Genomic DNA, 57,671 nt, shown 5'->3' with positions numbered 1-57,671 from the left:
GGCACGTTGAATGTGCGTGTATGTATAGCGTTTCGTTTTAACGAGGGTTATGAAACTATCTAAATTGTGTGCTTTAGTTATCAATGATTGTAAACGATGTTCTAAGCCTTCATTGATTGTGTATATTTGTGCTAAGTCTTCCGATGATTGTGTAATTAAAGCATATTGAATATAAGGAAACAATGCTTCTTTTGTCATTTGTGGCTGCTCATAAAGATGCCACATGTGATTTGGTACAACTTGTTTCCAAAGTGCGTCATTTGAATTTAAAGCGTGACGAATTGCACTACCACTTGCCAATGTTTGGTGATCAATTGATGATTGATGATGATATGTACCTAAGCGTTCAATCGTCATAGCATTAATGTTTGGTGCAAAATTATGAATAGCTTTTAAATAACTAAGTCCTAAAATATTATTTGGAGTTTGTAAAATGTGATGTTGATTAAAATGGTCACTTAAAACACGTGGGTAACTTTTACCGCTATTGATTTGAGCCCTATACTTTGGATTTGTTTCAAATTGTTGAATATCTTGAGCTATTTTAGTCAACGCCTCAATATTGGCACTTTCACTACCAAATGAAATCGTATCTATGCCTAGATAATCGGCAAGCAATATACCGTATTTGGCAAAGTAATCTGATGAAGATAGACTGCCAATTATAGGAAGTTCAACAACTAAATCGACGCCTTCTAAGGCCATCTCGGCACGAATAAACTTATTGAATATTGCTGGTTCGCCACGCATTACAAATTGTCCGCTCATCAATGCAATGGTGACATCGGCATTGGACAGTTTTTTTGATTGTCGGGCATGATACAAGTGACCATTATGAAATGGGTTATATTCCGTTATAAGTCCAACACTTTTCATTTGCAATTCGTCCTTTCAGTATTCATCATAAGTATTGTAACAGATACTTTGATGTTAAGAAAAAATCTTGACAACTCTTGTAGAGAAAGTTAAAATAAATTTTGTGCTTGTTAGAGGTGAAGCCATATGAAATGGTCAATAACACAATTAAGAAAATATCAAGGTCAGCCCTTTGAATTTAATGAAACAGCGAAATTTGATCACTTAAAGGAATCGCTAGGTCTTATTGATTTGTCTGAGATTCATGTAGAAGGTCAACTTAATGTTAAGTCGAATGAAGTGATTGCAGATATGCATGTAACTGGGACATATACGATGCCATGTGCACGTACATTGGAACCAGTTGAAGTGCCACTAGATGTGACAACTTCGGAAGTATTTGATTTAGAGGGATATAATGATTATGCCGATGAAAGTGAGCTTGATGAACATTATCATCTAGCCACTGATGGTATGATAAACATTAAAGATATTGCGGAAGAGCTAGTCATAATTGAGAAACCCATGCGTGCATATTCTGATAACAGCAATCAGATGTTAACAGAAGGTAACGGCTGGGAAGTTATTGACGAAGATCAATTGATTGAACTTGCAAAGGGTGATGAAGATAAATCTTCGGAAACAATGCAAGTTGATCCTAGGCTTCAGAAATTACAACAATTATATGATAAAGAGTAATAGCAGATTACGTCTTGTTATAGTATAATTAGGAACTAATCTGACATTTAGAATTAACTGGCTTTAATATTAAGGAGGATAAATCATGGCAGTACCAAAAAGAAGAACGTCTAAAACGAGAAAAAACAAACGTCGTACACACTTCAAAATTTCAGTGCCTGGTATGACTGAATGCCCAAGTTGTGGCGAATACAAATTATCTCACCGTGTATGTAAAAATTGTGGTTCATACAATGGTGAAGAAGTTGTTAGCAAATAATTTTAGCATAGTGCTAAAATAATATGAATAATAAAGAAACCCAATGATGACAACAAATCATTGGGTTTCTTTATGTGTTTTTATAAATACATTACAAGAATGGACTGCAGAATCACACTACGTAGTTTAAAAATAATTTGATACGATTGAAATGACAATCTTTATATTAATGTAACTGAATGTTCATCAACGTTGTGCTAATATATAGGACGAAGCATATAACAACCATAATTACATAAAATTGGAGAGTTTTAATGGAACAAATTACATCTGCACAAAATAGTAAGATTAAAAATGCAAATAAACTTAAAAAGAAACGTGAACGTGATAAAACGGGACAAGCACTCATTGAAGGTATTCATTTAATTGAAGAAGCTTATCAAAGTAATCTGACGATTAAACAATTATTTATTATTGAACCAGAGCGAACAGAACAAGCATTGATAGATTATTCAGAAGAAACATTTCAAATTAATATGAAAGTGGCAGAAGCATTATCAGGTACAATTACACCTCAAGGATTCTTTGCAGTAATTGAAAAGCCAAACTATGATGTAACACATGCAAAACAAGTATTACTCATTGACCGCATTCAAGATCCTGGCAATTTAGGAACATTAATTCGTTCAGCAGATGCTGCCGGTATAGACCTTATTGTTATGGAAAAGGGAACAGCAGATGCGTATCAGGATAAAGTGCTTAGAGCTAGTCAAGGTAGTGTCTTCCATATACCTGTGGTGACTGCAGACTTACAAGGGTTTATAAAGCAGTTCGAAGGTCCTGTATTTGGTACTGCACTAGAAAATGCTGTGTCATATAAAAATCTTGAACCCCAAGAAACATTTGCACTGCTACTTGGTAATGAAGGGGATGGAGTAAATAACGCGTTGTTAGAACATACGACGAAAAATTTAATTATTCCAATTTATGGCAAAGCAGAAAGTTTAAATGTTGCAATTGCTGGAAGTATTTTACTTTACCACTTGAAAGGTTGACCCGTTTGTTTAAAATCGGCTATACTTAGATGTATATAATAAAGTATAGTGATGACAAGTACTCATAAAATTGAATGATAAACCAATAAAAAGACCTTAACTAGTAGAACGAATTGTGCAGGGAGAATAAGCGTGACTGAAACTTATTCCAATTTCGATTAGTTACTTTCATCTTTTTGGTTACTTAAAGAGATTTAAGTCGGAGCGCGTATCTTCGTTAACAATGCAGAACAAGTGTATGTAAAATAAAGTAAGGCTTAGCGTCTTATTTTATAATGACATAAATTTGGGTGGTACCACGGAAGACTTTCGTCCCAAGATATAGGGAGGTAAGTCTTTTTTTATGCTCGAAAACTAAGTTTAAAAATAAAAAGTGTGAGGTGTCATTTATATGACTCAGATGGATTCAATGGCGGAATTAAAACAACAAGCATTAGTTGATATTAATGAAGCTCAAAATGAACGCGAATTACAAGATGTAAAAGTTAAATATTTAGGTAAAAAAGGTTCAGTTAGTGCTCTAATGAAAAATATGAAAGATTTACCTAATGAAGAAAAACCTGCCTATGGTCAAAAGGTAAATGAATTAAGACAAACCATTCAAAATGAATTAGAAGAAAAACAAGCATTATTAAAACATGAAAAATTGAACCAACAACTTGCTGAAGAAACGATTGATGTTACATTACCAAGTCGTAAAATCAACATAGGTTCTAAACATCCTTTAACAAGAACGATTGAAGAAATTGAAGACTTATTTTTAGGTTTAGGTTATGAAATTGTTGACGGTTATGAAGTTGAACAAGATTATTATAATTTTGAAGCATTAAACTTACCTAAGTCACATCCTGCGCGTGATATGCAAGATAGTTTCTACATTACAGATGATATTTTAATGCGCACTCATACATCTCCAGTTCAAGCACGGACGATGGAAAAACGTAATGGTGTAGGCCCAGTAAAAATTATTTGTCCTGGTAAAGTATATCGACGTGACTCAGATGACGCAACACATAGTCATCAATTTACTCAAATAGAAGGGTTAGTCGTTGATAAACATATTAAAATGAGTGACTTAAAAGGCACATTAGAATTATTGGCTAAAAAGTTATTTGGGGCAGAACGTGAAATTCGTCTTCGCCCTAGTTACTTCCCATTCACAGAACCATCCGTTGAAGTTGATGTATCTTGTTTTAAATGTAAAGGTAAAGGCTGTAACGTATGTAAACATACAGGCTGGATTGAAATTTTAGGTGCTGGTATGGTGCATCCAAACGTACTTGAAATGGCTGGATTTGATTCAAATGTATATTCTGGCTTTGCCTTTGGTATGGGGCCAGATCGTATCGCGATGTTAAAATATGGTATTGAAGATATTCGTCATTTCTATACTAATGATGTACGATTCCTTGATCAATTTAAAGCTGTAGAAGATAGAGGTGAATTGTAATGTTGATTTCAAATGAATGGTTAAAAGATTATGTTGATGCAGGTGTAGCTATTGAAGATTTAGCAGAGCGTATTACTCGCACAGGTATTGAAGTAGATGACATAATCGACTATACCAAAGATATTAAGAACTTAGTTGTAGGATATATCCAATCTAAGGAGAAACATCCTAATGCAGACAAATTAAATATTTGTCAAGTAGATATTGGTGAAGAAGAAGCTGTGCAGATTGTATGTGGCGCACCTAATGTCGAAGCGGGACAACACGTTATCGTCGCTAAAGTTGGTGGACGCTTACCTGGTGACATTAAAATTAAACGCGCTAAGTTACGTGGTGAACGTTCAGAAGGAATGATTTGTTCATTACAAGAAATTGGTATTTCCAGTAATGTTGTTCCAAAAGCATATGAAAATGGTATTTTCGTTTTTACTGAACCAATTGAACCTGGGACTGACGCTTTAACAGCACTTTACTTAAATGACCAAGTGATGGAATTTGATTTAACACCGAATCGAGCTGATGCATTAAGCATGATTGGTACTGCATATGAAGTAGCAGCGCTATATAAAACTAAAATGACGAAACCTCATACACAAAGTGATGAAATTTCTGAATCCACATCAAATGAGTTATCAGTATCTATTGATAATCCTGAAAAAGTGCCATACTACAGTGCAAGAATAGTTAAAAATGTGACAATAGCCCCATCTCCAATTTGGATGCAGATGCGCTTAATTAAAGCAGGTATTCGTCCAATCAATAACGTTGTAGATATTTCTAATTATGTCTTATTAGAATACGGTCAACCATTACACATGTTTGACCAAGATCACATTGGCTCTAAAGAAATAATTGTGCGCCAAGCAAATGAAAATGAAACTATGACTACCTTAGATAATACAGAGCGTACCTTAGTAAATAGTGACATTGTTATTTCAAATAGCAAAGAACCAATCGCTTTAGCAGGCGTCATGGGTGGAGATTTTTCTGAAGTTACAGCAACAACAACAAATGTTGTAGTAGAAGGCGCTATCTTTGATCCGGTTTCTATTCGTCATACATCTCGTCGTTTAAACTTGCGTAGTGAAGCTTCTAGTCGCTTTGAAAAAGGTATTGCAACTGAATTTGTCGATGAAGCTGTTGATAGAGCATGTTACTTACTTCAAACATATGCAGATGGTAACGTATTACAAGGCCGAGTGTCTGCGGGTAATTTAGGTTCATTTGTGACACCAATTAAAATCACTGCTGAAAAAGTAAACAAAACAGTTGGATTTAACTTATCTTGTGGTGAAATAAAAGCTATTTTTGAACAATTAGGCTTTAAAACACAACAAAATGGTGACGAATTAACAGTCAATGTACCATCACGCCGTAAAGATATTACGATTAAAGAAGATCTGATTGAAGAAGTTGCACGAATATACGGATACGACAACATCCCATCAACAATGCCCGTTTTTGAAGATGTCACAAATGGCGAATTAACAGATCGTCAGCATAAAACGCGTATAGTAAAAGAAACATTAGAAGGTGCTGGTTTAGACCAAGCAATTACGTATTCACTTGTTTCAAAAGATCATGCGAAAGATTTTGCTTTACAAACACGTCCAACAATTAGCTTATTAATGCCTATGAGTGAAGCACATTCCACTTTACGTCAAAGCTTATTACCACATTTAATCGAAGCAGCTGCATATAATGTGGCGCGTAAAAATAAAGATGTCAAATTGTATGAAATAGGACGCGTTTTCTTCGGTAATGATGAAGGTAAATTACCAGAGGAGGTAGAATATTTGAGCGGCATATTAACTGGTGAGTATGTAGTTAATACATGGCAAAATAAAAAAGAAGCTGTTGACTTCTATATTGCCAAAGGCGTTGTAGATCGTGTCGCGGAAAAGTTAAATCTCGAGTTCAGTTATAAAGCCGGTGAAATTAGTGGGTTACATCCTGGTAGAACAGCAATCATATCTTTACAAGGTAAAGATATTGGTTTTATTGGCGAATTGCATCCACAATTAGCTGCGGAGAATGATTTAAATCGCACATACGTATTTGAATTAAACTATCATACTATAATGGAAGTAGCAGTTGGCTACATTAACTATCAACCAATCCCTAAATTCCCTGGAGTGACTAGGGATATTGCCTTAGAGGTCACAAGTGATGTTCCAGCATCAGTGTTGTTAGAAACAATCCATAGTAATGGTGATGATATTCTTCAAGATTCATTAGTATTTGATGTTTACGAAGGGGAACATTTAGGTGAAGGTAAGAAATCTATTGCGATTCGCTTGAATTATTTAGATACAGAAAATACATTAACAGATGAACGTGTCACAAAAGTACATGATAAAATTTTAGCAGCTTTACAAGCACAAGGCGCTGTAATAAGATAATTTGGCGAAAAGAGACAGACTGGGACACAAATCCTAGAAAAAATAGCCAGTAAATGAGCTTACAAAAACTCATTTACTGGCTATTTTATTGACAATACTGAATGGCTTCGCTTTCCTAGGGTGCCGTCTCAGCCACCCCAACTTGCGTTGTCCGTAGGCTTTCTTTTCGAAAGCCTATCTGTTGGGGGCCCCTGTCTTCAGCTTGTCCTGTTCCCTCAGGAGTCTCGCCATAAATACTACGTATTAACATGTAATTTTACCGTTAAATGGTTTAAAAAATAAGGCACTTTCACATTGTTTAGTCGACTTCACTAAATGAAATGAACGAGGTGCCTTATATAAGCGATAACTTGAAGCAATAGATGTTACCACTAGAGACTTTAATTTTAATAGTTTCAATTATTATGGTGGAAACCATATCCAATAAAAAGATTTTGGCGTTTCAATTTTAATCTATTTCATTTATATCTTAAATTGTTATTGCTTACTAATTTTGCTTTCTTTCTACTAATTTCAGTGCTTTTTCTCGGTTTTTAAAATGTTTTTTAGAAATACTATCTAATTTGTTAATTCCACTCTTATCAATGATTTTAGCAGCAACTAAATCAACCTTATTACCAGCACCTTTAGGAATTTCGCAATGCATTTTGCGAGCGAGTTGATCCATATATTTGACAAATGCATAGCGAGAGATAATACTGGCAGCTGCAATTGCTAGAGATTTTGACTCTCCTTTTGTTTCAAATTTTGTTTTTTCTGGAAATGGTAATGCACTTAAGGCATAATGTTGATAAACTTCACGCTGAGCGAATTGGTCAATCACAATATAATCGATGTTGTCTGGATGAATTTTTTGAGTAACATTTTTAATAGCTTCATTATGAAGAACGGCTTTCATTTTTACTTGAGACCAGCCTAAAGCTTGGCGCTCATTATATTTAATATTATCTAATGTTAGCAATGAATGTGGAATAAATGTCACTAACTGCTCCGCCAAGTCAATAATTTTAGTATCAGTTAGTTTTTTTGAGTCATCGACACCTAATGTTTTTAAAATAGCAACATGTGATTGAGTGACATAAGCAGCACATACGGTTAAAGGACCAAAATAATCTCCACTTCCGGCTTCATCGCTACCAATACAATCATATTTGTCATATTGAAGTGTATGAGTTGATGATTGCTTTGAAGTTGTTGCTGCCATGGCAGCATCGTGATAATTTGGAAGTAATTCTCGAGCAATATTTTCAGCTTGTTTACCTTGAAACATGACTTTGCCAGAGTTATAGATATTAATGGTTGTCTGTTTATAATTAGTGCGTGCACGCATCCCTTGTGGTAAGTTATGCTGTTCAAAGTCAATTTGATTTAAGAGCTGCTCTATTGCTTCGTTTGTTAGTTTTTGGACGACATTTGCCATAGATGTCAGAAATCCTTTCTTTAAAAAATATTAACCAGCAATATCATATCATGAAATTAATGATGTAGTAATATTCTAGTATAACACTATAACTTACTGAATCAGATGGATGGGCTTACAAATTTAGATGCTGTCATGTATAATGTACTTAATATAACATTACATAGAAACTAGCTGATGAAAAAATGTAATAGAACTGAAGTTTATAAAAAAGGTCAGGAGACATAATTATGAGTGAATTTAAAAACAGAATTAATGTAACGATTAATGATCAACATTATACTATTGTTGGTGAAGACAGTCCTGAGCATATTCGTTATGTCGCTCATTTAGTAGATGAGAGAATCAAGGCGCTAAAAACTTCTGGTCTTGATACAACACGAAAGTCTGTATTAACGGCCGTCAATATTATGCACGAAAAGGTACTATTAGAAGAAGAAAATCGTCGCCTCCAAGAAGAAGTGAATCAATTTAGACGTAGAGAGCTATAATATGATACTAGATTTAATTGTATTATTATTTGTAGGTTATGTCATGCTTATGGGATATCGCCGTGGATGGTGGTTAAATTGTTTACACGTTATGACGACGATGGTTGCCTTGTGGATTGCACATAACAATTATCAAGGTATTGCACAAAGATTATTAGTTTTTTTACCGTTCCCGAAAACTGTAGCTTATGATATGACTTACGCTGTGCCTTTTAGTCAAGTTCAGCAACGCTTTGATGCAATTGTAGCTTTTGCACTAGTTGCTATATTGAGCAAGATTATTTTGTATCTTCTTGTAGTGTCATTTGATAATATAGTAACGTACAAAAAATTATATAATTGGAGTCGCTGGTTAGGGGCCTTGTTTGGATTGCTATCAGCCTTGATATCTGTGCAAATTCTACTTTATATGCTGGCGCTTTATCCTAATGAATGGGTTCAGATGAGTTTAGCTCATTCATGGCTTAGTAAAGCAATTTTATTACATACACCAATCGTTTCAGCATATATTTTAAATTTATAAAATCTGATAAAGGTCAGGATTTCTTTTCCTGGTCTTCTTTTTATGAGGTGACGGTATGACAAAGAAAGATGTTATTAAATTATTAGAGCAAATTGCTACTTATATGGAGTTGAATGGAGAAAATACCTTTAAAGTGTCAGCTTATCGCAAAGCGGCGCAAAGTTTGGAAATGGATGAACGCCCTTTAGAAGAAATTGATGATGTGACGGAGCTAAAAGGAATTGGTAAAGGTGTCGGCGAAGTGATTAGTGAATATCGTCAAACTGGTGAGTCAGAGGTCTTATCTGATCTGAAAAAACGTGTGCCTGAAGGTCTGATTCCACTGTTGAAAATTCAAGGTTTAGGTAGCAAGAAAATCGCAAAGCTATATCAAGAGTTGGGCATTGAAGATAAAGAAAGTTTGCAACGTGCATGTGAAGCTGGTCAAGTAAGTCAGTTAAAAGGATTCGCTAAAAAAACAGAAACTAATATTTTAGAGGCTGTCAAAGCGTTAGGTGCTAAAAAAGAACGGTATCCTATTGATCAGATGCGAGGGTTGAACGAGCAAATTGTCGCTTATATTAAGACGCTGACTGCTATCGATAATTATTCATCAGCTGGGAGTTTTCGTCGCTATAAAGAAATGAGTAAAGATTTAGATTTCATCATAAGTACGACGGAGCCTGACAAAGTTCAAGCGCAATTATTAAATATTCCCAACAAAGTAAAAGAAGTGGCTGTGGGACAAACAAAAATCTCTTTAGAGATAGAATATGATGATGAAACAATTGGTGTAGATTTTAGACTCATTGAACCAGCAGCATTTTATCATACATTACAACATTTTACTGGCTCAAAAGAACATAATATTCGCATTCGACAACTTGCTAAAGCGCAGGGAGAAAAAGTAAGTGAATATGGAATTGAAACGTCAGATGGACAACTGATTCAATATAATAATGAAACTGATATTTATAAACACTTTAACGTGAATTGGATTGCACCGGCGATGCGTGAAGACGGCAGTGAATTTGAAAGAGATTTAAGTGATATTATTACCTTAGATGATATCAATGGTGATATCCATATGCATACGACTTATAGTGATGGCGCATTTTCTATTCGACATATGGTTGAGGCTAACATTGCTAAAGGATATCATTTTATGGTTATTACTGACCATTCTCAAAGCCTAAAAGTTGCCAACGGTCTGCAAGTAGAACGTTTATTACGACAAAATGAAGAAATTAAAAAATTGAATCAAGAATATCAAGAAATTGATATTTATTCAGGCACAGAAATGGATATTTTGCCAGATGGTTCACTGGATTATGATGATGATGTTTTAGCACAATTAGACTATGTTATTGCTGCGATACACCAAAGCTTTAACCAATCTGAAGCAGATATCATGAAACGTCTAGAACATGCATGTCGAAATCCATATGTACGACACATTGCTCATCCAACGGGGCGCATTATTGGGAAGCGTCCAGGATATCAACCTAATATTGAACAATTAATGCAACTTGCTGAAGAAACTCAAACAATTTTAGAAATCAATGCTAATCCAAAGCGACTGGATTTAAATGCAGATATTGTTAAAAAATATCCGAATGTTAAGTTGACGATAAATACTGATGCACACCATACAGATCATTTGGAATTTATGAAATATGGTGTAGCAACAGCGCAAAAAGGATTTGTTACTAAAGATAGAGTCATCAATACCTTATCGCGAGAAGACTTTAAAAAATTCATTGCAAACAATATTAAAATGAAGAAATAGAGGGATTTGATGAGACAGAAAACGTTAGATGTCTTAGAATTTAATAAAATTAAAGCACTCATCGCTAATGAGACAATTAGTGACTTGGGGCGGGAGAAAGTATTACAACTGCATCCTGCGACTGATTACGATACTGTTGTTTTTCAAATGAATGAAACTGATGAAATATCACAAATTTATAATAAATATAGGATGCCAAGTCTAAGTGGATTATCAAAAGTTTCTCCATTACTTCACCGCGCTAAGATTGGTAGCGTATTGAATGTTACAGAATTAAATCAGTTAAAAAGGCTCATTCAAGTTCAAAACCAATTTAAAACATTTTATAATCAATTGCTTGAAGATGATGAACAACAAGTCTATTATCCTTTGCTGCATGATAATATGATGCGCTTACCTGTATTAACTGATTTATTTCAAGAAATTAATGATAAATGTGATACACATGATTTATATGATCATGCGAGTTACGAATTACAAGGCATTCGCAGTAAAATTTCAAGTACGACACAACGCATTAGACAAAATCTAGATCGTATTGTTAAAAATCAATCTAATCAAAAGAAACTATCGGATGCTATAGTAACTGTGCGCAATGAACGTAATGTTATACCAGTAAAAGCTGAATATCGCCAAGATTTTAAAGGTATTGTGCATGACCAATCAGCATCTGGACAAACGTTATATATTGAACCATCATCTATTGTAGAAATGAACAATCAAGTGAGTCGCTTACGCAACGATGAGGCTGTGGAAAGAGAACGAATTTTAACTATATTAACAACAATGGTTGCGCAACAAGCTGAACAATGTTTAGTAGCTGAAGAAGTTATGGGTCACTTGGATTTCTTAACAGCTAAGGCACGTTATGCAAGTGCAATAAAGGGAACAAAGCCTACATTTTATGAAGCGCGTACAATTTATTTACCCAATGCCTTTCATCCATTGTTAGATAAAGAAACTGTTGTTGCAAATACGATTGAATTTGCTGATGATGTGGAAACAGTGATTATTACGGGGCCAAATACTGGTGGGAAAACAGTCACGCTTAAAACACTAGGATTAATTATAATTATGGCACAATCAGGGTTGTTAATTCCCACATTAGACGGTAGTCAGTTAAGCGTGTTTCATGATGTCTTTTGTGATATTGGAGATGAGCAGTCTATAGAACAATCATTATCTACATTTTCATCACATATGAAAAATATTGTCGCTATATTACAACAAGCAGATAAGCATAGTTTAATACTGTTTGACGAGTTAGGAGCAGGAACAGATCCTAGTGAAGGCGCTGCATTAGCAATGAGTATTCTTGATTATACAAGAGCGCTTGGCGCGCTAGTCATGGCAACGACACACTACCCAGAACTTAAAGCGTATAGCTATAACCGCGAAGGTGTCATGAATGCTAGTGTCGAGTTTGATGTTGATACATTGAGTCCCACATACAAATTATTAATGGGTGTTCCTGGCCGATCAAATGCATTTGATATATCGAAAAAATTAGGTCTTAACTTATCAATTATAAATAAAGCAAAAACCATGATTGGTACAGATGAGCAAGAAATCAATTTAATGATAGAATCGCTTGAAAAAAATGCGAAACGTGTAGATACGCAGCGTATAGAACTTGACCATTTATTGAAAGAAGCACAGCAAACACACGATGATCTTGAAAAACAATATAATCAATTTCAAGCATACGAAAAACAATTAATAGAAGATGCGAAAGATAAAGCAAATCAACGTGTTAAAGCTGCTACAAAAGAAGCAGATGAGATATTAAAAGAGTTACGAACGCTAAGAGATCAAAAAGGGGCCGATGTTAAGGAACATGAATTGATAGACAAGAAAAAGCAACTTGATAATCAATATGAAGCGAAATCGATTAAACAACAAGTTCAAAAGCAAAAATACGATAAAATTGTAGCCGGAGATGAAGTTAAAGTTTTATCATATGGACAAAAGGGCGAAGTGTTAGAGTTAGTTGGAAATGATGAAGCGGTAGTTCAAATGGGTATCATTAAAATGAAATTGCCGATTGAAGATTTGGAAAAAACAAAAAAGAAACAAGAAAAACCGACTAAAATGATTAAACGCCAACATCGTCAAACGATTAAAACGGAACTGGATTTAAGAGGATATCGTTATGAAGAAGCGTTAATTGAGTTAGATCAATATTTAGACCAAGCTGTATTAAGTAATTATGAACAAGTTTATATCATACATGGCAAAGGCACCGGCGCTTTACAAAAAGGTGTTCAACAACATTTGAAACGACATAAAAGTGTAAAATCATTTAGGGGTGGTATGCCAAGTGAAGGTGGCTTTGGTGTAACTGTCGCAGAATTAAAATAATCATCACTATTCATTTGCTAAAATGATAGAATAAACTTTACTTCAACTATATATTGCGGTTAATATGAGTGATGTAAGAAAAATGTGAGCAATTGCAATGCAATAGATGATATTGTCTGTTATAATTTGCTCATCATTTAAATTTAAGGAGGATTGGCTGTCATGGCAATCGTAAAAGTAACGGATTCAAACTTTGATGAAAATATTCAAGATGGCGTTAAATTAGTAGACTTTTGGGCAACATGGTGTGGACCTTGTAAAATGATTGCTCCAGTATTAGAAGAATTAGCAGGAGATTATGAAGGTAAAGCTGATATTTTAAAATTAGATGTTGATGAAAACCCATCAACTGCTGCTAAATTTGAAGTAATGAGTATTCCTACTTTAATTGTATTTAAAGATGGAGAACCTGTAGATAAAGTTGTAGGTTTCCAACCAAAAGAAAATTTAGCAGAAGTATTGGATAAACATTTATAATCACACAGAAATGGGGACGGGGCATTACATCTGATGTAATTGCCTCTTCTTTTTGTGTGTAATAATCGAGAAAGGGGGAGTGTGATACGTTGAGTTATCAGCAAGCTATTCGTGAAAAATTAAGTGTTGTACCTATTGAACCAGGGTGTTATTTGATGAAAGATCGCCAACAACAGGTAATTTATGTCGGTAAAGCTAAACGTTTACGCAATCGTTTACGTTCGTATTTTACAGGGGCTCATGATGCTAAAACAACGCGTTTAGTTGGGGAAATACGTGACTTTGAATATATCGTAACATCTAGTGAAACAGAATCCCTCCTATTAGAATTAAATTTAATTAAACAATATCAACCGCGTTATAATATATTATTAAAGGATGATAAGAGTTATCCTTTTATTAAAATCACTAAAGAAAAGTATCCTCGTTTATTGGTAACACGTACAGTTAAAAAAGGGACAGGTAAATATTTTGGACCATACCCTAACGCTTATTCAGCACAAGAAACCAAGAAGCTATTAGACCGTATTTATCCATTTAGAAAATGTGATACGATGCCAGATAAATTATGTTTGTACTACCATATTGGTCAATGTCTAGGTCCATGTGTTTATGATGTTGATCAACAGCAATATGCCCAAATGACAAAAGAGATATCTGACTTTCTTAATGGTGAAGATAAAACCATTTTACAAAATTTAGAACAGAGAATGATGGCTGCAAGCGAAAAATTAGATTTTGAACGTGCTAAAGAATATAGAGATTTAATTCAACACATTCATAATTTAACGAAGAAACAAAAAATTATGTCATCAGATAATACGATTCGTGATGTGTTTGGTTACCACGTGTCTAAGGGCTGGATGTGTGTTCAAGTATTTTTTATTCGCCAAGGTAATATGATTCAACGGGATGCCACTATGATTCCGATTCAACAAACGGAAGAAGAAGAATTTTATACCTTTATTGGCCAGTTTTATAGTTTAAATCAACATATATTGCCCAAAGAAGTGCATATACCAAAACACTTAGATGCTAAATTAATTCATTCTGTCGTTGATACTAAAATTGTGCAGCCGGCACGTGGAGCGAAAAAAGAAATGGTTGATTTAGCAAATCATAATGCTGAGGTAGCGCTTGATAATAAATTTGAATTAATTGCTCGTGATGAATCACGGACTGTGAAGGCAATTGAAGAGTTAGGTGAGCGTATGGGCATTCAATCACCAATACGTATTGAAGCTTTTGATAATTCAAACATTCAAGGTGTTGATCCAGTATCAGCTATGGTGTCATTTGTTGATGGTAAACCAGATAAGCGTGGCTATCGAAAATATAAAATAAAAACAGTAGAAGGTCCAGATGATTATAAATCTATGAGAGAAGTCGTACGTCGTCGATATACAAGAGTGTTAAATGAAGGCCTTCCTTTACCAGATCTTATTATTGTAGATGGAGGTAAAGGACACATGTCAGGGGTTAAAGACGTGTTAGAAAATGAATTAGGCTTAGACATTCCAATAGCTGGTTTGCGTAAAAACGATAAACATCAGACCTCTGAACTGCTTTATGGGCCAGAAGCTGAAGTGGTACCTATGAAGAAAAATAGTCAAGCATTTTATCTATTACAGCGTATTCAAGATGAAGTGCATCGCTTTGCCATTACTTTCCATCGACAAACACGGCAGAAACAAGGCATGCGTTCTATACTTGATACCGTTGATGGTATAGGTAGTAAAAGAAAAACTAAATTATTGCGTACTTTTGGTTCTATCAAGAAAATGAAAGAAGCAACTTTACCAGAATTGCAAAATTGTGGCCTTCCTGAAAAAGTAGCTAAAAGTTTGAAAGAAGCATTAAATAATTAAAAAATTAAGATTTTGGGACGTGAGAATCATTCTCATGTCCCAAAGTGTTGTAAAAAATGTTACAATATAGTTAACAAACAGCTAATTTTTTTATAGATTTGTGGAAGCGCTTTCTAATTGATAAACATTATCATTTAAGTGTTCCTGATAATGTTTTAATTGAAAAATACACAAATGCTAAATCCACCATCCAGTTCATTTTATAATACTTGCAAATTGTATTTAAAAAATTTGAAAACTTAAAATTTTTATTTTTCAATTAGCAAGAAATAGGATGTCTTAGTGGTATCACATCATTTAAATTAGCTAATTTTAATTATTGTTTCTTCAGGGGGGAGTTCTTTTGGCTCATACAAAAAACGAATTTTACTTAAGACGTGTTCATTCGTTATTAGGTATTATTCCAATCGGGGCATTTTTAGTAGTGCATTTGATGGTAAACCATCAAGCTACTCAAGGTGCTGAAGCATTTAATAAAGCATCTATGTTTATGGAATCATTGCCGTTTTTAATTATCGTTGAGTTTCTATTTATTTATATCCCAATTTTATATCATGGTTTGTATGGTATTCATATCGCATTTACAGCAAAGGAAAATATTGGGCATTATTCAATATTTAGAAACTGGATGTTTGCATTACAACGCGTAACGGGTGTAATTACGTTTATTTTTATTTTCGTACATTTATGGCAAACGCGCTTACAAAAGGCATTTTTCGGTAAAGAAGTTAATTATGATATGATGCATCAGACATTACAACACCCTTTGTGGGCAATTATTTATATGATTTGTATCGTGGCAGTCGTTTTTCACTTTGCTAACGGTATTTGGTCATTTTTAGTGACATGGGGGATTTTACAATCTAAAAAATCTCAACAAGTTTTCACTTGGGTATCACTCATTGTCTTTTTGATATTGTCTTATATTGGTGTATCAGCAATTGTAGCATTTATGTAAATTTCGTTTTAGCGTAAGTTTTAGTTCAATATTTAGGGGAGTGACAATTCTATGGCAGAGAAGAAAATTATTGTTGTCGGAGGCGGACTTGCCGGTTTAATGTCAACAATTAAAGCTGCAGAACAAGGTGCTCATGTGGATTTGTTCTCATTAGTACCTGTTAAACGTTCGCACTCTGTATGTGCCCAAGGGGGTATCAATGGTGCGGTAAATACAAAAGGTGAAGGAGATTCTCCTTGGATTCATTTTGATGATACCGTTTATGGTGGAGATTTTTTAGCAAATCAACCACCAGTTAAAGCAATGACTGAAGCTGCACCACAAATTATTCATTTATTAGACCGCATGGGCGTCATGTTTAGCAGAACAAAGGAAGGTTTATTAGACTTTAGACGCTTCGGTGGGACATTGTATCATCGAACAGCATTTGCTGGTGCAACAACAGGGCAACAACTATTGTATGCGTTAGATGAACAAGTACGTTCCTTTGAAGTAGATGGACTAGTGACAAAATATGAGGGCTGGGAATTTTTAGGAATTGTTAAAGATGAAGATAATGCAGCTAGAGGAATTATAGCTCAAAATATGACAACTTCAGAAATTCAATCTTTCGGTTCAGATGCGGTCATTATGGCTACGGGTGGTCCAGGCATTATTTTTGGTAAAACAACGAACTCTATGATTAACACTGGGTCAGCAGCTTCAATTGTTTATCAACAAGGTGCTAAATATGCAAATGGCGAATTTATTCAAATTCATCCGACTGCGATTCCAGGTGATGACAAATTACGTTTAATGAGTGAATCTGCACGTGGTGAAGGCGGTCGTATATGGACATATAAAGATGGTAAGCCTTGGTACTTCTTAGAAGAAAAATATCCGGATTATGGTAACTTAGTACCTCGTGATATTGCAACGCGTGAAATTTTTGATGTTTGTATCAATCAAAAATTAGGTATTAATGGTGAAAATATGGTGTATCTGGATCTGTCTCATAAAGATCCACATGAATTAGATGTTAAATTAGGTGGTATCATTGAAATTTATGAAAAATTCACTGGTGACGATCCTCGTAAGGTACCAATGAAGATTTTCCCAGCAGTTCACTATTCAATGGGAGGACTTTATGTTGATTACGATCAAATGACCAACATTGATGGTTTATTTGCTGCAGGAGAATGTGATTTTTCACAACATGGAGGTAACCGTTTAGGTGCAAACTCATTATTATCTGCAATTTATGGTGGTACTGTCGCTGGACCAAATGCGGTAAAATATGTTGAAAATATTGATAAAACTTATGCTGATTTAGATGATTCAATTTATCAAGCACGGGTAGATGAAGAACAACAAAGATTCGATAATTTACTTAATATGCGTGGCACAGAAAATGCCTATAAATTACATCGTGAACTCGGTGAAATTATGACAGCTAATGTTACAGTTGTAAGAGAAAATGATAAATTATTGGAAACCGATAAGAAAATTGTTGAGCTCATGGAACGCTATCAAAATATTGATATGGAAGATACACAGACATGGAGTAACCAAGCCGTGTTCTTTACTCGTCAATTATGGAATATGCTTATACTTGCACGTGTTATCACAATTGGTGCTTATAATCGTAATGAATCACGCGGTGCGCATTACAAACCAGAATTTCCAGAACGAAATGATGAAGAATGGTTAAAAACAACATTAGCAGAGTATATGGGTAAAGATGAAGCACCAAAATTTATTTATGAGCCAGTAGATGTAAGCTTGATCCCACCACGTAAACGTGATTACACTAGCAAGTCTAAAGGAGGTAAAAAATAATGACTGAAACACTATCAGCAAATAACACTCCAAAAGACCAACATGCAGACAGTAATCAACAACCACAAAAAGAAAAACAAAAAACAATTAAATTAATTATAAAACGTCAAGATAATCAAGACTCTAAACCATACGATGAAGCGTTTGAAATCCCTTATAAAGACAACATGAATGTCATTGCCTGTTTGATGGAAATTAGACGTAATCCAGTAAATGCAGAAGGAAAGAAAACAACGCCCGTTATTTGGGACATGAATTGTTTGGAAGAAGTTTGTGGTGCATGTTCGATGGTAATTAATGGTCGTGCAAGACAATCATGTTCAGCCATCGTTGATCAATTAGAGCAACCTATTCGTCTAGAACCAATGAGTACGTTTCCAGTTATTCGTGACTTACAAGTTGACCGTACACGAATGTTTGACAACTTAAAACGTATGAAAGCTTGGATTCCTATTGATGGAACTTATGATTTAGGTCCTGGACCTCGTATGCCGGAGAAAAAACGACAAACAGCATATGAACTGTCAAAATGTATGACATGTGGTGTGTGTTTAGAAGTTTGTCCGAATGTAACACCTAATAATAAGTTTGTCGGTGCACAAGCCATCTCACAAGTTCGTCTATTTGATTTACATCCGACAGGTGCTATGACAAAGGATGAACGATTAGATGCATTAATGGGGACAGGTGGATTGCAAGAGTGCGGTAATTCTCAAAACTGTGTAAATGCATGTCCTAAAGGTATCCCATTAACAACGTCAATTGCAGCAATGAACAGAGAAACAACGTTCCATATGTTCAAATCATTCTTTGGTTCAGATCATAAAGTGGAATAATCGCTGTACAAGCTTTAGAAAAATAGATTTCTAAAATAAATAAGCCTGAAAATGAAGTCAATTGATTTCGTTTTTGGGCTTATTTTATAGCCGAGCTTTGATAGGTGTTTTTCGTAACGCAAAGCTTCAGTGTATGATCCTTTAAAATAGTTATTTGGATATCATTTATTTTAATGATGATACATAGATGCTAAAGTGTAACAAATAACAAAAGATGTTACTGTTAAGTACAACAGATTTTTATCAATTTTTGTTATGTTTTCATCTACTTTAATTAATATGGTTTTTCACATTAGAATGATGTTTTATGTGTAGGGATATCATTTTTAAAATAGCCTTAGATGATTTCACTATATTTAATGTGCTAAAATAAAAATACTATTGCAATTAATTGAGGATGAAAAATATGAATAAACCCATTGGTGTTATAGATTCAGGAGTTGGAGGATTAACTGTAGCTAAAGAAATTATACGCCAGTTACCAAATGAGACTATATATTATTTAGGTGATATAGCACGGTGTCCATATGGACCAAGACCTGGAGATGAAGTTAAAGCTTTCACCACTGAACTAGCTAATAAATTAATGGAATTTGACATTAAAATGCTGGTTATTGCTTGTAATACGGCAACTGCAGTCGCTTTAGAGCATTTACAACACATACTGTCTATTCCAGTTATTGGCGTTATTGAACCAGGTGCACGTACTGCTATTATGACGACCAAAAATCAACATGTGCTTATACTTGGAACAGAGGGAACTATTAAATCTGAAGCTTATCGACATCACATTAAACGCATCAATCCTAATGTTGAGGTAACAGGTGTGGCCTGTCCAGGATTTGTACCTTTGGTCGAACAAATGCGTTATAATGATCCAACAATAACGAGTATTATTATTCATCAGACATTAAAACACTGGCGAAACAGTATAGCGGACACTGTCATATTAGGATGTACGCATTATCCCTTGTTATATCAACCGTTGAATGATTATTTCGGTGGAGACAAAACGGTCATTTCTTCTGGTCTAGAGACAGCTAGGGAAGTAAGTGCTTTGTTAACATTTAGTAATGAGCACGCCAGCTATACAGCCCAGCCACAGCATCGCTTTTTTTCTACAGGTGATACGACGCATATTACTAATATTATTGCTGAGTGGTTGCATATGAAAGTAAAAGTAGAACAGATTAAATTAACAAATTAGGGGGATAAACGATGACCGATATTGTGATAGCTACAAATAACCAAGGAAAGATTAATGATTTTAAAGCGATTTTTCCAAATGATAATGTTATCGGTATTTCAGAATTGTTGAAAGACTTTGATGTTGAAGAAACAGGGACAACCTTTGAAGAAAATGCTATTTTAAAATCAGAAGCAGCAGCTAAAAGATTGAATAAACGAGTGATTGCTGATGATAGTGGCTTGGAAGTTTTTGCACTTAACGGTGAGCCAGGGGTGTACTCTGCACGATATGCCGGTTTAGACAAAAATGATGATGACAACATAGACAAATTATTATCTAAATTAACTGATATCACACAACGTGAAGCTCAGTTCGTGTGTGTGATTAGTATGAGTGAACCAGATCAACCAACACGGACATTTAAAGGGACGGTATCTGGTCGAATTACTGATGAACGTAGAGGAGATAATGGTTTTGGTTATGATCCTGTCTTTTATGTACCTGAAAAAGGACGCACAATGGCTGAACTGAGTGCAACAGAAAAAAGTCAAATTAGTCACAGAGGAGAAGCTATAAAACAACTTCAAGCATACTTAAAGGGTGATGTATAATGTCAAAATGGATTATTGTAAGTGATAATCATACTGAAGCTGGTATTTTATATCAAATTATCGCTTGGCATCAAGATTATGATGTTGCTTTGCATTTGGGAGATTCAGAATTTGAATATCATGATACGGAACTAAGTTTATTCCAACGTGTTAAAGGGAACTGCGATTTTTATCCAGAATTTCCAAATGAAGAACTTATCTCATCTGATGATATTAAAGCGTTCTATACTCATGGCCATCTGTATTCTGTTAATCGTGGACGCCAACAATTGGCAGAAAGAGCAGCTCAGGAAGGCTGTCAATTTGCTTTTTACGGACATACTCATGTGGCTAAATATGAACAGATTGGATCTGTTCATGTGATTAATCCTGGTAGTATCTCACAATCTAGAAGTCAAAAAGAAGAGACTTTTGCAGAACTATTAATTGATGATAATAAAAGGCGTGCAGTCTTGCATTTTCGCAATCGGAATAATGAAATTTTAGACACGATACACATAAAGATATAAAGAAATCCGATAACCTTCGAGCTGTATGTCATTCCAGCTTATAGGTTATCGGGTTTTATGCCAAAAATAACTATAAAAGCAATGCTATTATCACTACTTGCATACTAAAAAAGATATTTGTATGGCTTATCAAATTGTTATTGATAGATGCAACAATATTTTAAAACATTAAGTAGATTGTATAATAGGCAATAATTCGGCTAATGTTCGAATCTCAAAGTCAGGTTTAATTGCTGTTGAATTTGTTTTGTTTCTATAGTTAAACCAGCATGTTGCAATGTTAGCATTATGACCACCTAATATATCTGATGTTAAAGAATCTCCAATAATCATTGCTGTGGATCTCGCAGTAGGTTTAATGTGATTAAAAACATAATCAAAGAATCCAGACATAGGCTTTTGATAACCTGTGTGTTCAGAAATAAAGATACCCTCAAATAAATCATCAAACGGTGTTTGTGCAATACGGCGTTGTTGTGTTATAGCGACACCATTAGTCACAATATAAAGTGAACAATGCTGACGTAATTGAGCTAATGTAGCTAATGTGTCGTTGAAATATTTAACTGGTGCTTTAGCCAATTCATCTCTAAAACACTCATCGGCTTCATGACCATTAACAGTTATATTATGGTGCTTAAAGTATTTAATAAAGCGTTGAGATAACACGTCTTCTTTTGAAAGTTGATTATTTTGAAAAGCTTCCCAGTGTGCTTGGTTAATCTTTTTGAATAAAGTGAAGTCATCATAAGTAGGAGATGACTGGTAATTTTGGGCCATATTGAAAAAGGCTTGTTCTTCAGCATCATCAAAATCTACTAATGTATCGTCAAAGTCTAATAACAACGTTGTATATTTCATATTAAAATACTCCTTAAAAAGTAGAATTAAATGCATTTTAACATGAAGATATGCTGAAAAGGTAATAAGTTGGATAAATGTGAGGAAACTTGATATTAAGTTTAAAATCATTATCTGGGTCAAGCTATTAAAGTAGCGTTAATGGATTAAAATAGCATTAATAGTGAAAAATATAACCTTTTTTTAGATAGTAACTATTGCGCAATAGCGTCGAATTAGATATAATAATTCTTGTGTTAAAAATTTGTCCTGGTAGCTCAGCTGGATAGAGCAATGGCCTTCTAAGCCATCGGTCGGGGGTTCGAATCCCTCCCAGGACGCTATTTGTATTAATCTCGTTTTACCATGTTAGTTTGTAACATTGGTAACACGGGATTTTTTATTTTATATAAAAAGAGAAAATAAAACTTTATGTCACGGAATAGCTAGGTATATTTTAGTGCCACTATAAAATAATAAAGTGTTCAATAGCTGAAATAACTTTATCATCTATTTCGGTTAATTTAAAAAATAAATGATTACGATGTGGAGTGCTAAAACTATATAAATGTTATTATAAATAATCACAATTACATAATTTAATCAGCAATATGTATTTTGTCCTCAAGCTTAATGTGAGTACATTCAAAAAAAGGAGCGTGACAGCATTCGTTACGAATTCGTAGTCCCGCTCCAGCAAGATTGACTAGGGTTGGAAAAACTTGGTGTCCGCGTATTTTCAATCCAGTCAACTACTGCCAATATATCGTTCACAGTCTAAAACATAATGATGTCCTAAACTAATCATTTTAACCTTTAGGTGACCATATTAACACGTCATGGCCTTCTGGATTTTTAGCGTTTACGTCTTCAAATCCTAATTTAGTAAAGAAATCTTTTGATTGATTGCGTCCAATAGCTTTGATTGGAAGACCTTTCTCTTTAGCAAAGTCAATGAGTGCACGTCCATAGCCATGATGTTGATATTCGGGGAGCACTTCTAATTTCCACAGTAGTATGTAATTATCGTAATCTGGGAAATAAAGTTCTTCCACGTCACCTTTACGCAATAGTGCCATGCGCGCTACCAAGTTATCTCCGTGAAAAATGCCATAGAAAGGTGTTTCAGAACTTGCATCAATCATTTGTCCTTGAAATTCATCGACCATATATAAATCCTTATTGCCATACTCTCGAAAAGCTTCAAAAAGTTCATCTGTTTTATAATTAATTTCTAATCGTTTAATTTCTACCATAACATATCCCCCTTAGCATCTTTATTTTACTATACCCTAAAAAAATATGTGTAATTCATTTAGTTTTGAAACACGAAGCACCGAAAATTTTAAAAAGTGTAAGCCGTTAAATTGTCAATGTGTTGTATAATCTTTATACTGTATTCATAATAGCGATACTGAAGGAGAAAATGTATGGACTGTTTAATTACTAAATTACATGATAATGATTCATTCATGACAAAATTAAAAAACAGTGATCCATCGCTAACATCATTTTTCCAGTATGATGCGATGAAGAAAACAAGTTTTGATGTTAAGATGAACAAGCCTAATAATGGTAGAGAACAACAACTTGCACAAATTATTCAAGACTATATGTCGGATTTAACTTTATCAGAGCAACAGCAAAAAAATATTGAAAACTTAGCAGCAGGGGCTAAAGTTGTCATTGGTGGTCAACAAGCTGGTTTGTTTGGAGGACCTTTATATACTTTTCACAAGATATTTTCTTTGATAACGTTATCTAATGAGTTGCGAGAGCGCTATGATTGTAGCGTTGTTCCAGTATTCTGGATAGCTGGGGAAGACCATGATTTTGATGAAGTTAATCATACTTTTGCTTATGATCAACAATTGGCTTCTGTGGAAAAGATTAAATATCATACTTTGACTCCACCGGAAAGTAACGTAAGTCGATATGTCCCGGACAAAGTTCAAATGAAAAATGCGCTGCAAGCATATTTCAAGGAATTAGCTGAAACAACACATACTGCTGAATTGTATCATATGTGTTTACAAATCATAGAACGCTATGACACGTGGTCGAATATGTTTAAAGCACTTGTACATGAAGTGTTCAAAGTGTATGGTGTGTTATTTATAGATGCGCAATATGAGCCACTTAGAAAGTTAGAACGTCCTATTTTAAAGGATATGTTGCGCAAACATAATGATATAAATAAAGCATTTCATCAAAAGCAACGTGAGACTGAAAACAATAAGCTATCAAAGATGATTGTGACTGACACAAACGTCCATTTATTTTTACATCAGGATAATATGAGACAATTACTTACGGAAGAAAATGGTATTTATAAGTTAAGTAAATCAGAAGTTACTTATCGTGAAGATGAATTATTAGACTTGATTGAACAAAATCCAGCGCAATTCTCAAATAATGTTGTTACACGTCCAGTAATGGAAGAATGGCTCTTCAATACTGTAGCGTTTATAGGTGGCCCAAGTGAAATTAAATATTGGGCAGAATTAAGCGAAGTATTTAACACGTTAGATGTGGAAATGCCTATTGTATTACCGCGTATAAAAATAACTTATCTCTATACTAGAATAGAGAAACTTTTACAACAATACCAATTAGATATAGCTGAGGTATTAACTAATGGAATTGAAGAAAAGCGTCAAAAATTTATACGTGAACAAGCATCGCAAACATTTTTAGATCAAGTTTCACAATTAAAAGAGATTCATGAAGAAATGTATCAAAAATTAAAGCGAGAAGTACAACATAACCAAAATAATAGCAACTTAGTTGATAAAAATCATGAAATCCACCATAAACAACTTAATTATTTAGAACAAAGATACTTATTAAATATTGAACGTGAAAATGTGATTAGCATGAAACACTTTAAGGAAATCAGTGAATCACTCCATCCAATGGGAGGACTCCAAGAAAGAATATGGAATCCATTACAAATAATGAATGATTTTGGGATGGATGTGTTCAACCCCTCCACCTATCCACCACTTTCTTACACTTTTGATCATATTGTTGTAAAACCTTGATATATCAAGGTTTATAGCCGTTTCGTCTTTTTGACGAAACGGTTTTTTTATGTCTTTTTTTATAAATTTTAAGATATTTTACAGAATTAGTGGAGGATAGTGGTGAGATGTGGTAAATTATAAATAAGGTGAGGTGAGAAAAAATGTTCATGGGAGAATACGATCATCAATTAGATACAAAAGGACGAATGATTATTCCGTCCAAGTTTCGTTATGACCTCAATGAGCGTTTTATTATCACTCGAGGCCTTGATAAATGTTTATTTGGTTACACGTTAGATGAATGGCAACAAATTGAAGAGAAAATGAAAACCTTACCAATGACTAAAAAGGATGCACGTAAGTTTATGCGTATGTTCTTCTCTGGTGCGATTGAAGTAGAACTAGATAAACAAGGACGTATTAACATACCTCAAAATTTGAGAAAATACGCCAACTTAACAAAAGAATGTACAGTAATAGGGGTGTCAAATCGAATCGAGATTTGGGACCGTGAAACATGGAATGATTTCTATGAAGAATCAGAAGATAGTTTCGAGGATATTGCTGAAGATTTAATAGATTTTGATTTTTAAATGGGGGAATAAACGTGTTTCATCATGTCAGCGTTATGCTTAACGAAACCATAGATTACTTAAATATAAAGCCTGATGGTGTATACGTAGATTGTACGCTAGGCGGCGCAGGACATGCCCTTTATTTATTAAATCAGCTCAATGATGAAGGTCATTTGATTGCTATTGATCAAGATACAACAGCAATAGATAACGCAAAGGAAGTGCTTAAAGCGCATCTACATAAAGTGACCTTTGTTCATAATAACTTTCGAGAACTCACACACATTTTAAAAGAACTAAATATTGAAAAAGTAGATGGCATTTACTATGACTTGGGTGTTTCAAGTCCACAGTTAGATGTCCCGGAAAGAGGATTTAGTTATCACCATGATGCGAAATTAGATATGCGTATGGATCGAACACAAACGCTTAGTGCTTATGAAGTGGTAAATGAATGGTCATATGAAGCATTAGTAAAAATATTCTATCGCTATGGTGAAGAAAAATTTTCAAAACAAATTGCACGGCGCATTGAAGCACATCGCGAATTACAGCCTATAGAAACGACATTACAACTGGTTGATGTGATTAAAGAAGGGATACCTGCCAAAGCGAGACGAAAAGGTGGTCACCCAGCTAAAAGGGTGTTCCAAGCCATTCGAATTGCCGTCAACGATGAATTGTCAGCATTTGAAGATTCAATTGAACAGGCAATTGAACTTGTAAAGGTTAATGGACGCATTTCAGTAATTACTTTCCATTCATTAGAAGATCGATTATGCAAACAGATTTTCCAAGAATATGAGAAGGGTCCAGAGGTACCTAGAGGTTTACCAATTATTCCAGAAGAATACACACCAAAGTTAAAAAGAGTTAATCGGAAACCTATCACTGCTACTGAAGAAGATTTAAATCAAAACAATCGGGCACGTAGCGCCAAATTACGTGTTGCAGAAATATTGAAATAAGGAGTAATGGACGATGGCTGTAGAAAAAATTTACCAACCATATCAGGATGTTTCTCAAACAAGCATTCCTAAACAACAACCACAAGCAGAACCAAGAAGACAAACTGTAAAAAGAAAAGTAGTTGTACAACTTACTAGATTTGAAAAGGTCTTATACATATCATTGATTACTGTCATTGCCTTGATTAGTATTTATGTGCTATCTTTAAAAATGGATGCGTATGATACGCGAGGAAAGATTGCAGATTTAGATCAAAAGATTGAAAAGCAAACAAGTGAGAACAGCGCACTTAAATCTGAAATTAAAAAGAATTCTTCTTATGAACGCATTTACGATAAGGCAAAAGCACAAGGTATGAGCCTTAAGAATGATAATGTAAAGGTAGTGCGTAATGATGGCGAAGCGAAAAATTAAAATTAAAAAAAATAAATTAGGAGCAGTCCTCCTTGTTAGTTTATTCGGACTGCTCTTTTTTATATTGGTTTTAAGATACTCATATATCATGGTGACCGGACATTCTTCTGGACAAGACTTACTAACACGAGCAAATGAAACGTATCTTGTTAAAAATCAAGAACAACCCGAACGCGGTAAAATTTATGATCGTAACGGGAAAGTGTTAGCTGAAGATGTTGAGCGTTTCAAATTAACTGCAGTGATTGATAAGAAGGCCAGTGAAAATAGTAAAAAGCCTCGACATGTCGTAGATAAAAAGAAAACTGCTAAAAAATTAGCAGAAGTCATCGATATGAAGGCAGATGATATTGAGAAAAAATTAAATCAGAAAAAGGCGTTTCAAGTTGAGTTTGGTCAAAAGGGAACAAATTTAACGTATCAACAAAAAGAAAAAATTGAAAAAATGAACTTACCAGGCATTACACTATATCCAGAAACAGAGCGGTTCTATCCAAATGGAAATTTTGCCTCTCATTTAATTGGACGTGCACAGAAGAATCCAGATACGGGTGAACTGAATGGTGCACTGGGTGTTGAAAAGATATTTAATAGTTATTTAAATGGTAAAAAAGGTGCACTATCATATATACAAGATATATGGGGGTACATTGCACCAAACACGAAACATGAAAGCTCACCTAAACGTGGAGATGATGTACATTTAACGATTGATTCCAATATACAAGTATTTGTGGAAGAAGCCTTGGATGGTATGGTTGAACGCTATCAACCTAAAGATTTGTTTGCCGTTGTAATGGATGCTAAAACAGGTGAGATTTTAGCTTTTAGTCAACGACCTACATTTAATCCTGAAACGGGGAAAGATTTTGGAAAAAAATGGGCAAATGATTTATATCAAAACACTTATGAACCAGGATCTACATTTAAGACTTATGGGTTAGCAGCTGCCATTCAAGAAGGTAAATTTAAACCAAATGAAAAGTATAAATCAGGTCACATGGATATTATGGGATCAAGAATATCTGACTGGAATAGAGTTGGTTGGGGTAGAATACCTATGACACAAGGATTTACTTATTCTTCAAATACACTTATGATGCAATTGCAAGATTTAGTTGGTGCAGATAAGATGAAATCTTGGTATGAACGCTTTGGTTTTGGTAAAACGACTGGCGGCATGTTTGATGGTGAAGCAAGTGGTAATATTGCATGGTCTAATGAATTACAACAAAAAACATCAGCATTTGGACAATCAACGACTGTAACTCCTGTACAAATGATTCAAGCGCAATCAGCCTTTTTTAATAAGGGAAATATGTTGAAACCATGGTTTGTGAATAAAGTAGACAATCCTATTTCTAAAAAAACCTTCTATAAAGGCGAAAAATCTTATGCAGGTAAGCCAATAACTGAAGAGACAGCCAATAAAGTAGAAACTGAACTTGATAAAGTTGTTAACAGCGAAAAAAGTCATGCACAGAATTATCGTGTAGAAGGCTATGATATCGAAGGTAAAACGGGAACGGCGCAAGTAGCGGATGAAAAAAGCGGTGGTTATGTTAAAGGGCCTAACCCATACTTTGTAAGCTTTATTGGAGATGCACCTAAGAAAAATCCACGTATCATTGTTTATGCGGGCATGAAACTTGCACAAAAGAATGACCAAGAAGCATATGAATTAGGTGTTAGTAAAGCTTTTAAACCAATTATGGAAAACACACTTAAATATTTAAATGTCGGCAGCTCAAAAGACAAAACAAACAAAGCAAAATATAGTAAAGTTCCAAATGTTGAGGGTGATGCCACTCAAGATGCGAAATCCAAACTACAAGATAAATCGTTAAATCCAATCGTTATTGGCAGTGGTCAAAAAGTAAAAACGCAATCTGTCAAATCTGGAAGTGAATTATTGCCACATAGTAAAGTACTTCTTCTTACTGATGGAGATGTTACAATGCCAGATATGAAAGGTTGGACGAAAGATGACGTATTGGCATTCCAAAGTTTAACGAATATTAAAGTCATCACAAAAGGAACCGGCTTTGTTACTGACCAGTCTATTTCAAATGGTACGAAGCTGAAAAAAAGCGATAAAATTGAGCTTACACTTTCAGCAAAAGATGCTGATGGCAGTCAATCAGAAGAGCAAGCTACTTCATCGGATAAGAATGATTCAACCGATAACCAAAAGCAAGATAAAAAAGATACATCTAAGTCAAAAGAGTCAAAAGAGGATTCAAAAGATCAACAAGACAATGCAGCTAAAGACAGTGAAGATTAGCTTGCTTCAATTAATGATGTGAGTTAACTAAAAATTTAATTTGTAAATTAAGATATAAACACGTATCACACAGTTTTGCGCTTTATGTTTAACGGCGCAGCTAGATATGGAGGAGCTAGAAGCCCCTATGCCTGTTCTATAAGTAAATTGTAGAACAATTTTCAGAATAACAATGTTTGTCAGCTTCTTCTCCTCGTGATTATCTGGCTAGATCATTGAGTAATGATGAAATATTACTTATCACATGGCAACATAAAATACATCTAAATAATGATGTGAAGTGTTAGTCATATTGTTAAAATAATAAAGTGAAAATGATGTGTATAAAATTTTGTATCTTAGTTAAAAAGGAGAAAATTATGCTTTTTTTATTTGCGATTATTGCGCTACTTATCACATTCGTATTAGTACCTGTACTTATTCCAACTTTAAAGAGAATGAAATTTGGACAAAGTATACGAGAAGAGGGTCCAGAGAGTCATATGAAAAAGACAGGAACGCCAACAATGGGTGGATTGACATTTTTAATTAGCATTATAATAACTTCGCTCATTGCTATATTCTTCGTCGACAAATCCAATCCAATCATTTTGTTATTATTTGTAACAATTGGTTTCGGTTTGATTGGTTTTATTGATGATTACATCATTGTGGTAAAGAAAAACAATCAAGGTTTAACAAGCAAACAGAAATTTTTGGCTCAAATAGGTATTGCAGTTATATTTTTTGTATTAAGTTATGTATTCCATTTAATTCATTTTTCAACTGCGATTCACATACCTTTTACAGAAGTGGACATTCCTTTATCCATTTTCTACGTGATTTTCATTGTCTTCTGGCAAGTTGGTTTTTCCAATGCAGTTAACTTAACAGATGGCTTAGATGGTTTAGCAACTGGATTGTCTATTATTGGATTCACAATGTACGCGATTATGAGCTTTATCTTAGATTCCCCAGCCATAGGGACATTTTGTGTTATCATGATTTTTGCATTACTAGGTTTCTTACCATTTAATCTTAATCCCGCAAAAGTTTTCATGGGGGATACGGGTAGCTTAGCGCTTGGTGGTATATTTGCTACCTTGTCGATTATGTTAAATGCAGAATTATCATTACTGTTTGTTGGATTTGTATTTGTGGCTGAAACATTATCAGTTATTTTACAAGTAGCTTCTTATAAATTAACTAGAAAGCGTATTTTCAAGATGAGTCCGATTCATCATCATTTTGAATTGTGTGGTTGGAACGAATGGAAAGTCGTTACTGTTTTTTGGACTGTTGGTTTGGTTACAGGACTTATAGGCTTATGGATTGGAGTGCATTAACATGCAGAATTATACAGGTTTAGAAGATAAAGATGTTCTTGTTCTTGGTTTAGCTAAAAGTGGATATGAGGCAGCAAAATTGTTGACTAAACTTGGAGCTATTGTCACTGTTAATGATGGCAAAGATTTATCTCAAGATCCACATGCAAAAGACTTGGAAACAATGGGTGTTACAGTTGTTGGCGGTGGACATCCACTGTCATTATTAGATAAAAGCCCGATGATAGTTAAAAATCCAGGAATTCCATATCATTTACCTATTTTAATCGAAGCGCAAAAACGTGGTTTGAAAATCGTAACTGAAGTTGAATTAAGCTATCTAGTTTCTGAAGCGCCCATTATCGCGGTGACTGGTACAAATGGTAAAACAACGACAACTTCACTTATAGGTGATATGTTTAGTAAGAGCAGGTTGACTGGACGCTTATCTGGTAACATTGGTTATGTTGCATCAAAAGTCGCTCAAGATACACACCCAGATGAATATTTAATTACAGAATTGTCTTCATTCCAATTGCTAGGCATAGATAAGTATCGTCCACACATCGCTATTATTACAAATATTTATTCGGCGCATTTAGACTATCACGGTACACTTGAAAATTATCAAAATGCTAAAAAGCAAATATATAAAAATCAAACAGCAGATGATTATCTTATTTGTAATTATCACCAACGCCATTTGATTGAATCAGAACAATTAAAAGCTAAGACACTTTATTTTTCTACACAACAAGAAGTAGATGGCATTTATATTAAAGATAACTTTATTATTTATAAAGGCGTGCGAATTATAAATATTGATGATTTAGTGTTACCTGGTGAACATAATTTGGAAAATATTTTGGCGGCAGTCTTAGCATCATTATTGGCAGGTGTACCTGTTAAAGCTATCATTGATAGTTTGACTACATTCTCAGGTATTGAACATAGACTGCAGTATATTGGTACAAATCGAACTAATAAATATTACAATGACTCAAAGGCTACTAATACACTAGCAACACAATTCGCGCTTAATTCATTTAACCAACCTATCATTTGGTTATGTGGTGGGTTAGATAGAGGTAACGATTTTGATGAACTAATTCCTTATATGAAACATGTCAGAGTAATGGTTGTGTTTGGCGAAACACAAGAGAAATTTGTTAAATTAGGAACGAGTCAAGGTAAATATGTAATTAAAGCCACAGATGTTACAGATGCAGTCGATAAAGTACAAGATGTGATAGAACCAAATGATGTCGTATTACTCTCTCCGGCTTGTGCAAGTTGGGATCAATATCAAACCTTTGAAGAACGAGGGGATAAATTTATTGAAAGTTTTAAAGCACACTTACCATCATATTAAAGGGTGTGAATAAACATGGATGAACAAAAATCAGATAGTAAAATAAGACATATCAATGCCAACGATTTTGAACGACAGCGCCGTAAATCTAGTACAAAGCGCAGACGAAACCGCTTATTTAGCGATAAAGACAACTTCGATACTTCAACGGAGCAAGAAGATAACACACAATCAAACATAGACAATCATGATTCTTCAAATCACATCAACACGGCTACACAACATGAAAATAATGAGGAAATCCAAAACACAGAAGATGAAATAAACAACAGTGCTTTAGAAAACAATCTGCATGAGCAACAAAATGAACCATCTGAAGAAGACTTATCCAGTACAGCACAAGATGATACAGCAATCCAACATAATACTGATGACGGCGATGTGACAGAAGATAATGAAGATATTGAGAAACCGCCGCCACTTACACCTGAAGAACTAAGAGAACAAAAAAGACGACAGCGTAGAAAACGTCAAAAGACAATCCAATACATTGTTATAACAGCGCTGATCCTTATCATCATACTTTTTCTGTTGTATATGTTTACGCCAATTAGTCGCATAGCAAATGTAACAATTAAAGGTAATCATAATGTATCAACATCAGAAATAAATAAGCAATTAAATGCGAATAGTGGCGAAAGAATGTATACATTTAGTAATAGTAAGGCTAAGGCCAAATTAAAAGACAATCCTTTGATAAAAAATGTTGATATACAGAAACATTTGCCGAATACATTATCTGTTACAATAGAAGAAAATCAAGTTGTAGGTATGATTAAAGATAAGGATGATTATATTCCAATATTAGAAGGGAATACGGAATTAAAAAACTATAAAGGGCAATTAACAGACCGAGGACCTATCATTGAAGGTTTTAAAGGTGATAAAAAACAAGAAATTGTTCACGCCTTAGCGGAAATGTCTCCTAAAATTAGAAGTATGATTGCTGAAGTAACATACGAACCACAAAAGAATAAGCAAAATCGAATTAAATTGTATACGAAAGATGATATGCAAGTGATCGGCAATATTAAAACGATAGCAGATAAAATGAAGTACTACCCACAAATGTCTCAATCGTTGTCACGTGATCAATCAGGTAACTTAACAACAGATGGATACATTGATTTATCAGTAGGAGCATCGTTCATACCTTACAAAAATCAAGAAGCACAACAATCACAAACTGAACAAGATGTGACAAAAAACTCTCAGCAAGAAAATGAGGCAAAAAGTGAATTACAAAGTGTACTTAACAAAATAAACGAACAATCTAAAAAAAATAATTAAAAAATTCCGATATATTATGTCTTTATAGTTCACAAGTGTAACGACGTATTGTAAACTAAACATAGTGCATTTTAATAGTAATTTGTCAGGAGGTGCCTATCTATGGAGGAACATTACTACGTTAGTGTAGATATTGGTTCATCAAGCGTAAAAATAATAGTAGGCGAAAAATTTCACAATGGTATAAATGTGATAGGTACAGGACAAACCTACACAAATGGTATTAAAAACGGTCTGATTGACGATTTTGACATTGCGAAACAAGCGATTAAAGATACGCTCAAAAAGGCTTCTATTGCTTCTGGTGTAGATATTAAAGAAGTGTTTTTAAAATTGCCAATCGTTTCAACAGAAGTGTTCGATGAAACTAATGAAATTGAATTTTATGAAGATACTGAGATTAATGGCACACACATTGAAAGTGTTTTAGATGGTATTCGGGATAAAAATGATGTCCCTGGTACGGAAATTATTAACGTATTTCCTAGTAAATTTATCTTAGACGGGAATAACGAAGTTTCAGATCCTAAAGAAATTATTGCAAGACATTCTCTTAAAGTTGAAGCAGGCGTGATTGCAATTGAAAAATCAATTTTAATCAACATGATCAAATGTGTTGAAGCATGTGGCGTAGATGTATTAGATGTTTATTCTGATGCTTATAATTACGGCTTCATTTTATCCGCAATGGAAAAGGAACTAGGCACATGTGTTATTGATATTGGTGAAGATTTGACACAGGTAGCTTTCTATGAACGTGGTGAATTACTTGATGCTGCTTCAATTAAACTTGCTGGTAGAGATATAACCAGTGATATTGCAGAAGCATTCAATACTTCATATGAAACGGCTGAAAAGATTAAGCAACAATATGGGCATGCTTATGCAGAAAGCGCTTCAGATCAAGATGTATTTACTGTAGATCAAGTTGATAGTGAAGAAACGGTAGAATATTCTCAAAAAGATTTAAGTCACATTATTCAAGCAACAATGGAAGACATTTTCAATTGCGTATTTGATATTCTAATTAATTTAGAATTGACACGAGTGAATGGCGGATTTGTTGTTACAGGTGGATCATCTAATTTATTAGGTGTGAAAGATTTACTAACTATATTAGTAACTGAAAAAATCAGAATACATACACCATCACAAATGGGTATAAGAAAACCTGAATTTACATCTGCAATTTCTACAATTTCTAGCAGTATCACTTTTGATGAATTATTAGATTATGTTACAATAAATTATCAAGATAATGAGGAATTTGAAGAAGAAGTCATCGCTTCTGAAGAAAAAGAAAATACTTCTAGATCAATTGGTTTTAACTGGTTCAAAGGTAAATCAAATAAAAATGATTCTACACAAAATAAAGATGAGCCAGAATACCATGAAAATTACGATGACCATACAACAGATCAAAATTCTGAAGAAGAACATCATGATGGGCACGATAAATCTGATAAAGAAGAAAGTAAATTTAAAAAACTTATGAAATCTCTATTTGAATGATTGGCCATAAAAACTAGGAGGAAAATTAAATGTTAGAATTTGAACAAGGATTTAATCATTTAGCGACACTAAAAGTCATCGGTGTAGGTGGCGGCGGAAATAACGCGGTAAATCGTATGATTGACCATGGTATGAACAATGTGGAATTCATTGCTATTAATACAGATGGACAAGCTTTAAACTTATCAAAAGCTGAAGCTAAAATTCAAATTGGTGAAAAATTAACACGTGGTTTAGGTGCTGGCGCAAACCCTGAAATTGGGAAAAAAGCAGCTGAAGAATCTCGTGAACAAATTGAAGATGCCATTCAAGGTGCAGACATGGTATTTGTTACTGCTGGTATGGGTGGCGGAACTGGTACAGGTGCTGCGCCAGTTGTAGCGAAAATAGCTAAAGAAATGGGTGCATTAACAGTTGGTGTTGTTACTCGTCCATTCGGCTTTGAAGGACGTAAGCGTTCAACTCAAGCAGCAGCTGGTGTTGAAGCAATGAAAGCAGCTGTTGATACATTAATCGTTATTCCAAACGATCGCTTATTAGATATCGTAGATAAATCTACACCTATGATGGAAGCATTTAAAGAAGCAGACAATGTATTACGTCAAGGTGTACAAGGTATTTCTGACTTAATCGCTGTATCTGGTGAAGTTAACTTAGACTTTGCTGATGTTAAAACAATCATGTCTAACCAAGGCTCTGCATTAATGGGAATTGGTGTGTCATCAGGTGAAAATAGAGCTGTTGAAGCTGCTAAAAAAGCAATTTCATCACCATTACTTGAAACATCTATTGTTGGTGCTCAAGGTGTGTTAATGAATATTACTGGTGGCGAATCATTATCATTATTCGAAGCACAAGAAGCTGCAGATATTGTTCAAGATGCTGCTGACGAAGATGTTAATATGATTTTCGGTACAGTTATTAATCCAGAATTACAAGATGAAATTGTTGTCACAGTTATTGCAACAGGTTTCGAAGATAAACCGTCAACACAAGGACGTAAAGCAAACACTGGCTTTGGTTCAAGCGCGCCATCTTCAAGTGCACCTGGAACAGCAAATACAACTAAAGAAGAGCCTTCTTTCAAGGCGAATCATTCTTCACGTAACACTGAAGCTTCAGCAGAGCGTACGCAAACGACTAAGGATGATGACATTCCTAGCTTTATTAGAAATAGAGAAGAAAGACGTTCTAGAAGAACAAGACGTTAATCTAAAGAAAAATACAAAATTCATAAAAAGTCATCGGGTCATAGCGGTCTGATGACTTTTTATTTTAATCTTAAAATCACTGTAATTTTAGTATATAATTGTAATGTATACGTTGCTTATAACTGCGAAGAAGACGGTTAAATTGAGGTGCTTGATATGAAAGATAGATTTAAAAAAGAACCACATCTATTGCGATATGAAGATGACAAACTTGAACATGTAACGTTAGGTTTTACTACAAGAGAAGGCGGTAGCAGCTCTTATCCAGAACGAGCATTTAATATGGCTCGTTATATTGATGATGCGCCAGAACATGTGACTAAGCACCAGCAGCTATTAGCAGCAGCTATTGATTTCCCTAGAGCGCATTGGGTATTTCCAATACAAACACACGAGAACAAAGTGGCTGAGGTTACCGTACGAGACCAAGGTACAAATATCGATGCGCTTAGTCACAAGCTATATGGTATTGATGGCCTATATACTTATGACTCAAATGTACTGCTGACGATGTGTTATGCGGATTGTGTACCGATATACTTTTATAGTGAATCTCATGACTTTGTAGGTTTAGCGCATGCTGGTTGGAGAGGAACATATGGTCAAATCGTTATTGAAATGATAAATCAAATTAAATTTCCGTTATCTGACTTGCAAGTTGTCATAGGACCTGCAACGTCTAATTCTTATGAAATCAATGATGAAATTAAAGAAAAGTTTGAAACGCTGCCGATTGATAGTCAATGTTATATTGAGACACGAGGAACGAATCGTCATGGCATTGACTTGAAAAAAGCCAATGCATTACTATTACAATCTATGGGAGTACCTCAAAATAATATTTATATTACACAATATGCAACGTCTGAAGATTTAAATCTCTTTTTCTCATATCGACTTGAAGAAGGGCATACAGGTAGAATGTTAGCTTTTATCGGACGCAAGTAAGGAAGGCGATGAATAGATATGGATGTGAAATCCAATTTAGCACATATTCAACAAGAAATTGAAAGTCATAAGAAAAAAAGCACAATAGATAGCCATATCAATGTGATAGCAGTTACAAAATATGTTACAATAGAGCGAGCTAAAGAAGCATACGATGCAGGTTTGAGACATTTTGGTGAAAATCGCTTAGAAGGATTTTTAGAAAAGAAAGCTGCATTACCAGAAGATGCTGTTATGCATTTTATTGGTTCATTGCAATCTAGGAAAGTTAAAGATGTCATCAATGAAGTTGATTATTTCCATGCGCTAGATCGAATGAGTTTGGCTAAAGAAATCAACAAACGTGCGAACCATACTATTTCTTGTTTTTTACAAGTTAATGTTTCAGGTGAAGCGTCTAAACATGGAATCCATTTAAATGAAGTGGACAAGTTTATAGATGATATTAAAGCTTATGAGAATATTAAAATTGTAGGCTTGATGACAATGGCACCATTTACAGATGATACACAATATATTCAAGAATTATTTAAGAAATTAAGATTAAAACGGGATGACATACAACAACGACAATTAACTTATGCACCGTGTACGGAATTATCTATGGGAATGAGTAATGATTACCCTGTAGCAGTTGAAGAAGGCGCAACATATATAAGAATTGGAACTAAATTGGTAGGAGAATAGGAGTGAGCCATCAGTGGCAATTAAAGATTTATTTAATAATTTCTTCGAGTTTACTGACGAAGAAGAAGTTGTCGAAGAACCAGAACAATATCGTGAAAAAGAATCACAAAAACCATCACAATCACGTACACCACAAGCAACACAGTCAAATTCGAATTTCTCAGCTAATCAAAGCGAACTAAGATCAGTACCTAATAGAAGATCTTCAAGAAATCAAAATAATGAAGAAAGGAATTATCGAATGAACACACTATCAAAATCAGGCTCTAAAAACGTCGTTACTATGGATCAATCATCAGACTATTCGTCACAAGAAAGTTCTAAAATGTGTTTATTTGAACCACGTGTCTTTTCTGATACACAAGATATTGCAGACGAATTAAAAAATCGACGCGCAACATTAGTTAATTTACAAAGAATCGATAAAGTATCAGCTAAACGTATTATAGACTTTTTAAGTGGAACAGTTTATGCTATTGGCGGCGATATCCAACGCGTGGGCACAGATATCTTCTTATGCACACCGGACAATGTTGAAGTGGCTGGTAGTATTACAGACCATATTGAAAATATGGAACAACCGTACGAATAAGGAGATTAAATATGAGCATTAGCTTGTTAGCAACGATATTTAACTTCATATCATTTTTAGTTACTGTTTATTATTTTGGTATGATTATTTATTTCTTTACTTCATGGGTCCCTAATATACGTGAGTCAGTCGTAGGCCGCTTTTTGAGTAGTATTTATGAACCGTATTTAGAACCTTTCAGAAAAATCATTCCACCTCTTGGTATGATAGATATTTCATCTTTAGTAGCACTCTTTGTACTTATTTTATTCCAATGGGGACTAGATAGTATATTTAGAGCAATTCTTATTTATGTAGCTACGCATTAGTTGCGGTTAAACGAGGGAAGTACAATCTACTTAACCTCGTTTTATTACGTTATCGAACTTTATTGGTACGTTTAGGAGGACTTATCATCGATATTTATCAGCATTTTCGACCTGAAGAACATGAGCTTATAGATCGATTAATTGACAAATGCGATCAGGCAGCACAACAATATGCCCCGGTATTAACAAATTTTCTAGATCCAAGAGGACAATATATACTATCAGTGATAGTGGGAAGTTATGAAGATATACAAGTCGCATTTAATGGTGGGCTTTATGCAGAAAGACAGCGAGCTATCATTGCCCCGTCATATTATGAACCGCGGGTTGAAGACTTTGAGTTATGTTGTTTAGAGATTGACTATCCGGAAAAATTTGTTACGTTGCAACATCAACATGTGCTGGGAACATTAATGTCTTTAGGTATTGAACGAGAGCAAGTAGGAGATATACATGTTGCGCAACGTATTCAATTTGTTTTGACAAGACAGTTAGAATCATATATCATGATGGAATTAACTCGAATTAAAGGCGCAACAGTAAAACTTAATTCTATTCCATTACAAGATATGATACAATCAGAAGAGAATTGGAAAATTCAACATACTACAGTCAGCGCAATGCGCTTAGACGTTGTATTAAAAGATATGATTCATAAATCAAGGTCAATTGCGAAACAATTGATTGAGAAAAAACGCGTCAAGGTGAATCATACAATTGTTGAAGCATCGGATTTTCAGCTGGAGCCTAATGACTTATTATCTATTCAAGGCTATGGGCGTGCACAATTGTTGGAAATCGGTGGTAGAACTAAAAAGGATAAATACTACATTACGTATCAAACATTATTTAAATAGTGTAAATCGAAGGAGGATATAGCATGCCTTTTACACCTAATGAAATTATAAATAAAGAATTCACTCGTGTAAAAAATGGTCTTGAACCTGAAGAAGTGAGTGATTATTTAAAACAATTAAGCAATGAAATTGAAAGACTTAAAGAAGATAAAAAACAACTTGAAAAAGTGATAGAAGAGCGCGATACTAATATTAAGTCTTATCAAAGTGTTCATCAATCTGTAAGTGATGCACTTGTTCAAGCGCAACAAGCAGGTGAACAAACGAAAGCAGCAGCTGAAAAGCAAGCTGAAGCAACGTTGGCACAAGCACAAGCGAAAGCAGATCAAATTGTTAACGATGCTATCGAAAAGGCACGTCGCTTATCATTCCAAACTGAAGATATGAAACGTCAATCTAAAGTGTTTAGATCACGCTTCCGCATGTTAGTTGAGGCGCAGCTTGATTTATTAAAAAATGATGATTGGGACTACTTATTAAACTATGATTTAGATGCTGAACAAATTACACGAGAGAACGTGCAACATTTAAATGATCAAGATTTAACAGCAGAAGAACGACAACTTAAAGCTGAACAGCAGCAACCAGATCATACATCTCAATCAGCAGAAGATGAAACAACGCAAGATAACACTGATCAGTCATCACCTAAATAATGAATAATATTTAAGTCAGACACGTAAGAAGGATATCACGTTTTAAAGCGAGTCAGGAGTTGGTGGAAGCCTGACAAACGATGACTTCTTATATCACTGATTTAATAAAAAAAGAATTATGACAAGAGAGAGCTCTAAGTTGAGTTAAGCAGGGTGGTACCGCGGCATTTTCCGTCCCTATTAATTGAACTTAGAGTTCTTTTTTAATTATAAGGAGTGAGTAATAGTATGAATTATAAAGAAACATTATTAATGCCTAAAACAGATTTTCCAATGCGAGGAGGTTTACCGAAAAAAGAGCCTCAAATACAAGAAAAATGGGACGCTGACAATCAATATCAAAAAGCTTTAGCTAAAAATAAAGGTAATCAAACATATATACTTCATGATGGTCCGCCATATGCAAATGGTAATCTTCATATGGGACATGCTTTAAATAAAATTATTAAAGATTTTATTGTCCGATATAAAACAATGCAAGGGTATTATGCACCTTTCGTGCCAGGATGGGACACGCATGGCTTACCTATAGAACAAGCATTGACTAAAAAAGGTGTAGACCGCAAAAAAATGTCAATTGCCGAATTCAGAGAAAAATGTAAAGAATTTGCGCTTGAGCAAGTAGAATTACAAAAGAAAGATTTTAAAAGTTTAGGGGTTCGTGGGGATTTCAATAATCCTTATATCACTTTAAAACCAGAATACGAAGCAGCTCAAATTCGCCTATTCGGTGAAATGGCTGACAAAGGCCTAATCTATAAAGGTAAAAAGCCAGTCTACTGGTCACCATCAAGTGAATCATCACTTGCTGAAGCAGAAATTGAATATCATGATAAACGCTCAGCATCTATTTATGTTGCATTTGATGTCAAAGATTCAAAAGGCGTTGTTGATGAAGATGCACAATTCATTATTTGGACAACTACACCTTGGACAATTCCATCAAACGTTGCTATTACAGTTCATCCAGAACTTAAATATGGTCAGTATAATGTGAATGGCAAAAAATATATTATTGCCGAAGCATTAGCTGACGAAGTTGCTGAAGCATTAGACTGGGATAAAAATCACATCAAATTAGAGAAAGAGTTTATGGGTAAAGAACTAGAATATGTCGAAGCACAACATCCGTTCTTAGACCGTGTCTCATTAGTTATCAATGGTAACCATGTTACAACAGATGCAGGTACAGGTTGTGTTCATACCGCTCCTGGACACGGTGAAGATGACTATATCGTAGGACAAAAATACGGCTTGCCAGTTATTAGTCCGCTAAACGATAAAGGTGTCTTCACAGAAGAAGGCGGTCAATTTGAAGGTATGTTTTATGACAAAGCTAATAAAGCAGTTACTGATTTATTAACTGAAAAAGATGCATTATTAAAATTAAGCTTTATTACACATAGTTATCCACATGACTGGCGTACAAAAAAACCAGTTATTTTCCGAGCAACACCTCAGTGGTTCGCATCAATCAATAAAGTAAGACAAGATATTTTAGATGCTATAGAAGAAACTGAATTTAAAGTTAACTGGGGTAAAACGCGTATTTATAATATGATTCGTGACCGTGGTGAATGGGTCATCTCACGTCAACGTGTTTGGGGTGTACCTTTACCAGTATTTTATGCGGAAAATGGCGATATTATTATGACTAAAGAAACAGTTAATCATGTTGCTGATTTATTTGAACAATATGGCTCAAATGTTTGGTTTGAACGTGAAGCTAAGGAACTCTTACCTGAAGGATTTACGCATCCTGGTAGTCCTAACGGTGAATTCACGAAAGAAACGGATATCATGGATGTCTGGTTTGATTCAGGTTCATCTCATAGAGGTGTATTAGAAAACCGTCCAGAACTCAGTTTCCCTGCGGACTTATACTTTGAAGGTAGTGACCAATATCGTGGTTGGTTTAACTCTTCAATCACTACAGCAGTAGCTACGAGAGGTCAAGCGCCATATAAATTCTTATTATCTCATGGTTTCGTTATGGACGGAGAAGGTAAGAAAATGAGTAAATCACTTGGTAACATTATTGTTCCAGACCAAGTTGTAAAACAAAAAGGTGCTGACATTGCACGTTTATGGGTGAGTAGTACGGACTATTTAGCTGATGTACGTATCTCCGATGAAATCTTGAAACAAACATCTGATGTTTATCGTAAAATTAGAAATACATTAAGATTTATGTTAGGTAACGTGAATGATTTTAATCCAGATACAGATGCAGTATTAGAATCAGATTTACTTGAAGTTGATCGCTACCTCTTAAATCGTTTAAGAGAATTTACAGCAAGTACTATCCATCACTATGATAACTTCGATTATTTAAATATTTATCAAGAAGTTCAAAACTTCATCAATGTTGAACTAAGTAACTTTTACTTAGATTATGGTAAAGATATTCTTTATATCGAAGAGAAAAATTCACATAAACGTCGTAGTATGCAAACGGTGTTATATCAAATTTTAGTGGATATGACTAAATTATTAGCACCAATCTTAGTGCATACTGCTGAAGAAGTTTGGTCACATACGCCACATGTTAAAGAAGAAAGTGTACATTTAGCTGATATGCCTGAAGTCGTTGATGTCGATCGTGCGCTTCTTGATAAATGGAATCAATTTATGTATTTACGTGATGACGTTAATCGTGCATTAGAAGCGGCACGTAATGATAAAGTCATTGGAAAATCATTAGAAGCGAAAGTCATTATTGGAAACAATGATAACTACAATGCTACTGACTTCTTAGCACAATTTGCTGATTTGCATCAATTGTTTATTGTGTCTCAAGTTGAAGTTGTTGATTCAGTTGATAATGGTATAACATATCAGCATGGAGATATTCGTATTGAACATGCACAAGGCGATAAATGTGAAAGATGTTGGAATTATAGTGAACATTTAGGTTCTGTAGGTGAATTAGATCATCTTTGTCCACGTTGTCAAGAAGTTGTAAAAACGTTAGTTTAAAGATGATAGAAGTATAACGCTGTGATAATTGAAAATATTTAGATTTAAAAGTAAAAACTTTGGCATAGACGGATTGTTTTTACAATAACTAAATAGTAATAAATTATAAAATAACGCTGATATAACAGTAAATAACTTATATAAAAAGCAGTAGTGATTAATTAAGTCTACACAGATTTTAATTTTCACTGCTGCTTTTTTTCTTTCAATGTCATCGTGTTAAATTTGAAATTTAAGTTTATGCTTGATATCCCATTGTAGGTTTCATAATATAATGTAGGAAACAGCCAAAATAATTTTAAATATGTACACTTAAACTGTAAAGGTAAAATATACTGTATATATTTTAGATTCAATAAAAATGGAGCGTGACCTATGTTTCACTCAGCAGAAGCTCGTTTTGTTAATGGCATAACATTAAATGTAAAAAATTTAGCAGCTTTACGGCCTTTTTATGAGGATGTTATTGGATTTCAAGTAGTAACTGCTTCTATTAATTGTGTGCAGTATGATGTAGGCTTATCTCATCATATCCTTACCTTACAAGAGATATCATCTGGACGTGAACCTCAACTAACTGAGGCAGGGTTATTTTACATAGGGATATTATTGCCGCATAATAGCGATTTAGCAAATCTTATGGTTCAATTTAGTGATTTTGATATTCCGATGAATGGCGGGGAGCAAAGTACATCAACATCACTCTTTGTCGAAGATCCAGAAGGCAACATGTTAAAATTTTATGTTGATTATCCTCTTGAAGATTGGCTATATCGCACGCATCTGCATTCAATGCATATTAAAGCTATGAATATTCCTAAATTACTGAGTTACACGACAGAAGTTGGCTGGCAGGGTATACCTAAAGATACAAAAATCGGCAATATTCATCTAAAAACAACGCGATTATCTGAAGTTGAACAATATTATAAAGCCTACTTTGGTTTAAAGAAAAGCGCCCAATTGGATAAGATGTCTCTTTTTTTAGCTTCACAGTATTATCACCATCACATCGCACTCAATCATTGGATATCTAGAGTTAAGCGCGTTGATAATGAACACACTTATGGTTTAGCATTGATTGATTTTTATTATCCAGAAACAACACATCTTTGGTTAAAAGGACCAGATGGTTTACAATTTCGCTTTAATTTTATAAAAGTAGAATCATGATACGAACAAAGAAATCATCCTAATCGTCGCCAGCATTTTAATGATATTACTAGCAATAGTTGTCGTCATAGAAAATAAAGATATGATGAAAGGTTTCGCTAATGAAAGTAAATGTTTGGTTTTGTTTGCATTAAAGGCTAAATCATTTAGAAGAATATACAACATGAATTCATTGCACTTTATTTTATAAAGTATGATGAGTGTGGCAGGTCTCTGACTGAATGTCACTCTCTCTTTTTTTATATGGTTGAGTAAGCTATAATGAAGTGTGTTGTAAAGAAACAAGTATCGAATGGAGGAACATAGATGCAAAAGAAATTCTATGTTGGCATTTCAACATTGGTTGTATTAGCGTTAGTTATATTTGATCAATTAACGAAATGGCTTATTGTAAAATCAATGTCTATTGGAGATTCATATGAGGTAATTCCTGGATTTTTAAATATTACATCACACCGCAATAATGGTGCAGCTTGGGGTATATTGAGTGGGAAGATGGTATTTTTCTATATTATAACAATTATCATTTTAGCCATCCTTGTCCTCTTTTTTATTAAAGAAGCACAATATCATTTATTTATGCAAATAGCAATTAGTCTACTCTTTGCGGGTGCATTAGGGAATTTTATAGATCGTATCGTTAATGGAGAAGTTGTAGATTTTATTGACACCAATATTTTTGGATATGACTTTCCAATATTTAATGTTGCGGATTCTAGCTTAACTATAGGTGTGTTACTCATCATAATCGCTTTACTTAAAGACACTAAAAAAGAATAGGGAGGTTAATTTAATGACAACGCATAGTATAGAAATTACAGATACTAGACACACAGGACAACGCATAGATAAGTTGCTGTCTGACTATAATCATGACTGGTCCAGAAGTCAAATTCAGGATTGGATAAAACATGAATTAGTAATCGTGAATGGGAAAGCAATTAAAGCAAATTATAAGGTTAAGTTACATGATTCTATTGTCATTACCGAAAAGGAAGTGGTTGATGCAGATATTCAACCAGAAAATTTAAATTTAGATATTTACTACGAAGATAAAGATGTTGCTATTGTATATAAACCTAAAGGCATGGTGGTTCATCCTTCTCCAGGTCACTATAGCGGTACGTTAGTCAATGGTTTGATGTATCAAATCAAAGATTTATCGGGCATCAATGGTGAAATCAGACCCGGCATTGTACATCGAATTGATAAGGACACATCGGGATTGTTAATGGTTGCTAAAAATGATATTGCGCATCGTAGTCTAGTTGATCAGCTTGTAGCTAAATCGGTTAAACGTAAATATACTGCGTTAGTTCATGGTAATATTCCTCATGACTATGGTACAGTTGATGCTCCGATTGGGCGTAATAAAAAAGATCGTCAGTCTATGGATGTTGTAGATGACGGAAAGGATGCTGTGACACATTTCAATGTATTAGAACACTTTAAGGACTATACGTTGATAGAATGTCAATTAGAAACTGGCCGAACACATCAAATTCGAGTACACATGAAGTATATAGGTTATCCTTTGGTGGGAGATCCTAAATATGGCCCGAAAAAAACTTTAGATATCGGTGGTCAAGCCTTGCATGCTGGTTTAATTGGCTTTGAACATCCGGTAACTGGGGAGTATATTGAACGTCAAGCAGCACTTCCTGATGCATTTGAACAGTTGCTTGAAGACATTCGCAAGAGAGATGCGTAGCGTATGATGTGACCATTTCTTTGAGGTTTAAAATGAGATAACTGTAGCATTAAAACATGATTGACAAGCTACTAAAATAACGGTAAACTAAGGACAGTTTAAAACCAACAACGTCTTTAATTGAACGTCCAGAGAGACTTCAAAGGCATGATAACGTTTAATATATGTATGGTGTATTTGTCGATTTTAAATAGCCTATTTCACTATAGTTGCTTGAGAAATATTGTACACCTTTTGTATAGATAACCTCATGTCTTGTAAGACATGAGGTTTTTGTGTTGTAATTCTTAAAAGAGGTGTTAATGTGTCAGAACGTATTATTATGGATGAAGCAGCTGTTCAACGTACAGTGACAAGAATAGCACATGAAATCTTAGAATATAATAAAGGCACTGACAATTTAGTGCTTTTAGGCATCAAAACGCGTGGAGAATTTTTAGCACAACGCATTCAAGAACGTATATTAAAAATTGAGCAACAACTCGTGCCTACTGGAACAATTGATGTTACATCATTTAGAGATGATATTGAACTGACTGAGCAAACGTCTTCGCAACTTGCTTATGATATCGATGTCGATATTACTGGTAAAGTAGTTATTATCATTGATGATGTTCTATATACGGGTAGGACTGTTAGAGCTTCACTTGATGCGATACTTAAACATTCAAGGCCAATCAAAATTGGCTTAGCTGCACTTGTCGATAGAGGACATAGAGAATTGCCAATTCGCGCAGATTTTGTTGGAAAAAACATACCGACTTCCAAAAACGAATCAGTTTCAGTATTTTTAGCAGAAAAAGATTCGCGTACGGCAGTCGTTATATCATAGCCGCCTTTTAAAGCAGTACGAGAGACTGGAAAAGGTGAAGTAAATGAATATACACAAAAATCTGATTGTATTAATGAAAGCAGCGCAACATTATCAGAAGTTAACCTTGATAAGTATTTCTGTATTTAGTTGCAAAATAGATTTAACCGTTACCGATTGTGTATAATACCATACTTCATTTTAATCATTTGAGCACGACTTGAGTAAGAATGTGCTATAAATTTGATTTTTAGTCTCTTTACATTAATTAATGTAAAGAGCTTTTTTTATAAGAAAGGAAGAACAAATATGGAGAATGAACAAATGTTTGAACGCACGGTTAAACCCGTGTTAGATGTAAAGGATAAGCCTAGACCGGCTCAGTGGGGACTGTTAAGTTTGCAACATTTATTTGCAATGTTTGGCTCAACAGTATTGGTTCCTTATTTGACTGGACTTCCTATATCAGCAGCCTTGTTGGCTTCTGGTATTGGGACATTATTATACATATTGATTACACAAGCTAAGATTCCAGCATATCTTGGATCTAGTTTTGCGTTTATTACGCCAATTATTACTGGATTAAGTACACATAGTTTAGGTGATATGCTTGTCGCATTATTTATGAGTGGTGTGATGTACATTATCATTGGTATTTTAATTAAAATAAGTGGAACAGGGTGGTTAATGCATCTTTTACCGCCTGTAGTTGTAGGACCAGTAATTATGGTTATCGGTTTAAGTTTAGCGCCAACTGCAGTGAATATGGCTGTTTATCAAGATTCAGCACATATGAAAGGTTATAGCTTGAGCTATTTAGTCGTAGCACTTATCACTTTGCTAGTTACGATTGTTGTTCAAGGTTTCTTTAAAGGTTTCTTATCATTAATTCCGGTATTGTGCGGTATTATTGTTGGATATATCGTTGCAATATTTATGGGGCTTGTACATTTTGCACCTATAGCTAAAGCTAAATGGTTAGATGTGCCTCATATCTATTTACCGTTTAGAGATTATGAGCCGTCTATTCATTTAGGGCTTATCTTGGTTTTAATACCAGTTGTCTTTGTAACTGTAAGTGAACATATTGGCCATCAATTAGTAATAAATAAGATTGTAGGGAAGAACTTTTTCGAAGATCCAGGTTTGCATCGATCAATTATTGGTGATGGTATTTCGACTATGTTTGCAAGTATTATTGGTGGACCACCAAGTACAACCTATGGTGAAAATATTGGTGTACTAGCTATTACGAAAATATATAGCATTTATGTTATAGGTGGTGCAGCTGTCATCGCAATTGTTTTAGCATTTATAGGTAAATTCACGGCCTTAGTTTCATCTATACCGACACCAGTTATGGGCGGTGTGTCCATTCTATTATTCGGAATTATTGCTGCAAGTGGTTTACGCATGTTAGTTGAGAGCAATGTTAATTTCGCGGATAATCGTAATCTTGTGATTGCTTCTGTTGTCTTAGTTGTGGGTATAGGAAACTTAGTGATTAATTTAAAGGACATTGGCATCAATCTTCAATTAGAAGGTATGGCTTTAGCCGCTTTATCTGGAATTATACTTAATTTGATTTTACCAAAAGAAAAAGCACAGCAAATAAAATAATGAATGTATAAGGAGGATGAATGATGAAGCATCTACTGTCTATGGAAGAATTAAGTATTGAAGAAATTTATCATTTAATTGAAACTGCGAGTCAATATAAAGCTGGACATTATCCTGATAAGGCGCATCAACAACAGTTTGTTGCTAATTTATTCTTCGAGAATTCAACACGCACGAAATGTAGTTTTGAAGTAGCAGAACAAAAGTTAGGTTTATCACTAGTTAACTTTGAAACAGCAACTTCATCAGTTCAAAAAGGTGAATCTTTATATGATACATGTAAGACATTAGAGCATATAGGGGTAGATTTATTAGTTATCAGACATCCGCAGAATGCTTATTACAAAGAACTTGCAGATATTAATATCCCAATAGCTAATGCAGGAGATGGTAGTGGTCAACATCCAACTCAAAGTTTATTAGACATTATGACCATTTATGAAGAATTTAAAGATTTTGCTGGTTTAAACATACTCATCTGTGGTGATATTAAGAACTCGAGAGTTGCACGTAGCAATTATGATAGTTTGACTAAACTAGGTGCACATGTCTGTTTCTCAAGTCCACCACAATGGATTGATGATACATTATCAGCACCATATGTTGATATCGATGATGTGATTGAAGAAGTAGATATCGTGATGTTGCTCCGTGTGCAACATGAACGTCATGAAGCAGCGTCACAAACATCTTTTGAAGCGCAGCATTATCATGAACAATTTGGTTTGACAAAGTCAAGATATGAACGATTAAAAGATAGTGCGATTATTATGCATCCGGCACCAGTAAATCGTGGTGTTGAAATCGATACATCTTTGGTTGAAGCACCTAAATCTCGTATTTTTAAGCAAATGGAAAATGGTATGTACTTACGCATGGCAGTCATTAATGAACTTTTAAAGGAAAAGGAGAATCACTAATGAAATTAATTAAAAATGCACAAATCTTAGATAATGGCGAACTTAAACAAAAGTCAATTTTAATCGATGGACAATACATTAAAGAAATCAATGACACGATTAACATAGATGATAACGTTGAAGTGATAGATGCTCATGGACAATTTGTAGCACCAGGATTTGTAGACGTTCATGTTCATTTGAGAGAACCGGGTGGAGAACATAAAGAGACAATTGAAACAGGAACTAAGGCAGCCGCACGCGGTGGATTTACAACAGTATGTCCTATGCCCAATACGCGTCCAGTGCCTGATTCAGTGACGCATTTTGATAATTTAAAACAATTAATTAAAGAAACTGCACAAGTTAGAGTCTTACCTTATGCTGCTATTACAGTGAGACAAGCAGGTAAAGAACATGTTGATTTTGAAGCGTTAGCTCAAGATGGTGCATTTGCTTTTACTGATGACGGGGTAGGTGTTCAAGAATCTGCAATGATGTACGAAGCAATGCAGGCCGCTGCCAAAGTTAATAAAGCGGTTGTTGCACATTGTGAAGATAATAGCTTAATATACGGTGGTGCAATGCATCAAGGTAAGCGGAGTGAAGAACTAGGCATACCAGGTATACCCAATATTTGTGAAGCTGTTCAAATTGCGAGAGATGTGCTATTAGCTGAAGCAGCTCATTGCCATTATCACGTTTGTCATGTCTCAACAAAAGAGAGCGTTAGAGCCATTCGTGATGCTAAAGCAGCGGGCATTCATGTAACTGCAGAAGTAACGCCACATCATTTGCTATTAACAGAAGATGATGTACCTGGAGATAATGCGATTTTTAAAATGAATCCTCCTTTAAGAAGTAAAGAAGATAGAGAGGCATTATTAGAAGGCTTGTTAGACGGTACAATTGATTGTATTGCAACAGATCATGCGCCTCATGCAAAAGAAGAAAAAGCACAACCAATGACGAAAGCGCCATTTGGTATCGTTGGTAGTGAAACAGCTTTTCCATTACTTTACACACATTTTGTTAAAAATGGGGATTGGTCATTACAACAATTAGTTGATTATTTAACTATTAAACCAGCTCAAACTTTTGATTTGCCATACGGACGATTAGAAGAAGGAAGTTTTGCTGACTTAACAATCATCAACCTTGATGAAGAGCGAGAAATCAGAGGAGAAGATTTCTTGTCTAAAGCTGATAACACACCATTTATAGGGTATAAAGTATACGGGAACCCTGTGTTAACAATGGTAGCAGGCGATGTTAAATATAAGGAGGAAGTGTAATATGCTGGAACGACGTTATCTTGTATTAGAAGATGGAACATTCTATGAAGGTTATAAGTTAGGTTCTGATGAACTATCAATAGGCGAAATCGTCTTTAACACTGCTATGACTGGTTATCAAGAGACGATTTCTGATCCGTCATATACTGGACAAATTATTACCTTTACTTATCCACTTATTGGTAATTATGGAATTAATAGAGATGACTTTGAAGCGTTAACACCAACTTTAAATGGTGTTGTCGTCAAAGAAGCTAGTACACATCCAAGTAACTTTAGACAGCAAAAAACATTGCACGAAGTACTTGTTCAATACAAGATACCTGGAATTTCTGGCGTAGATACACGTAGTATTACACGCAAAATTCGTCAGCATGGTGTATTACGCGCAGCGTTTACAGATTGCAGAGAAAATATTGATGAACTTATTAACAAATTAAAGTCAACGGAATTACCGAGAGACGAAGTAATGACAGTATCAACAAAGACACCATATGTATCTACTGGTTCGAATCTTAGCGTAGTATTATTAGACTTTGGGAAAAAACAAAATATTGTACGTGAACTCAATTTAAGAGGATGTAATGTGACTGTGGTTCCTTACGATACAACTGCTGAAGAAATTTTAGCGATGTCACCGGATGGCGTCATGCTATCAAATGGACCAGGTGATCCAGATGTTGTTGAAGTTGCCATCAACATGATAAAAGGAATTTTAGGGAAAATACCATTTTTTGGTATTTGTTTAGGACATCAACTATTTGCATTATCACAAGGGGCATCGTCATTTAAAATGAAATTTGGTCATCGAGGTGCTAATCATCCAGTTAAAGATTTGAGAACTGGAAAAGTAGATATTACAAGTCAAAACCATGGCTATGCGATTGACAAAGATTCATTAGCACAAACTGATTTAGAAATTACACATATTGCACTAAATGACGATACGGTTGAAGGTTTACGTCACAAAACATTACCAGCTTTTTCAGTGCAGTATCACCCTGAAGCAAGACCAGGTCCAAGTGATTCTAATTATTTGTTTGATGATTTTATAGCAATGATTAATGAGTTTAAAGAAAAGGAGCGTAATACTCATGCCTAAACGTGACGATATCAAAACGATTTTAGTAATAGGTTCAGGACCAATTATCATTGGACAAGCAGCAGAATTTGACTACGCAGGTACACAAGCGTGTTTAGCACTTAAAGAAGAAGGCTACCGAGTCATTCTAGTTAATTCTAACCCTGCTACGATTATGACTGATAAAGAAATTGCAGATAAAGTATATATCGAACCGTTAACACATGATTTTATTGCGCGTATTATTCGCAAAGAACAACCCGATGCTTTATTGCCAACATTAGGTGGTCAAACGGGATTAAACATGGCAATTCAACTTCATGAGAGTGGTGTGTTAGAGGCGAATAATGTTAAATTGTTAGGCACAGAATTAAAGTCAATTCAACAAGCAGAAGATCGAGAACTATTCCGCACTTTGATGAATGATTTGGATGTGCCAGTACCAGAAAGTGATATCGTTAATACGGTTGAACAAGCGTTTAGTTTTAAAGAACAGGTTGGTTATCCGTTAATTGTGCGACCAGCATTTACGATGGGTGGTACCGGAGGCGGCATTTGTCACAATGATGAAGAACTAAAAGAAGTCGTTAGCAATGGTTTACATTATAGTCCAGCAACGCAATGTTTGATTGAAAAGTCTATCGCAGGATTTAAAGAAATCGAATACGAAGTGATGCGCGATAAAAATGATAATGCTATCGTGGTTTGTAATATGGAAAACATTGATCCAGTAGGTATTCATACTGGGGATTCTATTGTTGTAGCACCAAGTCAAACATTATCAGACGTTGAATATCAAATGTTGCGTGATGTCTCACTGAAGGTGATTAGAGCCTTAGGAATAGAAGGGGGTTGTAATGTTCAACTCGCTTTAGATCCGCATTCATTTAATTACTACATTATAGAAGTTAATCCACGTGTGTCTCGTTCATCAGCATTAGCTTCTAAAGCAACGGGATATCCTATTGCGAAATTAGCCGCTAAAATTGCAGTAGGATTAACATTAGATGAAATGCTTAATCCTATTACAGGCACATCTTATGCAGCATTTGAACCTACATTAGACTATGTTATATCGAAAATTCCGCGTTTTCCATTCGATAAATTTGAAAAAGGTGAACGTGAATTAGGTACACAAATGAAAGCTACAGGTGAAGTGATGGCGATAGGGCGCACGTATGAAGAATCGTTATTGAAAGCGATTCGCTCGTTAGAGTATGGGGTGCATCACCTTGGACTACCTAATGGTGAAAGTTTTGATTTAGACTATATTAAAGAGCGAATTAGTCATCAAGATGACGAACGTTTATTCTTTATTGGTGAAGCAATTCGTCGGGGTACAACATTAGAAGAAATACATGAAATGACTAAAATTGATTATTTCTTCTTACATAAATTCCAAAACATTATCAATATTGAGCATGAATTAAAAGCACATCCTGGAGATTTAGATTATCTTAAATATGCTAAAGATTATGGCTTTAGTGACCGAGTTATTGCCCATCGTTGGGATATGGAAACAGAAGCGGTTTATCAACTGCGCATGGCACATCAAATTAAACCAGTTTACAAAATGGTAGATACATGTGCTGCAGAATTCGAATCATCAACGCCATATTATTATGGAACATATGAAACTGAGAATGAATCAGTTGTAACAGATAAAGAAAAGATCTTAGTACTTGGTTCTGGGCCTATTCGTATCGGCCAAGGTGTAGAATTCGACTATGCAACCGTTCATGCTGTATGGGCGATTCAGCAAGCAGGTTATGAAGCAATTATTGTTAATAATAATCCAGAAACCGTATCAACAGACTTTTCAATTTCAGATAAATTATATTTTGAACCGTTAACAGAAGAAGATGTAATGAATATCATTAATTTAGAACAACCTAAAGGTGTGGTTGTGCAATTTGGTGGGCAAACAGCAATTAACCTAGCGGATAAATTAACAAAGCATGGTGTTCAAATATTAGGTACTTCACTAGAAGACTTGAATAGAGCTGAAGATCGAAAAGAATTTGAAGCATTGTTAAGAGATATTCATGTGCCACAACCAAAAGGAAAAACGGCTACGTCACCACAAGAAGCTTTAAATAATGCACGTGAAATTGGTTATCCAGTAGTTGTAAGACCGTCGTACGTACTAGGTGGACGTGCTATGGAAATTGTCGACAATGATCAAGAATTAGAAAATTATATGGAACAAGCGGTAAAAGCTAGTCCAGAACATCCTGTATTAGTTGATAGATATTTGACGGGTAAAGAAATAGAAGTCGATGCTATTAGTGATGGCGATACAGTTATCATTCCAGGTATTATGGAACATATTGAGCGTGCTGGCGTGCACAGTGGTGATTCAATCGCTGTTTATCCACCGCAAACATTATCACAAGAAGAACTTGATACGTTAGAAGATTATACAATCAAGTTAGCCAAAGGGTTAAATATTGTAGGGTTGATTAATATTCAGTTTGTGATAGCTCATGATGGTGTTTACGTATTAGAAGTAAATCCGCGTTCTAGTCGTACGGTGCCATTTTTAAGTAAAATTACGGATATACAAATGGCACAATTAGCAATGCGTGCAATTATAGGTGAGAAATTAGCAGATTTAGGTTATCAACCAGGTGTGCAACCATATAGTGAAGGTGTTTTTGTTAAAGCACCGGTGTTTAGTTTTAATAAACTAAAAAATGTCGATGTAACACTCGGACCTGAAATGAAATCAACAGGTGAAGTGATGGGTAAAGACTTAACACTTGAAAAAGCATTGTTCAAAGGCTTGACAAGCAGTGGTGTTGAAGTTAAAGATCACGGAACGGTGCTCATGACAGTGAGTGATAAAGACAAAGAAGAAATAGTTAAACTCGCACAGCGCTTAAATGAAGTGGGATATAAAATTTTAGCGACGAAAGGCACAGCGGATAAACTTGCTCAGCATCATATTCCAGCTGAAGTAGTTGGTAAAATTGGTGGAGAAAATGATTTGTTGACGCGCATTCAAAATGGTGATGTTCAAATTGTTATTAACACCATGACTAAAGGTAAAGAAGTAGAACGAGACGGCTTCCAAATCCGTCGCACAACAGTTGAAAATGGTGTGCCTTGCTTAACATCATTAGATACAGCAAATGCATTAACAAATGTGATAGAGAGCATGACCTTTACAATGAGAAATATGTAATTAGGGACCGGGACAGAATGTATTATGAGTTCGTAGTCCCGCCCTGGCAAGGTTAACTAGGATTGAGAAAAACTTGGTAAAAGTGTGTTTTCAATCCAGTCAACTACTGCCAATATTTAGTTTGTATCCTAAAATAGACCCATATTTCAAGATAGAATTGGAGGTGGAAATTTAACATGAAAAATCTACCAATTATTGCATTAGACTTTGAGTCTACAGACAAAGTCAATGACTTTTTAAATCAATTTAACGAGCCATTATTTGTAAAAGTAGGTATGGAATTATTTTATCAAAGTGGACCACAGTTTATTCGCGATATTAAAGCACGAGGCCATGATATTTTTTTAGACTTAAAATTGCATGATATACCACATACCGTTAATAAAGCGATGCAAGGTTTAGCCAAGCTTGATGTAGACTTAGTTAACGTGCATGCAGCAGGTGGAACACTTATGATGCAAGAAGCAATGAAAGGGTTACGCGTGTTTAATCAAAACACTAAACTAATTGCTGTTACACAGCTAACTTCTACAACTGAAGCGATGCTACATCAAGAGCAAAATATTCAAACATCAATTGAAGAGGCCGTATTAAACTATGCACAGCTTACACAACAAGCTGGCTTAGATGGTGTGGTATGCTCACCGCTAGAAGCCAGATTACTTACAGAACATTTAGGTGCTGACTTCTTAAAAGTGACACCAGGGATTCGACCAAAAGGCGTAACAGCGGACGACCAACAGCGTATTACAACACCAGAAGACGCTAAGCAGTTAGGCTCAACTCATATTGTTGTGGGTAGACCAATTACACAAAGTGAACACCCAGTTGAAAGTTATCATTCTATAAAAGAAAGTTGGTTAAGTTAAATGGCAAAAGAGATTGCAAAAGCTTTATTACAAATTGAAGCAGTTTCATTATCACCTGATGCGTTATTTACTTGGAGTTCAGGTATTAAATCTCCGATATATTGTGATAATCGAGTAACGTTAGGTTTTCCAAAAGTACGTCGTCAAATTAGAGATGGATTAGTTAATTTAATTCAAGCGCATTTTGAAGAGGTTGAGGTTATTTCTGGTACAGCTACAGCAGGTATTCCACATGCTGCATATATTTCAGAAACAATGAATCTACCAATGAATTATGTGCGCTCTAAAAGTAAAAGTCATGGTAAACAAAATCAAATTGAAGGTGCTGCAAGCAAAGGGAAAAAGGTTGTTGTTGTTGAAGATTTAATCTCTACAGGTGGTTCTTCTATCAATGCCGTACAAGCATTGGAAGAGGCTGGTGCAGAAGTATTAGGTGTTGTTGCTATATTTACTTATGGCTTAGCTAAAGCAGATGAAATGTTTGAGGAACAAAAATTGCCGTTTTACACGTTGAGCCACTACAACGAGTTAATTCAGGTTGCACGTGAAATGGGTGCAATTAAGGAAGAAGATATCAAAACATTAGTTGATTGGCGCGATAATTTAGCATAATATAGTGTATAAAAGGAGGGGACAATAATGTCTAATGATAGTAACCAAGGCAATGATTTTTATCATCAGCTTAAGCATGTAAATGAATTTTTACAAAGACCAGAAGACTTTAACTCTCCGATTGCACAAAATGTTGAAGAATATGAACGACACTCGTCACAAAGTCAAGGCATACACCAAGAAATTGATGTTTTTGTACGTCCAAGTGATATATTTAAAGAAGCGAAAGCTAATTTAAGAGAAAAGGGTCATATATAATTAAACAAATGCATGTCACATAAGCAGGTAAGTGCGCGTTTATGTGACATGCATTTTTAATAAAAGTGATTAATTATCGAATAAAGAATTTGACGCATAACCATCCTAGAAACAAAACGATAAAAAAGGCTAATAGCGAAATAATTCCAATTGACATTAATAAGACTCCCTTCATTTAGAATTGATTTTTACCTTTTTATATAAAAATCAACATCTAGTCAATATCTAGTTACGTACTTTAATAAAGCATAAGTTTAATTTATTTATGACTTGTATATATATTAAAATAAGAGCAAAGAAAAATAAACTTAAAGGTGGACAAGATAAATGGAAATCCCTAAAATTACGACATTTCTTATGTATAATAATCAAGCAGAAGAAGCAATAAATTTATATACGTCATTATTTGATGATAGCGAGATTATAACGATGGTTAAATATGATGAAGATGGTCCAGGAGAACCTGGAACAGTTCAACATTCCATCTTTACATTAAATGGTCAAGTTTTTATGGCTATTGATGCAAACAGTGGCCAAGAACTTCCAATGAACCCAGCGATATCACTATATGTTACAGTAAAAGACAACGCCGAAATGGAACGGCTATACAATGGACTAAAAAAAGAAGGCGCAATCCTCATGCCTAAAACAGAAATGCCGCCATATAAACAATTTGCTTGGGTTCAAGACAAGTATGGCGTTAGCTTTCAGCTCGCACAGGAGCCTCCAACAAAAAGAAACTGAAGCTAGTTTTGTATGTGTTATAAGTTTATGGGAGCGGGACAGAATTCATAATGAATTTGTAGTCCCGACCCGGCAAGATTGACTAGGATTGAAAAAAG

General features: G+C 34.7%; 51 protein-coding genes and 1 tRNA gene (1 of these 52 running past the window's edge). 48 read left to right on the top strand and 4 right to left on the bottom strand.

The annotated features are described in order from the left end of the window. Window positions 1–876, bottom strand: the 5' portion of a protein-coding gene (locus tag HMPREF2597_RS10535) for a nucleotidyltransferase (protein ID WP_002478347.1). 258 nt of this gene lie to the left of the window's left edge; the window shows 876 of its 1,134 coding nt (coding positions 1–876); it begins with the start codon at window positions 874–876; its stop codon lies beyond the left edge, outside the window. A gap of 126 nt (window positions 877–1,002) precedes the next feature. Between HMPREF2597_RS10535 and HMPREF2597_RS10530 the strand changes: the two genes are divergently transcribed. From HMPREF2597_RS10530 to pheT, 5 genes are all read left to right on the top strand, one after another. Next, window positions 1,003–1,554, top strand: a complete 552-nt coding sequence (locus HMPREF2597_RS10530) for a YceD family protein (RefSeq protein ID WP_002459389.1) — start codon at window positions 1,003–1,005, stop codon at window positions 1,552–1,554. A gap of 85 nt (window positions 1,555–1,639) precedes the next feature. Continuing rightward, complete coding sequence (gene rpmF / locus HMPREF2597_RS10525) at window positions 1,640–1,813, top strand: 50S ribosomal protein L32 (protein ID WP_002435373.1); 174 nt, start codon at window positions 1,640–1,642, stop codon at window positions 1,811–1,813. A 254-nt stretch (window positions 1,814–2,067) separates the two neighbouring features. Continuing rightward, window positions 2,068–2,808 (top strand): TrmH family RNA methyltransferase, encoded by a 741-nt coding sequence (locus HMPREF2597_RS10520; protein WP_002478346.1) that lies wholly within the window; start codon window positions 2,068–2,070, stop codon window positions 2,806–2,808. 391 nt (window positions 2,809–3,199) lie between these two features. Continuing rightward, window positions 3,200–4,258 carry a phenylalanine--tRNA ligase subunit alpha gene (gene pheS / locus HMPREF2597_RS10515; RefSeq protein ID WP_002459387.1) on the top strand — a complete coding sequence of 353 codons (1,059 nt, stop codon included), beginning with the start codon at window positions 3,200–3,202 and terminating at the stop codon, window positions 4,256–4,258. Continuing rightward, window positions 4,258–6,660 (top strand): phenylalanine--tRNA ligase subunit beta, encoded by a 2,403-nt coding sequence (gene pheT / locus HMPREF2597_RS10510; RefSeq protein ID WP_002478345.1) that lies wholly within the window; start codon window positions 4,258–4,260, stop codon window positions 6,658–6,660. Before pheS ends, pheT begins: the two co-directional genes overlap by 1 nt. 487 nt (window positions 6,661–7,147) lie before the next feature. Here pheT and rnhC read toward each other — a convergent pair whose 3' ends face one another. Further along, a complete protein-coding gene (gene rnhC / locus HMPREF2597_RS10505) occupies window positions 7,148–8,080 on the bottom strand; it encodes a ribonuclease HIII (RefSeq protein ID WP_002478344.1) in 933 nt (310 codons plus the stop codon). 230 nt (window positions 8,081–8,310) lie between these two features. On the opposite strand from rnhC, the gene zapA reads away from it, so the two are divergent. The 12 genes from zapA to HMPREF2597_RS10445 all read left to right on the top strand — a co-directional run bounded on the left by zapA (window position 8,311) and on the right by HMPREF2597_RS10445 (window position 21,489). Continuing rightward, window positions 8,311–8,571, top strand: coding sequence for a cell division protein ZapA (gene zapA, locus HMPREF2597_RS10500; RefSeq protein WP_002459383.1), 261 nt, complete (start codon window positions 8,311–8,313; stop codon window positions 8,569–8,571). Window position 8,572: 1 nt separating this feature from the next. Continuing rightward, window positions 8,573–9,094, top strand: coding sequence for a CvpA family protein (locus HMPREF2597_RS10495; RefSeq protein WP_002478343.1), 522 nt, complete (start codon window positions 8,573–8,575; stop codon window positions 9,092–9,094). 55 nt (window positions 9,095–9,149) lie between these two features. Then, window positions 9,150–10,862 (top strand): DNA polymerase/3'-5' exonuclease PolX, encoded by a 1,713-nt coding sequence (gene polX, locus HMPREF2597_RS10490; protein WP_002478342.1) that lies wholly within the window; start codon window positions 9,150–9,152, stop codon window positions 10,860–10,862. 9 nt (window positions 10,863–10,871) lie between these two features. Then, window positions 10,872–13,223: an endonuclease MutS2 gene (locus tag HMPREF2597_RS10485; RefSeq protein WP_002478341.1), complete on the top strand. Its 2,352-nt coding sequence runs from the start codon at window positions 10,872–10,874 to the stop codon at window positions 13,221–13,223. A 162-nt stretch (window positions 13,224–13,385) separates the two neighbouring features. After that, window positions 13,386–13,700, top strand: coding sequence for a thioredoxin (trxA, locus tag HMPREF2597_RS10480; RefSeq protein WP_002459379.1), 315 nt, complete (start codon window positions 13,386–13,388; stop codon window positions 13,698–13,700). 89 nt (window positions 13,701–13,789) lie between these two features. Next, window positions 13,790–15,568 (top strand): excinuclease ABC subunit UvrC, encoded by a 1,779-nt coding sequence (gene uvrC, locus HMPREF2597_RS10475; RefSeq protein WP_002478340.1) that lies wholly within the window; start codon window positions 13,790–13,792, stop codon window positions 15,566–15,568. A gap of 343 nt (window positions 15,569–15,911) precedes the next feature. Further along, complete coding sequence (gene sdhC, locus HMPREF2597_RS10470; RefSeq protein ID WP_002478339.1) at window positions 15,912–16,526, top strand: succinate dehydrogenase, cytochrome b556 subunit; 615 nt, start codon at window positions 15,912–15,914, stop codon at window positions 16,524–16,526. Between the two features lie 51 nt (window positions 16,527–16,577). Then, a complete protein-coding gene (gene sdhA, locus HMPREF2597_RS10465) occupies window positions 16,578–18,344 on the top strand; it encodes a succinate dehydrogenase flavoprotein subunit (RefSeq protein ID WP_012990878.1) in 1,767 nt (588 codons plus the stop codon). Further along, a complete protein-coding gene (gene sdhB, locus HMPREF2597_RS10460) occupies window positions 18,344–19,180 on the top strand; it encodes a succinate dehydrogenase iron-sulfur subunit (protein ID WP_002459375.1) in 837 nt (278 codons plus the stop codon). Before sdhA ends, sdhB begins: the two co-directional genes overlap by 1 nt. A 406-nt stretch (window positions 19,181–19,586) precedes the next feature. Then, window positions 19,587–20,387: a glutamate racemase gene (racE, locus tag HMPREF2597_RS10455; RefSeq protein WP_002478338.1), complete on the top strand. Its 801-nt coding sequence runs from the start codon at window positions 19,587–19,589 to the stop codon at window positions 20,385–20,387. A gap of 11 nt (window positions 20,388–20,398) precedes the next feature. Beyond that, on the top strand, window positions 20,399–20,980 hold the full coding sequence (locus HMPREF2597_RS10450) for an XTP/dITP diphosphatase (protein WP_002459373.1): 582 nt from the start codon (window positions 20,399–20,401) through the stop codon (window positions 20,978–20,980). Continuing rightward, complete coding sequence (locus tag HMPREF2597_RS10445; RefSeq protein WP_002459372.1) at window positions 20,980–21,489, top strand: YfcE family phosphodiesterase; 510 nt, start codon at window positions 20,980–20,982, stop codon at window positions 21,487–21,489. The genes HMPREF2597_RS10450 and HMPREF2597_RS10445 overlap by 1 nt, the downstream gene beginning before the upstream one ends. Window positions 21,490–21,657: 168 nt before the next feature. Here HMPREF2597_RS10445 and HMPREF2597_RS10440 read toward each other — a convergent pair whose 3' ends face one another. Next, window positions 21,658–22,350 carry a YjjG family noncanonical pyrimidine nucleotidase gene (locus tag HMPREF2597_RS10440; protein ID WP_002478336.1) on the bottom strand — a complete coding sequence of 231 codons (693 nt, stop codon included), beginning with the start codon at window positions 22,348–22,350 and terminating at the stop codon, window positions 21,658–21,660. Between the two features lie 246 nt (window positions 22,351–22,596). Here HMPREF2597_RS10440 and HMPREF2597_RS10435 point away from each other — a divergent pair. Further along, window positions 22,597–22,670 (top strand) — tRNA-Arg (locus tag HMPREF2597_RS10435). Between the two features lie 468 nt (window positions 22,671–23,138). Here HMPREF2597_RS10435 and HMPREF2597_RS10430 read toward each other — a convergent pair. Continuing rightward, on the bottom strand, window positions 23,139–23,585 hold the full coding sequence (locus tag HMPREF2597_RS10430) for an N-acetyltransferase (protein ID WP_002478335.1): 447 nt from the start codon (window positions 23,583–23,585) through the stop codon (window positions 23,139–23,141). A 174-nt stretch (window positions 23,586–23,759) separates the two neighbouring features. On the opposite strand from HMPREF2597_RS10430, the gene bshC reads away from it, so the two are divergent. The 30 genes from bshC (at window position 23,760) to HMPREF2597_RS10280 (ending at window position 57,573) form a co-directional block, all read left to right on the top strand. Next, window positions 23,760–25,373 (top strand): bacillithiol biosynthesis cysteine-adding enzyme BshC, encoded by a 1,614-nt coding sequence (bshC, locus tag HMPREF2597_RS10425; RefSeq protein ID WP_002478334.1) that lies wholly within the window; start codon window positions 23,760–23,762, stop codon window positions 25,371–25,373. Between the two features lie 143 nt (window positions 25,374–25,516). Beyond that, window positions 25,517–25,948 (top strand): division/cell wall cluster transcriptional repressor MraZ, encoded by a 432-nt coding sequence (gene mraZ, locus HMPREF2597_RS10420; RefSeq protein WP_002478333.1) that lies wholly within the window; start codon window positions 25,517–25,519, stop codon window positions 25,946–25,948. A 14-nt stretch (window positions 25,949–25,962) separates the two neighbouring features. Then, window positions 25,963–26,898: a 16S rRNA (cytosine(1402)-N(4))-methyltransferase RsmH gene (gene rsmH / locus HMPREF2597_RS10415; protein WP_002459367.1), complete on the top strand. Its 936-nt coding sequence runs from the start codon at window positions 25,963–25,965 to the stop codon at window positions 26,896–26,898. 13 nt (window positions 26,899–26,911) lie between these two features. Beyond that, a complete protein-coding gene (gene ftsL, locus HMPREF2597_RS10410) occupies window positions 26,912–27,313 on the top strand; it encodes a cell division protein FtsL (RefSeq protein ID WP_002459366.1) in 402 nt (133 codons plus the stop codon). Then, window positions 27,294–29,597 (top strand): penicillin-binding protein, encoded by a 2,304-nt coding sequence (locus HMPREF2597_RS10405; protein WP_037540435.1) that lies wholly within the window; start codon window positions 27,294–27,296, stop codon window positions 29,595–29,597. Before ftsL ends, HMPREF2597_RS10405 begins: the two co-directional genes overlap by 20 nt. A gap of 359 nt (window positions 29,598–29,956) precedes the next feature. Then, window positions 29,957–30,922, top strand: a complete 966-nt coding sequence (gene mraY / locus HMPREF2597_RS10400; protein ID WP_002478331.1) for a phospho-N-acetylmuramoyl-pentapeptide-transferase — start codon at window positions 29,957–29,959, stop codon at window positions 30,920–30,922. Window position 30,923: 1 nt separating this feature from the next. Continuing rightward, entirely contained in the window at window positions 30,924–32,273 is a 1,350-nt protein-coding gene (murD, locus tag HMPREF2597_RS10395) for a UDP-N-acetylmuramoyl-L-alanine--D-glutamate ligase (protein ID WP_002478330.1), read from the top strand. A gap of 15 nt (window positions 32,274–32,288) precedes the next feature. After that, window positions 32,289–33,563, top strand: coding sequence for a cell division protein FtsQ/DivIB (locus HMPREF2597_RS10390; RefSeq protein ID WP_002478329.1), 1,275 nt, complete (start codon window positions 32,289–32,291; stop codon window positions 33,561–33,563). Between the two features lie 102 nt (window positions 33,564–33,665). Then, the gene (gene ftsA / locus HMPREF2597_RS10385; RefSeq protein ID WP_002459361.1) at window positions 33,666–35,075 is read left to right on the top strand and encodes a cell division protein FtsA; all 1,410 of its coding nucleotides are present in this window, start codon (window positions 33,666–33,668) and stop codon (window positions 35,073–35,075) included. 29 nt (window positions 35,076–35,104) lie between these two features. Continuing rightward, window positions 35,105–36,286, top strand: a complete 1,182-nt coding sequence (ftsZ, locus tag HMPREF2597_RS10380; protein WP_002459360.1) for a cell division protein FtsZ — start codon at window positions 35,105–35,107, stop codon at window positions 36,284–36,286. Between the two features lie 156 nt (window positions 36,287–36,442). Continuing rightward, a complete protein-coding gene (pgeF, locus tag HMPREF2597_RS10375; protein ID WP_070817296.1) occupies window positions 36,443–37,234 on the top strand; it encodes a peptidoglycan editing factor PgeF in 792 nt (263 codons plus the stop codon). An 18-nt stretch (window positions 37,235–37,252) separates the two neighbouring features. After that, window positions 37,253–37,921: a YggS family pyridoxal phosphate-dependent enzyme gene (locus HMPREF2597_RS10370; RefSeq protein WP_002478328.1), complete on the top strand. Its 669-nt coding sequence runs from the start codon at window positions 37,253–37,255 to the stop codon at window positions 37,919–37,921. A 13-nt stretch (window positions 37,922–37,934) separates the two neighbouring features. Then, the gene (locus HMPREF2597_RS10365) at window positions 37,935–38,513 is read left to right on the top strand and encodes a cell division protein SepF (protein ID WP_002459357.1); all 579 of its coding nucleotides are present in this window, start codon (window positions 37,935–37,937) and stop codon (window positions 38,511–38,513) included. 11 nt (window positions 38,514–38,524) lie between these two features. Beyond that, window positions 38,525–38,821 (top strand): YggT family protein, encoded by a 297-nt coding sequence (locus HMPREF2597_RS10360; protein WP_002459356.1) that lies wholly within the window; start codon window positions 38,525–38,527, stop codon window positions 38,819–38,821. A 62-nt stretch (window positions 38,822–38,883) separates the two neighbouring features. After that, complete coding sequence (locus tag HMPREF2597_RS10355; RefSeq protein WP_002459355.1) at window positions 38,884–39,678, top strand: YlmH family RNA-binding protein; 795 nt, start codon at window positions 38,884–38,886, stop codon at window positions 39,676–39,678. A 23-nt stretch (window positions 39,679–39,701) separates the two neighbouring features. Continuing rightward, a complete protein-coding gene (locus HMPREF2597_RS10350; protein WP_002478327.1) occupies window positions 39,702–40,334 on the top strand; it encodes a DivIVA domain-containing protein in 633 nt (210 codons plus the stop codon). Between the two features lie 228 nt (window positions 40,335–40,562). Further along, complete coding sequence (gene ileS / locus HMPREF2597_RS10345; protein WP_070817295.1) at window positions 40,563–43,313, top strand: isoleucine--tRNA ligase; 2,751 nt, start codon at window positions 40,563–40,565, stop codon at window positions 43,311–43,313. A 375-nt stretch (window positions 43,314–43,688) separates the two neighbouring features. Further along, window positions 43,689–44,486 (top strand): VOC family protein, encoded by a 798-nt coding sequence (locus HMPREF2597_RS10340; RefSeq protein WP_002478325.1) that lies wholly within the window; start codon window positions 43,689–43,691, stop codon window positions 44,484–44,486. A 306-nt stretch (window positions 44,487–44,792) separates the two neighbouring features. Continuing rightward, window positions 44,793–45,266 (top strand): signal peptidase II, encoded by a 474-nt coding sequence (gene lspA, locus HMPREF2597_RS10335; protein ID WP_002459350.1) that lies wholly within the window; start codon window positions 44,793–44,795, stop codon window positions 45,264–45,266. Window positions 45,267–45,279: 13 nt separating this feature from the next. After that, a complete protein-coding gene (locus tag HMPREF2597_RS10330) occupies window positions 45,280–46,197 on the top strand; it encodes an RluA family pseudouridine synthase (RefSeq protein WP_002478324.1) in 918 nt (305 codons plus the stop codon). Window positions 46,198–46,501: 304 nt separating this feature from the next. Beyond that, window positions 46,502–47,029, top strand: a complete 528-nt coding sequence (gene pyrR / locus HMPREF2597_RS10325) for a bifunctional pyr operon transcriptional regulator/uracil phosphoribosyltransferase PyrR (RefSeq protein WP_002459348.1) — start codon at window positions 46,502–46,504, stop codon at window positions 47,027–47,029. A gap of 288 nt (window positions 47,030–47,317) precedes the next feature. Continuing rightward, window positions 47,318–48,628, top strand: a complete 1,311-nt coding sequence (locus tag HMPREF2597_RS10320) for a uracil-xanthine permease family protein (RefSeq protein WP_002459347.1) — start codon at window positions 47,318–47,320, stop codon at window positions 48,626–48,628. Window positions 48,629–48,651: 23 nt separating this feature from the next. After that, window positions 48,652–49,548 carry an aspartate carbamoyltransferase catalytic subunit gene (locus HMPREF2597_RS10315; protein ID WP_037553650.1) on the top strand — a complete coding sequence of 299 codons (897 nt, stop codon included), beginning with the start codon at window positions 48,652–48,654 and terminating at the stop codon, window positions 49,546–49,548. Further along, window positions 49,548–50,822 (top strand): dihydroorotase, encoded by a 1,275-nt coding sequence (locus tag HMPREF2597_RS10310; RefSeq protein ID WP_002459345.1) that lies wholly within the window; start codon window positions 49,548–49,550, stop codon window positions 50,820–50,822. The genes HMPREF2597_RS10315 and HMPREF2597_RS10310 overlap by 1 nt, the downstream gene beginning before the upstream one ends. Window position 50,823: 1 nt before the next feature. Then, on the top strand, window positions 50,824–51,924 hold the full coding sequence (locus HMPREF2597_RS10305) for a carbamoyl phosphate synthase small subunit (RefSeq protein ID WP_002478321.1): 1,101 nt from the start codon (window positions 50,824–50,826) through the stop codon (window positions 51,922–51,924). Next, window positions 51,917–55,090: a carbamoyl-phosphate synthase large subunit gene (gene carB / locus HMPREF2597_RS10300; RefSeq protein WP_002478320.1), complete on the top strand. Its 3,174-nt coding sequence runs from the start codon at window positions 51,917–51,919 to the stop codon at window positions 55,088–55,090. Before HMPREF2597_RS10305 ends, carB begins: the two co-directional genes overlap by 8 nt. Window positions 55,091–55,266: 176 nt before the next feature. Continuing rightward, window positions 55,267–55,959 carry an orotidine-5'-phosphate decarboxylase gene (gene pyrF, locus HMPREF2597_RS10295; RefSeq protein ID WP_002459342.1) on the top strand — a complete coding sequence of 231 codons (693 nt, stop codon included), beginning with the start codon at window positions 55,267–55,269 and terminating at the stop codon, window positions 55,957–55,959. Further along, window positions 55,960–56,571 (top strand): orotate phosphoribosyltransferase, encoded by a 612-nt coding sequence (pyrE, locus tag HMPREF2597_RS10290; RefSeq protein WP_002459341.1) that lies wholly within the window; start codon window positions 55,960–55,962, stop codon window positions 56,569–56,571. Between the two features lie 27 nt (window positions 56,572–56,598). After that, entirely contained in the window at window positions 56,599–56,829 is a 231-nt protein-coding gene (locus HMPREF2597_RS10285; RefSeq protein ID WP_002478319.1) for a hypothetical protein, read from the top strand. A gap of 327 nt (window positions 56,830–57,156) precedes the next feature. Next, complete coding sequence (locus HMPREF2597_RS10280; protein ID WP_002459339.1) at window positions 57,157–57,573, top strand: VOC family protein; 417 nt, start codon at window positions 57,157–57,159, stop codon at window positions 57,571–57,573. Window positions 57,574–57,671: the final 98 nt, after the last annotated feature.

Source organism: Staphylococcus sp. HMSC063A07, from assembly GCF_001836955.1.
Lineage (GTDB): Bacteria > Bacillota > Bacilli > Staphylococcales > Staphylococcaceae > Staphylococcus > Staphylococcus lugdunensis.
This window is presented reverse-complemented; position numbering and strand designations above follow the sequence as displayed.

What these genes read in the sequence shown, in the direction of transcription:
- HMPREF2597_RS10445 (WP_002459372.1), top strand. Translation starts at nt 20,980, where the DNA reads ATGTCAAAATGGATTATTGTAAGTGATAATCATACTGAAGCTGGTATT.
- mraY (WP_002478331.1), top strand. Translation starts at nt 29,957, where the DNA reads ATGCTTTTTTTATTTGCGATTATTGCGCTACTTATCACATTCGTATTA.
- ileS (WP_070817295.1), top strand. Translation starts at nt 40,563, where the DNA reads ATGAATTATAAAGAAACATTATTAATGCCTAAAACAGATTTTCCAATG.
- ftsA (WP_002459361.1), top strand. Translation starts at nt 33,666, where the DNA reads ATGGAGGAACATTACTACGTTAGTGTAGATATTGGTTCATCAAGCGTA.
- rpmF (WP_002435373.1), top strand. Translation starts at nt 1,640, where the DNA reads ATGGCAGTACCAAAAAGAAGAACGTCTAAAACGAGAAAAAACAAACGT.
- polX (WP_002478342.1), top strand. Translation starts at nt 9,150, where the DNA reads ATGACAAAGAAAGATGTTATTAAATTATTAGAGCAAATTGCTACTTAT.
- racE (WP_002478338.1), top strand. Translation starts at nt 19,587, where the DNA reads ATGAATAAACCCATTGGTGTTATAGATTCAGGAGTTGGAGGATTAACT.
- lspA (WP_002459350.1), top strand. Translation starts at nt 44,793, where the DNA reads ATGCAAAAGAAATTCTATGTTGGCATTTCAACATTGGTTGTATTAGCG.
- ftsL (WP_002459366.1), top strand. Translation starts at nt 26,912, where the DNA reads ATGGCTGTAGAAAAAATTTACCAACCATATCAGGATGTTTCTCAAACA.
- HMPREF2597_RS10330 (WP_002478324.1), top strand. Translation starts at nt 45,280, where the DNA reads ATGACAACGCATAGTATAGAAATTACAGATACTAGACACACAGGACAA.
- HMPREF2597_RS10340 (WP_002478325.1), top strand. Translation starts at nt 43,689, where the DNA reads ATGTTTCACTCAGCAGAAGCTCGTTTTGTTAATGGCATAACATTAAAT.
- HMPREF2597_RS10310 (WP_002459345.1), top strand. Translation starts at nt 49,548, where the DNA reads ATGAAATTAATTAAAAATGCACAAATCTTAGATAATGGCGAACTTAAA.
- HMPREF2597_RS10315 (WP_037553650.1), top strand. Translation starts at nt 48,652, where the DNA reads ATGAAGCATCTACTGTCTATGGAAGAATTAAGTATTGAAGAAATTTAT.
- murD (WP_002478330.1), top strand. Translation starts at nt 30,924, where the DNA reads ATGCAGAATTATACAGGTTTAGAAGATAAAGATGTTCTTGTTCTTGGT.
- carB (WP_002478320.1), top strand. Translation starts at nt 51,917, where the DNA reads ATGCCTAAACGTGACGATATCAAAACGATTTTAGTAATAGGTTCAGGA.
- HMPREF2597_RS10495 (WP_002478343.1), top strand. Translation starts at nt 8,573, where the DNA reads ATGATACTAGATTTAATTGTATTATTATTTGTAGGTTATGTCATGCTT.
- HMPREF2597_RS10370 (WP_002478328.1), top strand. Translation starts at nt 37,253, where the DNA reads ATGGATGTGAAATCCAATTTAGCACATATTCAACAAGAAATTGAAAGT.
- HMPREF2597_RS10405 (WP_037540435.1), top strand. Translation starts at nt 27,294, where the DNA reads ATGGCGAAGCGAAAAATTAAAATTAAAAAAAATAAATTAGGAGCAGTC.
- HMPREF2597_RS10450 (WP_002459373.1), top strand. Translation starts at nt 20,399, where the DNA reads ATGACCGATATTGTGATAGCTACAAATAACCAAGGAAAGATTAATGAT.
- rnhC (WP_002478344.1), bottom strand. Translation starts at nt 8,080, where the DNA reads ATGGCAAATGTCGTCCAAAAACTAACAAACGAAGCAATAGAGCAGCTC.
- trxA (WP_002459379.1), top strand. Translation starts at nt 13,386, where the DNA reads ATGGCAATCGTAAAAGTAACGGATTCAAACTTTGATGAAAATATTCAA.
- HMPREF2597_RS10440 (WP_002478336.1), bottom strand. Translation starts at nt 22,350, where the DNA reads ATGAAATATACAACGTTGTTATTAGACTTTGACGATACATTAGTAGAT.
- mraZ (WP_002478333.1), top strand. Translation starts at nt 25,517, where the DNA reads ATGTTCATGGGAGAATACGATCATCAATTAGATACAAAAGGACGAATG.
- pheS (WP_002459387.1), top strand. Translation starts at nt 3,200, where the DNA reads ATGACTCAGATGGATTCAATGGCGGAATTAAAACAACAAGCATTAGTT.
- HMPREF2597_RS10360 (WP_002459356.1), top strand. Translation starts at nt 38,525, where the DNA reads ATGAGCATTAGCTTGTTAGCAACGATATTTAACTTCATATCATTTTTA.
- HMPREF2597_RS10520 (WP_002478346.1), top strand. Translation starts at nt 2,068, where the DNA reads ATGGAACAAATTACATCTGCACAAAATAGTAAGATTAAAAATGCAAAT.
- sdhA (WP_012990878.1), top strand. Translation starts at nt 16,578, where the DNA reads ATGGCAGAGAAGAAAATTATTGTTGTCGGAGGCGGACTTGCCGGTTTA.
- sdhB (WP_002459375.1), top strand. Translation starts at nt 18,344, where the DNA reads ATGACTGAAACACTATCAGCAAATAACACTCCAAAAGACCAACATGCA.
- HMPREF2597_RS10430 (WP_002478335.1), bottom strand. Translation starts at nt 23,585, where the DNA reads ATGGTAGAAATTAAACGATTAGAAATTAATTATAAAACAGATGAACTT.
- pheT (WP_002478345.1), top strand. Translation starts at nt 4,258, where the DNA reads ATGTTGATTTCAAATGAATGGTTAAAAGATTATGTTGATGCAGGTGTA.
- HMPREF2597_RS10280 (WP_002459339.1), top strand. Translation starts at nt 57,157, where the DNA reads ATGGAAATCCCTAAAATTACGACATTTCTTATGTATAATAATCAAGCA.
- pyrE (WP_002459341.1), top strand. Translation starts at nt 55,960, where the DNA reads ATGGCAAAAGAGATTGCAAAAGCTTTATTACAAATTGAAGCAGTTTCA.
- HMPREF2597_RS10350 (WP_002478327.1), top strand. Translation starts at nt 39,702, where the DNA reads ATGCCTTTTACACCTAATGAAATTATAAATAAAGAATTCACTCGTGTA.
- zapA (WP_002459383.1), top strand. Translation starts at nt 8,311, where the DNA reads ATGAGTGAATTTAAAAACAGAATTAATGTAACGATTAATGATCAACAT.
- HMPREF2597_RS10285 (WP_002478319.1), top strand. Translation starts at nt 56,599, where the DNA reads ATGTCTAATGATAGTAACCAAGGCAATGATTTTTATCATCAGCTTAAG.
- HMPREF2597_RS10485 (WP_002478341.1), top strand. Translation starts at nt 10,872, where the DNA reads ATGAGACAGAAAACGTTAGATGTCTTAGAATTTAATAAAATTAAAGCA.
- bshC (WP_002478334.1), top strand. Translation starts at nt 23,760, where the DNA reads ATGGACTGTTTAATTACTAAATTACATGATAATGATTCATTCATGACA.
- HMPREF2597_RS10530 (WP_002459389.1), top strand. Translation starts at nt 1,003, where the DNA reads ATGAAATGGTCAATAACACAATTAAGAAAATATCAAGGTCAGCCCTTT.
- pyrF (WP_002459342.1), top strand. Translation starts at nt 55,267, where the DNA reads ATGAAAAATCTACCAATTATTGCATTAGACTTTGAGTCTACAGACAAA.
- HMPREF2597_RS10305 (WP_002478321.1), top strand. Translation starts at nt 50,824, where the DNA reads ATGCTGGAACGACGTTATCTTGTATTAGAAGATGGAACATTCTATGAA.
- ftsZ (WP_002459360.1), top strand. Translation starts at nt 35,105, where the DNA reads ATGTTAGAATTTGAACAAGGATTTAATCATTTAGCGACACTAAAAGTC.
- HMPREF2597_RS10320 (WP_002459347.1), top strand. Translation starts at nt 47,318, where the DNA reads ATGGAGAATGAACAAATGTTTGAACGCACGGTTAAACCCGTGTTAGAT.
- HMPREF2597_RS10390 (WP_002478329.1), top strand. Translation starts at nt 32,289, where the DNA reads ATGGATGAACAAAAATCAGATAGTAAAATAAGACATATCAATGCCAAC.
- pgeF (WP_070817296.1), top strand. Translation starts at nt 36,443, where the DNA reads ATGAAAGATAGATTTAAAAAAGAACCACATCTATTGCGATATGAAGAT.